The following is a 57,450-nucleotide window of genomic DNA, read 5'->3' as shown; positions in this document are numbered from 1 at the left end:
GACCGGCTGGGGCTCGACCGCGCGGAGTTCGAGGAGCTCACCGCTGCGGCCGCCCGGCAGGCCGAGACCCTGGGCACCATCCACGCCACCTGGGCCGCGAGTGCCTTCCCCGCCGAGGCCGCAGACCAGTCCGACTGAGCAGTCCGACCGCGCGGCCCGACTGAGCAGGCCGACGAGGCAGTACGGGCCCGCCCGGCCCGACCATGTGGGCCGGTGCCGCCGACTCAGGCGTCGGCCAGCGAGCGCACCACGCGCTGGAACAGCCCCGGCCAGGTGGTGCTCGCCCCCAACAGCGCCGACCGGGTGGGTCTCCGGGAGACCGCTCCCACCAAAGTTGCGGTCGCGATGCGGTGGGCCGCCGTCATCCGCGCCCACCGCCGCTCCCAGGCCGGGGCGTCCCCGGCCACGAGGCAGTCCACCAGCGCCGGGGCCTGCGCCAGCGCCAACGAGACGCCCTCCCCGGTGAGGGCGTCCACGTACCCCGCGGCGTCCCCCACCAGCAGCACGGGCCCGGCCACGCGCCGGGGGACGGCCTGCCACAGCGGCCCCGCACCGGCGACCGGGCCCCAGTCGGAGGCCGGGTGGGCGGCGAGGTGGCGTCCGAACTCCCCCAGCCGGGACAGGTGGTCGGCGAACGTGGCCCGCCGCGCGGAGAGCAGCGCCACCCCCAGTAGGTCGTCGGCCACCGGGGTCAGGTAGGCCTCGACGCCGTCCCCGAAGCGCACCTGCACCTGGCTGGTCCACGGCGCCGTGCGCAGGTGGGCCCGCAGCCCGTACCGGCGCGGCAGCACACGGGCGGGCACCGCCCCCGCCGGCCGTCGCGCCGGTGCGGCCACGAGCTCCCGGACCCCGGAGTGCAGGCCGTCGGCCCCCACCACCCACCGGTACCGCGCGCCGTCGAGGAGCACGTGGTCGGCCCGGACGTCGAGCTCGCGGGTGACGTCCAGGCGCCGGTGGGCGATGGTGAGCCCCGCGTCCTGGGCCGCTGCCCGCATCGCGGCGTGCAGGACGGTGCGCCGCACCCCGCGGCCGGGGCTCGCGAACGAGGCCTGCGCCCGCCGGCCCGCGGGGGTGACGTAGTCGATGCCGGTGAGCACGTGACCGGGCGGGTCCACCCCGAGCGCCTGCAACCGCTCCAGCCCGCCGGGCATGAGTCCCTCCCCGCACGCCTTGTCGACCACCCCCGGCCGCCGGTCGAGCACGTGCACCGACATCCCCACCCGGTGGGCGACCAGCGCCGTCGCGAGCCCGGCCGGACCGCCGCCGACCACGAGCAGGTCGGCCCCCGCGGCCCCCGCGGCGCCGGCGGGGCTCACGGGGTCACGCTCGCCAGCGCCGCCTCCTCCACCGCGATGCGGTGCCGCAGCAGGACGGCGTTGGCGAGGGTGAACACCCCCGCGGTCCACCGCGCCCCGCCGGCCAGCGGCAGGGCCGCCCCCTCGGCGACGACGGCCAGGTAGTTGGGGTGTGGGAGCCACCGGTACGGCCCGGAGGCCACCAGCTCGTGCCCGGGCACCACCACCACGCGCGTGTTCCAGTACGGGCCCAGGCTGCGGATGCACCACCAGCGCAGCGCTTGGCTCGCACCGACGACGAGGGCCGGGCCCGGGTGGAAGCGCCCCGCCACCAGCCGGTGCTCGAGCAGCGCGCCGGCCAACAGGCCCGAGTGGAGCGCCACCATCACCGGGTAGTGCCCGGCGCCGTGCTCGACACCGCCCCGCTCGCGGGCCCACGCACCGTGTCGGCGCGCGACCACCAGCTCCACCACCCGCTCGACGGCCACCGCGCCCAGCACGGCGGCGAAGGCCGGGTGGACGCGGCGTCCGCGCAGCCGGCTCATGCCGCCTCCTCGCACCGCAGCAGCACCAGCTCGGCGCAGAACCCCGGCCCCATCGCCAGCAGCAGGCCGTACTGGCCGGGGTCCGGTGGGCGCTCCGCGAGGGTCTTGCCCAGCACGTGCAGCACCGAGACGCTGGAGAGGTTGCCCACCTCGGCCAACGAGTCCCAGGTCAGGCCCAGCGCCTCGCGCGGCACCCCCAGGGCCCCCTGCATCGCCTCCAGCACCTTGGGGCCGCCCGGGTGGGCCACGTGGAAGGCGATGTCCTGCGGGGCCAGGCCGTGGTCGGCGAGGAAGGCCCGGACGTCGGCCCCGACGTTCTGCGTCACCAGGTCGGGCACCTCGGCGCCCAGCACGATGCCCAGGCCACCGTCGCCGACGTCCCACCCCATCGCGCGGTGGGTGTCCGGGTAGAGCCGGCTACGCGAGGCGACCACGGTGAGGTGGGGGGCGCGGGACGACAGGGCCGGGGACGACGGCGCAGGCACCGGCGCCGCCGCACGCCGCTCGGGCCCGGCCAGCACCACGGCGGCCGCCCCGTCACCGAACAGCCCGGAGGCAACCATGTTCGCGCGCGAGGCGTCGCCCTGCTGCACCGTGAGCGAGCACAGTTCCACGGCCAGCAGCACCGCCACCCCGTCGGGGCGCCCGGCCAGCAGGTCGTGCACGCGGGCGATACCGGCCGCGCCGGCCACGCACCCGAGGCCGAAGAGCGGCACCCGCACGACGTCCTCGCGGAAACCCACCTCGACGGCGATCCGCGCCTCCAGCGAGGGCACCGCGATGCCGGTGACGGTCGTGGAGACCACCACGTCCACCTCCGCGGCGTCGACCCCCGCCTGCGCCAGGGCACCGTTGACGGCCTCGACCGCCAGCCGGGGCGCGTGCTCCAGCCAGGCGTCGTTCGCGGTCCCGAACCCGTCCAACGCGCCATAGGCCTCGAGCGGCAGCACCAGCGAGCGCGTGTCCACCCCGGCGTTGGCGTGGATGCGGCGCAGGACCCGCTCCTCGCCGGCACTACCGCCCAGGAGCCCCGCGACGGCATCCGTCACCTCGGACTGGGGAGCGCTGTGGCCCCCCGGGACGACGTGGACAGCGAGGAGTCGCGAGGGGGCCGGCATGCAGCGAGCCTATGCCGCGCCTACGCTGCCGGCATGTCGACCTCCCCCCGCCCGTCCCTGCGCGTGGCCCGGGCGCTCGCGGCCTCCTGCCACCCCCTGCCGACGGTGATGGTGACGGGGCTGGGGACCGCGCTGGCCGTGGCCGCGGCACGGGAGGTCCGGCGCGGCGCCGGGGCGACGCTGCCCGCATCGGGCCCGGCGGTGGGTGTGGCGCGCGGCGCCCGTCTGACGGCGTGGTCGGTGGCCGTGGGGTCGGGGCAGCTCGTGATCGGCTGGGTCAACGACGCCCTCGATGCGGAGCGCGACGCCCGGGTGGGGCGCACCGACAAGCCCGTGGCGGCCGGCGCGGTCTCGGTGCCCACGGTGTGGGGGGCGGCCGGGTGCGCGGCGCTGATGAGCGCCCTGGCCGGGCGGTGGACGGGGTGGGGGCTGGCCGCATCACAGCTGGGCCTGGTGGTCGTGCCGGGGGTGGCGCACAGCCTGGGGGTCAAGCGGACGGTGCTGTCCCCGGTGCCGTGGGCGGTGGCCTTCGGGGCGCTGCCGGTGCTCGCCCACCGGGCGGGTGGGGGCGGGGGATTGCCGGCGCGGCCCGCCGTCGCGGGAGCGGCGCTGGGGGCGGCAGCGCACCTGGTGAACGCTGCGCGCGACGTGGAGGACGACGCCCTGACCGGCCAGGAGGGACTGCCGGCCCGGCTGGGAGTGGCCGCGAGCCACGGGGTGGCCGCCGGCCTGGTGGGCGTGGCGGCGGCGAGCGTGCGGGGGCCGATGCGGTGGTTCGTCGGCGCCGCGGCGGGGGCGGTCGCGCTGGTCGGCGTGCGCGCGGGCTGAGGGGCCGTGAGCCGCACCGGTTGTGAGGTGGATGGACAGGCCCCAGACTCGGGGGCATGGAGACCAACCGAGGGCAGTTCCAGTCCGGCGAGCACCTCACGAACGACCACGGTGCGCGCATCCCCGACACCGACCACACGCTGAAGGCGGGACGGCGCGGCCCGGCCCTGATCCAGGACCAGCACTTCCGGGAGAAGATCACCCACTTCGACCACGAGCGCATCCCGGAGCGCGCGGTCCACGCCCGCGGCGTGGGTGCACACGGCACCTTCCGTAGCAACGGCGCGGCCGCGGGGATCACCAGCGCAGGCTTCCTGCAGGCCGGCGCCGAGACCCCGGTGTTCACCCGCTTCTCCACGGTGCTCGGCTCGCGCGGCAGCGCGGACACCCCGCGCGACACCCGCGGCTTCGCGGTGAAGTTCTACACCGAGCAGGGCAACTACGACCTCGTGGGCAACAACATCCCGGTGTTCTTCATCCAGGACGCGATCAAGTTCCCCGACGTGGTGCACGCGGCCAAGCCGGAGCCCGACACCGAGATACCGCAGGCGCAGTCCGCCCACGACACCTTCTGGGACTTCGTCTCCACCCACACCGAGGCGCAGCACCACACCATCTGGAACATGTCCGACCGCGGCATCCCGCAGTCGCTGCGCACCATGGAGGGCTTCGGTGTGCACACCTTCCGCCTCATCAACGCCGAGGGTGAGACCACGCTCGTCAAGTTCCACTGGAAGCCCCGGGCCGGCGTGCACTCCACCCTGTGGCCCGAGGCCCAGAAGATCATGGGCGCCGACCCCGACTACCAGCGCAAGGACCTCTACACGGCGATCGATTCCGGCACCCCACCCGAGTGGGACCTCGGCGTGCAGGTGTTCCCGGACACCGACAGCGAGATGTTCGAGGGCATCGACCTGCTCGACCCCACGAAGCTCGTCCCCGAGGAGCTCGCTCCGGTGCAGGTCATCGGCACGATGACGCTGGACCGCAACGTGGACAACTTCTTCGCCGAGACCGAGCAGGTGGCCTTCTGCCCCAGCCACCTGGTGCCCGGCATCGACCACACCAACGACCCGCTGCTGCAGGGGCGTCTGTTCAGCTACCTGGACACCCAGATCTCCCGGCTGGGCGGGCCGAACTTCACCCAGCTGCCCATCAACCGGGCCCAGCAGTCCGAGGTGAACACCCACCACCGTGACGGCATGCACCAGATGACCGTCCACGAGGGCAAGGTGGCCTACGCGCCGCAGGGCCTGGTGGATCCCGCCGAGGTGCCGTGGCACCCCGGGCAGAAAAACTCCCCCGGCGCGGACAAGAGCGTCGACGACGTCCCCGGCGTGCTCATCGAGGTGCCCGTGGCCGTCGACGGCGGCAAGGAGCGCGAGAACCCGGGCACGAGCTTCGACGACCACTTCACCCAGACGCGCATGTTCTACCGCTCCCTGACGGCGGTCGAGCAGGCGCACGTCGCGGATGCCTACTCCTTCGAGCTGGGCATGTGCACCAAGCCCCACGTGGTGGACCGGCAGCTGGGCCACCTGGCCACCATCGACAGCGGGTTGGCCGCCACGGTCGCGGGCAACCTCGGTCGTCCGGTGCCCGAGGCGGACTCCTCGGTGACGGTCGAGGAGATGGACCCGAGCCCGGCGCTCGCCCAGGTGGGCGGCACCTGGCCGGTGGACAACCGCGTGGTGGGCCTGTTCGTCTGCGGCGAGTGCGACCTCGACGCGGTGACGGCGGCCAAGAAGGCCGTCGAGGACGCCGGCATGGTGCCGCAGCTGGTGGCCCCCGCCGGGGGTCCGCTCGGTGGGCGTGAGGACCTGATGGTGGACGTCACCGCCATCAACGCGGCCAGCATCATGTTCGACGCGATCCTGGTCGCCGACCACCCCGAGGACCTGCCGCGCAACCTGGCCGCGGTGGTGGGCGAGGCTTGGCACCACGGCAAGGCCGTCGGTGGATGGGGCGACGGCGCGGGCTTCGTCGCGCACGCCGTCCCCTCGGTCGATGCGGGTGTGGTGCAGGCCGACGCGCCGGACCAGGCCGTCTCGACCGTGGTGGAGCTGCTGAGCAAGCACCGCGTGTGGGACCGCCTGCTCCAGGCCCCGGAGAAGGACCTGCCCTGAGCGAGCCGAACGGGTCGTCGGGCGCACCGGACCTGACGCCCGACGAGCGGGCCCTGTTGGAGGAGACCTTCGACAGGGCCCGCTCGGGCGACGTCACACGGCTGGGTGAGCTGTTGGCGATGGGGGTGCCGGTGAACCTCACGAACGGTCGCGGCGACACCCTGCTGATGCTGGCGACCTACCACGGGCACACCGCGGCGGTGGAGTTGCTGCTGGGCCTGCGAGCGGACACGGCACGGGTCAACGATGCGGGGCAGACGCCGGTGGCCGCCGCGGTGTTCCGGCAGCGGGGGGACCTGGTGCGGGCGCTGGTGGGCGCCGGGGCGGACCCGGGGCACGGGCCGAAGAACGCGTGGGTGATCGCGGAGTACTTCGGGCTGGAGGAGATGACGGCGTTGCTGCGGGAGCTGTCCGAGGGCACCTGAGGGCGGGGAGCGGGGGTGCATGGGGACGGGGGTGCGATGGGCCCGGTCGGGCGCTTGTCCACAGGGTCGTGACGGTGGGGGGAGGTTGTCGGTAGGGTGTTCTATGGTGGGTACATCAGTTCGACGAGGTGTCGGACGCGTAGTGGTACATCGGACAGCCAGCAGGACCAGCGTGACCATCGAGGGGGTGGGGACATGCGGCGGGAGTCGTTCGGGACGGGGCAGGTGTCCCCGTCGGGTGGCCGGGGCGCCGCGGGGCGTTCCGCGGACGCGCTGGAGCGGGCGGAGCGGGACCTCGGCCACGCCGTCACGGCGGTGGAGGCGGTCCGCGCCGCGGAGGTGGCCCTGCTCGATGCGGTGGCCGGGGTCTACGAGCACACGGCGGCCCACCTGGAGCAGCGTCGCGAGGAGGGCGAGCCGGGTGTGTGGGAGGTGGCCGATGCCCCGGCGATCGTGGCCGACGAGGTCACGGCCGCCACGGGGGAGCTCCCGACGCAGGTGCGTTCCGTGGTGGACCTGGCGGCCAGCGACCCGCAGCGGATGGCCTGCGGCCGCGCAGCACTGGTCGAGGGGCGCGCGTCCTTGTCGCGGGTGCTGTCCTGGCACACCGGGACCCGTCACCTGCAGGTGGCGGACGCGGTGGCCATCGGCGAGGTGGTGCTCACCCGGGCGGCGGATGGTTCGCCCCGGTCGGCCGCCTCGTTCCGCGAGCTCCTGCGCCGGCGGGTGCGGAAGGTCGAGGCCGCCGACCGACAGGCCGCTCGGGCGAGGATGGCCGAGGCCCTGGCGGGGCGTGGTTCGTGGACCCGGCCCGGTGAGGAAGGGACCGGGGCGCTGACGGTGGTCGGTGAGGCCACCCGGGTGGCAGCCGCCTGGGGCCGGTTGGACGCGGCGGCCCGGCGAGCCAAGGCGGCCGGCGACCAGCGGACCCTCGCCCAGCTGCGCTCGGACCTGCACCTGGACCTGTTGCTTGTGGGCCACCTGCCCGGCACCTGTCCCGGCACTGCGAGCACCTCTGCGAGTGCCGGGTCGGATCACGCGACGCCGGGCAGCCGCACCGATGCCGGCCCCGCGGGGAGCGGGTTCTGCACCCAGCCGATCTTGCCGACGCAGACCACCCAGAACCCCACGGGTGCCGAGGCGCCTGCACCTCCGGTGTGCACGGCCTGCGGGACGGTCTCGAGCGACTGGTGGCCCCTTCCGCAGATCGGCGACCCGGTTCTTCCCCCGGCTCGGTGCACGGTGGTCGTGGGCCTGGACGTCCTGCTCGAGAACGCGACCGACGCCGACCGTGACCCGCCGGACAGCGGTTCGGGCACGAGCGATCCCCCGCCGGATGGCTCAGCGGGTACCGGACCGCCGGCCCACACACCGAGCGACACACCGAGTGACGCACTGGCCGAGCAAGCGCCCGCCCGTGGCGGCGGTGACGACCTGCGTGGCGGTGGCGGCGGCCTGCGCGGCGCAGCGCTGGGGTGGATGCCCGGGTTCGGGTACCTCGGCCCCGAGCACGTCCGTGCCGTAGCGACCCGCGAGGGCTCGGTGTGGCAGCGCCTGGTCGCCGACCCGGTCACCGGTCACGCCGTGGCGGTCTCGCCGCACACCTACCGACCGACGGCGTCGGTGGCCCGGTTCGTGAGGGCCCGTGACGGCGTCGCCCGTGACCCCGGCTCAGGCACCCCGGCCGACCAGTGCGAGCTCGACCACGTGGTGCCGTTCGAGGCCGGTGGCGCCACCACCCCGGACAACCTGCAGTGCCTCTCGCGCCGGGGTCACGCGCGCAAGACCCGCCGTCACTGGGAGGCGGTCATGGCCCCCGACGGCTCCGTCGAGTGGACCAGCCTCCTGGGCCAGCGGCAGACCACCCACCCCCACGACTACACCGACCAGTAGGCGCCACCCACGGCGGCGCCGGCCAGTCGTCGCCACCACCCACGACGGCGCCCACCAGTAGCCGGGCCCCGGGGGGCTCAACACCCGGCAGCGCCCCGTGCACCGGTGGTCTGCAGCACCCGGCATGTCGGTGCTCTGCGGCACCATCGCCTCCATGAGCAGCACCACCGTCAGGACGCACCCCAGAGCCCGCTTCGTCGCGCTGGGGGACTCGTTCTCCTCCGGCGCCGGCCTCGCCACCGCCGACGACCTGGGGCGTGCCCCCACGGCGTTCCCCGAGCTGGTGGCCCGCACCCTGGAGGGACTGCACCGCGACCACCTGGCCGCCCGTGGCGGGTGTCGGGTACAGCCCGTGCGTCCATGACGAGCGCCCGGCCCACCGAGTGCCAGTGGGCCGGGCGCGGTCACAGGTATCTCAGGAGTGCTTGGGCTTGCCCTGCGACGCCTTCACCTGGAAGGTCCCGGGCGCCTTGGCGTCCCACTTCTCGGTGTAGGCGCGCTCCCAGGTCGCCAGGAAGGGCGAGACCGCGCCGTGGGTCGGCTCGTCCCAACGCGTGTTCTGCAGCTCGAGCGTCAGCTCGGCGTCGCTCACCTCGACGGTGTCCATGCTCGGCTCGTGCGACCAGTACTCGTCGGCACCGATGGTGCCGATCCGCACCGCCAGCTGGTGACCGGCCTCGAGCGTCCACTCGGTGTCCTTCAACGCGATCTCGTGCTGCCCGCCGTCGACGGCCACCACCTGCTCGTCGAAGCGCACCGCCGTACCGTCGGGCGCCACGTCGAACAGCTGCACCGCCACACCGCCCTGGCCCTCGGCCTCGAAGGCCACCCGCGGCGTGCCGGTCACGCGCACGTCGCGCTTCACCGGCTTGGACCAGGTCACGTACCCGTACGCGTCCTCGGTGGTGCCGGGCCCACCCTTGCCCTTGCGCTGCCGAACCTCCGGGGCCACCGGGCCCTTCTGCGGCTGCAGCGACGCACCTCGCTCCATGTCGCCGACGGGACCCCGGCCCTTCGCGGCACCGTCCGCCGCCTCGATGCGGGGCGCCGCGCCCGCGGCCAGCGTCACCCCATCGGCGCCGTCGGCCACAGCGCCCCGTGCGGCGCCCGGCTCGCCCGCGCGGTCGTCGACGAACGACCCGTCCTCCAGGTCGACCGTGCGCGTGCTGTTCACCAGCGGCCACGCGTCCTGCGCGCGCCACGCACCGTTGCTGTCCTCGATGACGTAGGCCGGAAAGTCCTGCACCGGCTCGGTGTCCTTGAGGTGCTCGTCGTAGAAGCTGATCACCTCGGTGAACCAGCCCTCGCGGCCCATCTCCAACCGGCCGTCCTCGGTGCGGTCGTTGCCCCGCACGTGGTTCCACTGCCCCAGCCAGCCGCGCTGCTCACCACTGTGGTTGTCCAGGTACTTCCGCATGTCCTCGGGCTTGGTGTTCGTCTCGATGAAACCCTGCGTCACGAACAGCGGCACGTCCGAGCCCTCGGCCTGCGTGGCCAGGTCACGGGCCTTCCAGTACTCCGACTCCGGGTCCGCGATCAGCCCGTCCGCCGAGTTCTGCGCCGTGCACTCGGGGTGCGCCTTCTCGTAGTCAGCGTTGGCGCGGTAGCGCTCGTCGTCCCCCGCGTGGGCCGGCAGCGTCGCGATGCTGTTGTAGGCCCGCGGGGTGAACACGTTGTTCGGCCGCGGCACCCCGTTGCTGTAGAGGTAGTTGTGCATGTCCCACACCGGCTCCTGGGCCACCACGGCCTCCAGGCCCTCGGGCTCCAGGTTGTTGCCGACCAGGCCGGTGGAGGCGTCGTAGGACTTGCCGTACATCCCCACCTTCCCGGTGGACCACGGCTGGCCCGCCGCCCACTCGACCGCGGAGGCCACGTCGGCCTGCTCACCGGGACCCACCCAGTCCAGGCAGCCGGTGGACCCCCCGAAGCCGCGCAGGTCCACCATCACCACGGTGTACCCCTGGGCCATCAGGTCCGCCCCCTCGATGAGGTCCGTGAACCGCTGCGAGGGGCCCGCCACCGGGTGCCCGTCGTCCCCCGTCTGCCCGATGTGGCTGAAGTACGGCCCCACCGACAGGATCACCGGCGTCCGCGCGTCGGCCGGCAGGTGCGCCGGACGCAACACGTCGGCGTGCAGCTCCACCTCGTCACCGTTGTTCGACGGCAGCGAGGAGGGGAAGTACTCCTGCGTCCACACAGCACCCTCGGGCACCTGCGGGTTCTGCTCGTGGGTGATGCCCTCCTTCTCGGCGGCGGTAGCCGTGGCGGCGCGGCTCGCGGTGGTGGGTGCGTCGGAAGGCGCGGCGGTGGCGGTCGGGACCACCAGCATCAGGCTTCCGGCGAGGGCAATGGACAGGGAACGGCGGGTCGCTGCGCTCATGGTCGGACCCTAGGGAGGCGGGGGCCGGATGGACAGGGTCGCGGGCACTTCTTGACCAAGTCTTGGGACGCGCCCGGCCGACTCACCGCATCGCGTCGACGACCAGGCCCTCCGCGCGGTGCAGATACCCCTCCAGCAGGTCCGCGGCCGCGCCGAACTCCCCCGCTGCCACGTGCCCCACCACGCGCGCGTTCTCCTCCACGAAGGCCGAGTGCAGCCCGCCGGGGTCGGCCAAGGTGCGGAAGGCCAGCCGGGCGTGCGCCAGCAGGCCCTTCGCCGCCGCGGACAGCCACCGGCTCCCGGCGAGGTCCACCCACTGCTGGTGGACGGCCATGTTCAGGTCGCCCACCTCGCTCCAGCGCCCATCCGCCGCGGCCTCCCGGGCGCGGCCGACGAGCTGCTCCAAGACCACCACAGCCGGGTCGCCGCCGGCCGCCGGGCCGCCCCCCACCGCCAGGCCGGCGCCGGCCCGCTCGCGCAGCGCCCCGCACTCCACCACGCGGCGGGCGGTGTAGACGTCACGCACCTCGGCCACCCCGGGCGAGGAGACGAACACCCCGCGATGAGGGACGTGCACCACCAGCCCCTCGTCGGCCAGGATCCGGTACCCCTCCCGCAGCGTGTTGCGGGAGACGCCGCACACCTCCACCAGGGACTGCTCCACCAGCTGCTCGCCCGGCCCCAGGCGCCCGGCCGTGATCAGCCCACGCACCGTCCGCGCGCAGCGCTGCCCACCGAGTTCCGTTGTCACCGTGACATTGTGCACACCGGAACGGTGAAACCCCTGAATTCGGCTCACGGGCGTCCACGGCGGGCCTACGCTCGCGGGTCGTCCCCACCGCCGCACCGAAGAGGCCCCGTGTCCACAGCACCATCCACCCCCGCCGCCGACGCGAGCGCCGCCGAGTCCCCGGACTCCCCGCTGGCCCGCGGGCTGAGCACCCGGCACATCCGCTTCATCGCCCTGGGCACGGCGATCGGCACCGGCCTGTTCCTCGGCTCCGCGAGCGCCATCCAGCTCGCCGGGCCGGCCGTCCTGCTGGCCTACCTGGCCGCGGGGGCCGCCATCTACGTGGTGATGCGCGCGATGGCCGAGATGGTGCTGCGCACCCCGGACGCCTCCTCGTTCGTGGACTTCACCCAGCGCTACCTCGGCCGCACCTGGGGGTTCGTGATCGGCTGGATCTTCACCGCCGAGATGCTGCTGGTCGGCATCGCCGACGTCACCGCGCTGCGCATCTACCTGGGCTCGTGGTGGCCCGCGGTGCCGGGGTGGGCGTGGATGGTGGGCACCATCGCCCTGGTGCTGGGGCTCAACCTCGTGGCCGTCCGGCTGTTCGGGGAGACCGAGTTCTGGCTCACCCTGCTGAAGGTCGGCGCCATCGTCGCGATGGTGGTGCTCGGGGTGGGCCTGCTGGTCACCGGCGCGGGCCTGCCCACCGGCCAGCCGAGCGTCGCCCACCTGTGGGAGCACGGCGGGTTCGCCCCGCACGGCGCCTGGGGCATCCTGCTGTCGCTGACGGTCGTGGTCTTCGCCTTCGGCGGCATCGAGACCGTCGGCCTCACGGCGGCCGAGTCGCAGAACCCCCACCGCAGCATCCCCGACGCCATCAACACCGTCCCGTGGCGGATCCTGCTGTTCTACGTGGGCTCGGTGGGCGTCATGCTCACCCTCGCCCCGTGGACGGGCATCACCGGGGAGCAGTCGCCCTTCGTCCAGATCATCGATGCGGTGGGCCTCCCCGCCGCCGCCCACGTCCTGAACGCCGTAGTCATCATCGCGGCCTTCTCGGCGCTGAACGCCATCACCTTCGCCATCGGGCGCACGCTGTTCGGCCTGGCCGCGGCCGGGCACGCCCCGGCGGTCTTCGGGCGGGTCTCGGGGCGCGGAATCCCGGGGGCGGCGATCGTCACCGTGGGCGTGGCCCTGGTGATCGGGCTGGTCCTCAACCTGGTGGTGCCGGACCGGGTGTTCACCTTCGTGGCCTCCCTCGCGAGCTTCGCGACCGTGTTCGTGTGGCTGCTGATCCTCGCAGCCCACCACGGGCTGCGGCGGCGCATCGCCCGCGGCGCCCTGCGGCCCGGGGCGTTCGCCACGCCCGGCTGGCCCTGGGTGACCGCGCTCGCGGCCGCCTTCCTGGTGCTCGTGCTGGTGATGATGGCCTTCCTCCCCGAGGGCCGTGCCGCCCTGGCGGTGGGCGTGGTCACGACGGCGCTCCTGGCGGGGCTGGGGCACCTCTCGGCACACCGCCCGGACGGCTCGTCGGAGGGCCCGCCGGAGGGCGGCAGGTCAAGAAAGGGTCACGATCACCCCGAGCCCGTGTCGTGATTGTTGAACAATCACTAGCGTGAGAGGAGGCGCCGGACGCTCCCGGCCCGCGCCAGCCCCCTCCCGAGGAGAACCATGAGCACCTCCGCCCAGACCGACGCCCTGCCGCCGGGTGAGCCCGGCCCCCGCGACGGCGGCCCCACCGGCACCGGAGCCTCCCCCGGCCACCGCGCCTCCCGCGCCGCGCTGCTGGGCGCCATGTTCCTCATGGCCACCTCCTCGATCGGCCCGGGGTTCATCACCCAGACCACCCAGTTCACGGTGCAGCTCGGCGCGGCCTTCGCGTTCGCCATCCTGGTGTCGATCGTCCTCGACATCGCCCTGCAGCTGAACGTCTGGCGCGTCATCGGCGTCAGCGGTCGCCGCGCGCAGGAGCTCGCCAACGACGTCGCCCCCGGCCTCGGCTGGGTGCTCGCCGGGCTGCTGCTGGTCGGCGGCGTGGTCTTCAACATCGGCAACGTGGCCGGCGCCGGCATCGGCACCGAGGCCCTGGCCGGCATCGACCCGCGCTGGGGCGCGGCCCTGTCCGCCGTGCTGGCGATCGGCATCTTCCTCAGCCGCTGGGCCGGGTGGGCCATGGACCGCGTCGTGGTGGTCCTCGGCGCCCTGATGCTGGCGCTCACCCTGTACGTCGCGATCGTCTCCGACCCGCCGCTGGCCTCCGCTGCGCGCAACACCATCGCCCCGGAGATCATCGAGCCGCTCGCCATCACCACCCTGGTCGGCGGCACCATCGGCGGCTACATCATCTACGCCGGCGCCCACCGCCTCATCGATGCGGGACACACCGGCCCCGACCAGGTGGCCGCCATCTCCCGCACCTCGGTGCTGGCCATCATCGTCACCGGCGTCATGCGCACCCTGCTCTTCCTCGCCATCCTCGGCGTGGTCGTCTCCGGGGCGGACCTAACCGGTACCTCGCAGGCGGCCTCCGCCTTCCAGGCCGCGGCCGGCGACGTGGGCCTGCGGCTCTTCGGTGCCGTCTTCTGGGCGGCCGCGATCAGCTCGGTGGTGGGTTGCTCGTACACCACCGTGTCCTTCCTGACCTCCTCCACCCGCACCCCGGCACGCACCCGCAACCTGCTCACCGGCGGGTTCATCGGCCTGAGCCTCGTGCTCTTCCTGGTGCTCGGCAAGGCCCCCACCACGCTGCTGGTCTTCGCCGGCGCGTTCAACGGCATCCTGCTGCCCGTCGGCATCGGCGTGATGCTGTACGTCGGGTGGTTCCGCCGCGACCTGCTGCACGGCTACGACTACCCGAAGTGGCTGCTGGTGATCGGCAGCATCGCCTGGCTGCTGACGCTGTACCTGGCCGTCACCTCGGTGCGGCCGCTGATCGACCTGATGACCAGCTGAGAGGAGCACCATGAGCACCATCGACCTGAACGCCGACCTGGGCGAGGGCCTGGGCATGTGGCGGATGGGGGACGACGACGCCCTGCTGGGCGTGGTCACCAGCGCCAACGTGGCCACGGGGTTCCACGCCGGCGACCCCCTGATCATGCGCACCACCTGCGAGAAGGCCGCCTCCGAGGGCGTCACCGTCGGCGCCCACGTGGCCTACCGCGACCTGCACGGCTTCGGCCGCCGCGCCATGGACATCGCGCCCGACGAGCTGACCGCGGACGTGCTCTACCAGGTCTCCGCCCTGGAGGGCATCGCCCGGGCCGCCGGCACCGAGGTGGGCTACTGCAAGCCGCACGGCGGGCTGTACAACACCATCGCGAAGGACCCGGCGCAGGCCCGGGCGACCGCCGAGGCGCTGGCCGCGTTCCGGCCCGGCCTGGCCGTGCTCGGCCTGCCCGGCACCCCCTGGCAGGAGGCCGCCGAGGCCGCGGGGCTGCGCTTCGTGGCCGAGGCCTTCGCCGACCGTGCCTACACGCCCGAGGGCCAGCTGGTCTCCCGCCGCGAGCCGGGAGCGGTGCTGCACGACCCGGTGGCGATCACCGAGCGGTGCGTGGCGATGGCGACCGGTCACCCCATCGAGGACGTCGAGGGCAACCCGCTGCGCCTGACGCCGAGCTCGATCTGCGTGCACGGCGACACCCCCGGTGCGGTGGAGATCGCCCGCGCGGTGCGCCAAGGGCTCGAGGACGCCGGCGCCACCCTTCGGTCCTTCGCCTGATGCGCCTGCTGCCCAGCGGGACCCGCGCGGTGCTCGTGGAGCTCGACGACCTCACCGAGGCCCGGGCCTGGCACGCCGCGCTGGAGGCCGACCCACCGGCCGGCACGCTCGACCTCGTGCCCGCGGCTCGGACGGTGATGGTGGTCAGCGAGCCCGGGACGGACCTCGCCGCGGTGCGCTCCCACCTCGAGCGCGTGCAGGTCACCGGCGCCCCACCCGCCTCGGACGAGGTGGTCCGCATCCCGGTGGTCTACGACGGCGAGGACCTCGCCGACGTGGCCGAGCTGCTGGGGGTGGACACCGAGGAGGTGATGCGCCGCCACGGCGCCGAGGAGTGGGCCGTGGCCTTCGCCGGCTACGCCCCGGGGTTCGGGTACTGCGCCGGCACCCGCTTCGACTGGGACGTCCCGCGCCGCAGCGAGCCGCGCACGGCCGTCCCGGCGGGCTCGGTGGCACTGGCCGGGGAGTTCACCGGCGTCTACCCGCGGAAGGGTCCCGGGGGCTGGCAGCTCATCGGGCACACCGCCGAGCAGATGTTCGACCCGCACCGTGAGCCGGCGGCGCTGCTGCGCCCCGGGGTCCGCATCGTCTTCGAGGCGGTGGACGCATGAGCGCCCCCAACCGCCCGGGCCTGCTGGTCCACCGCGCCGGGCCCCTGACGACCGTGCAGGACCTGGGACGCCCCGGCATGGGCGGCACCGGCGTCAGCACCTCCGGCGCGGCCGACCGAGCCGCCCACACGCTGGCCAACCGCCTGGTCGGGAACGGCCCGGGTGCCGCAACGCTCGAGGTCACCCTCGGCGGCCTGGAGGTCGAGGCCGAGCGCGACCTCGTCGTGGCGCTGACCGGCGCGGTCCTGCCGGGCGCCCCCATGCACGGCACCGTGCGGCTGCGGGCCGGCGAGCGGATCGCGTGTGGTTCCCCCGCCACCGGGCTGCGCACCTACCTGGCCGTGCGTGGCGGCATCGCCACCGAGCCGGTGGTCGGCTCGCGCAGCACCGACCTGCTGTCGGGGCTGGGACCGCCCGTGGTGCAGGACGGCGACCGCCTCCCCATCGGGGACGACCACGCCCCCCGGGTGGACTACGGCGTCGACACCGCACCCAGCCCGGCACCGCCGTCGGGACCGGCGCACCTGCCCGTGGTGCCCGGCCCCCGTGCCGACTGGTTCGCGGCGAACGAGTGGGACCGCCTGACCTCCACCGACTGGACGGCCTCCAGCCGGTCCAACCGCATCGGGCTGCGCCTGGAGGGCCCGGGCATCGAACGCCTCGATGCGGGGGAGCTCGCCAGCGAGGGCATGGTCCGCGGCGCCGTGCAGGTGCCGCCCAGCGGGGAGCCGATCGTGTTCCTGGCCGACCACCCCGTCACCGGCGGGTACCCCGTCATCGCCTACGTCACCGACGAGGCGGTGGACCTCGCCGCGCAGGTGCAGCCCGGACAGGTGGTGCGCTTCCGCGGGTGAACCTACGGTGGTGCCACACCACCCACGCACCCGGAGGACCCATGGACATCTGCGCGATCATCCAGCGCCAGCACGACGAGCAGCGCACCCAGTTCGCCCAGCTCGAGGAGTGGGACCGCTCCGACACCGAGGGCCTGGGCGCCCTGTGGAAGCGCTTGGCGATCCTGCTGGAGACCCACGCCGAGGCCGAGGAGAAGTACTTCTACCCCCACCTGCTGACCCTCGGGACCGGCGGGGCCGATGCCGAGGACGCCGCGGAGGAGGTCGACGACGCCATCGACGACCACAACTCCATCCGCGAGGGCATCCGCCGGGCCGAGGCCGCCGAGGTGGGCTCGGACGAGTGGTGGACCGCCGTGGTGGACACCAACGTCGCCAACTCCACCCACATGGGTGAGGAGGAGCGCCAGGACCTCGCGGACTTCCGCCAGCAGGCCAGCATGCAGCTGCGCCACGACATCGCGGTGGAGTTCCTGCGCTACGGGGCGCTCAAGGCCGCCGAGGGCATCACCCCGCGTGACAAGGACCCCCAGGAGTACGTCGAGGAGAACTCCGGCGGCACCCCGAAGGACTCCGACCGTGCCGGGGACGCCCCGGAGCAGAGCCTGCAGGCCAGCGAGACGGAGGGCTGAGCGCCTCGGCCCTCGCGGTCGACCAGCCCGTTCAGACCGCGCGCTCCCAGGCAGCCACCGGCCCCGGCTCCACCACGAACAGCGGATGGGGCCGGGGCTTCTGGTCGCCAACCTGCGCCCACCACTCGGGGTTGCGCACGCGCACCTTGGTCGCGAGGTGCTCCCACTCCAGGTGCAGCTGGCCGTCGGTGAGCGGCATCCGCAGCGCAGGGTCAGGGCCCACGACGACGCGGGTCCGGTCGAAGGAGTACCCCCGCTCGTCGGCCTCGTCGGCCAGCCCGTGCAGCCAGGTGACCACCGCCTGCACCGGGTCGTCCATCGCACGGAAGCGCTCCAGCTGGGGGTGCTGGGTGTAGCCCTTCGTGAGGCCGCGCAACACCTTCTGGGCGAGCAGCCCCTCCCGCCATCCGGCCACCAAGGCGGCACGGTCCAGCTGGGCGGGGTGCACACTCCACAGACGCATGGGGTGAGGGTGTCACGGGGCACTAGGCTCGGCGCATGCAGCAGACCACCGAGTACCAGCCCGGCCTGACCATCCGCACCCTGCGTCTCGAGGCGCCCGTCGACCACGGCCTGGCCCGGCCTCCGGCGATCGGCCCGGACGCCCCGGCGGACGTGGCCCTGCCCGCAGACACGCTCGAGCTCTTCGCCCGCGTGGTCACCGGCACCGACGGGGCGGACAAGCCGTACCTGGTCTTCCTCCAGGGCGGCCCGGGCGGCGAGGCCCCGCGTCCCTCGCTCACCACCTCGAGCCCGTCGTGGCTGCGGCGGGCCCTGCAGGACTACCAGGTGGTGATGCTGGACCAGCGGGGAACGGGCCTGTCCACCCCCGTGGGCAGCACCCTGGGGCCGCGCCGCACCGCGCCCGGGCTGACCGGCGTCCTGGCCGGCACCACCCCCGCCCAGCAGGCCGCCTACCTGCAGCACTTCCGGGCGGACTCCATCGTCGCCGACTGCGAGCTGGTGCGGCAGGCCCTGGGCGCCGAGCAGTGGACCGTGCTGGGGCAGTCCTTCGGCGGGTTCACCTCCCTGCACTACCTGGCCACGCACCCGGAGTCCCTGGCCGGTGCGCTCATCACGGGGGGTCTGCCGCCGGTGGACCACACCATCGAGGAGGTCTACGGCACCACCTGGGAGCTGATGATCGGGAAGTCCGAGGAGCACCACCGCCGCTTCCCCGGCGACCGGGCCCGCCTCGCCGAGCTCACCGAGCGTGCCGCCGACGGCGAGATCGTCCTGCCGAACGGCGACGTCGTCTCCCCCGAGCGCTTCCGGACCGTCGGCCACGGGCTGGGCATGTCCTGGGGCTCCGAGCGGCTGCACCACCTGCTGGAGCGCGACCACACGTCATCGGCCTTCGCGGCCGACCTCGAGGGGATGCTGCCGTTCGGCGGTCGCAACCCCTTGTACTCGGTCCTGCACGAGTCCTCGATGGCGGACGGCGTCGCCACCCGCTGGGCGGCCGACCGCACGATCCCCGGTGCGGTCGCGGCGGACCCGGCCCTGCTGGGCGGGGAGCACCTGCACCGGTCGCTGTTCACCGAGGACAGCCTGTTGGCACCGTTCGCGGAGGCGGCCGACCTGCTGGCCGAGGTCGAGTGGGCGGAGCTCTACCCGGCCGAGGCGCTGCGCCGGGCTGACGTCCCGGTGGCCGCGGCGGTCTACAGCAACGACGCCTACGTCCCGCGCGACTTCTCGCTGGAGGCCGCCTCCCTCCTGCCGGACGCCCGCCTCTACGAGACGAGCGCCCACGAGCACAACGGCCTGGGGGCCGGCGACGACGTGCTGGATCACCTCATCGGGCTGCTGCAGGGCACCCGCTGGCGCTGACTCAGGGCTTCAGCACCACCTTGAGGCAGTTGTCCTGCTTCTTCTGGAAGACCTCGTACATCGCCGGTGCCTCCTCCAGGGAGACCCGGTGGGTGGCGAGCTGCTCCAGACCCAGCAGGTCCTCGCTGCGGTTCGCCACGTCGAACAGCTCCTGGGTCCACTGCTTCACGTGGCACTGACCCATGCGCATGGCGATGCCCTTGTCGAACATCGTCATCATCGGCATCGGGTCCACCATGCCGCCGTACACGCCAGAAACCGAGACGGTGCCGCCACGGCGGACGGCCTCGATGGAGGAGTGCAGGGCCGCGAGGCGGTCGATGCCGGCCTTCTCGATGGCGGGCCGACCGAGCGGGCCCGGGAGGTGGGCGACGGCCGAGATCGCCTTGTGGGCCACCGGGTTCCCGTGCGCCTCCATGCCCACGGCCTCGAGGACGGAGTCGGCGCCACGGCCACCGGTCATCTCCCGGATCGCCTCGCCCACCTTCTGCGGGTCGCGCCCGCCGCCGTCCACGTCGCGCAGGTCCAGCACCTCGGCGCCCCAGGCCTTCGCGGTCTCCAGGCGCTCGGGCACCAGGTCCACCCCGATCACGCGGGAGGCCTCCCCGAGCTTCAGCGCGGAGCGAACCGCGAGCTGACCCACCGGTCCCAAGCCCATCACGGCCAGCGTCCCACCATCGGGGACGTTCGCGTACTTCACGCCCTGCCAGGCGGTGGGCAGGATGTCCGAGAGGTAGAGGTAGCGCTCGTCAGCGCCCTCGTGGGGCACCTTGACGGGGCCGAACTGGGCCTGCGGCACACGGACGTACTCGGCCTGCCCGCCGGGCACGGCGCCGTAGAGGTCGGTGTACCCGAACAGCGAGGCACCCTTGCCCTGCTTCGTGTTCTGCGTGGTCTCGCACTGGGCGAACAGACCGCGGGAGCACATCCAGCAGTGGCCGCAGGAGATGTTGAAGGGCACCACGACGCGGTCGCCGACGGAGAGGTGGCCGGCGGCCTCGGGCCCGACCTCCTCCACGATGCCCATGAACTCGTGGCCCAGGACGTCGCCAGGGTGGAGGAACGCCCCCAGGACGGAGTAGAGGTGCAGGTCAGAGCCGCAGATCGCGGTCGAGGTAACGCGGACGATCGCGTCGGTGGGCTGCTGGATGGTGGGGTCCGGGACGTCCTCGACGCGGACGTCGGAGTTGCCCTGCCAGGTGAGTGCGCGCATGGTGCTGCTCCTGCCTCGGCCCGCCACGGGGCCGTCGGGTGGCGTGGTGACTGACCTCCACGCTAGGCCCGATGTGGGGTGCGGCGCGCGGTGAAAGCGTTTCGCTCTAGCGTGGGGGAATGGACATCACCCCGGCCGCTCCCCCCCGTCAACCGCTCGCCCTGGTCATGGGCGCCTCCCGCGGACTCGGCCTGCTCTGCGCCGCCGAGCTGCTGCAACACGGCCACCGCGTAGTCCTCAGCTCCCGCGACGAGGCCTCCTTGGCTGCCGCGCGCACCCAGTTGCTGGCCGAATACCCGGGCGCGCGGGTGGACGTCGCCCCCTGTGACATCTCCGACCGCCGGGCCGTGCAGGCGCTGGTGCAGCGCGTGGAGACCGAGCTCGCCCCCATCGAGGTCCTGCTGACCGTCGCCGGCATCATCCAGGTGGGCCCCGTGCAGGCGATGACCCTGGAGCACTTCGACCAGGCCGTCTCCACCATGCTGATGGGCCCGGTGAACCTGACCCTGCAGGTACTGCCCCACATGCGCGAGCGCGGCCGCGGCCGCATCGGCACCGTGACCAGCGTCGGCGGCAAGGTGGCCCCGCCGCACCTGCTGCCCTACTCCACGGCCAAGTTCGGTGCGGTCGGCTTCAGCGAGGGGCTCACCGCCGAGCTGGCCGGCACCGGCATCACGGCCACCACCATCGTCCCGGGCCTGATGCGCACCGGTTCGCACGACGCCGCGCAGTTCACCGGCGACGTGGCCCGCGAGTTCGCGTGGTTCGGCCCCTCGGCCTCCCTGCCCCTGCTGGCCATGGATGCCGAGCGTGCCGCCGAGCGGATGGTCCACGGCGTGCTCGAGGGGCACACCCACGTGATGCTGTCCCCGGTGACCCAGGTCGGCTCCCGGGTGCACGGCCTGGCGCCCTCGTTCACCACGCGGCTGATGGGGCTGGCCAACCGGGTGCTCCCAACCGCCCCGGCCGTGGACCCGCTGGGCCCCGGCACCACCGTGGAGGGCCGGGTGGCCCGCCAGGGCCTGACGGGTCGCGCCCGCCGGGTGGTGGACGCGCTCTCCACCCTCGGCGACCGCGCCGGGGAGCAGATAAACGAACGCGGCGCCTGAGCCTCAGGCCGGACCAGCACCGCGCGCGGCCCGGTCTGCAGCGGCTCCGGCTCGCGCGGCGGGCGCCCCGGCCTGCACGTGCGCCACCACCCACAGTTCGGTGACGGCGGCCAGGAAGTCCTCGTCCTGTCCGGCCGCGGCGGTCCCACCGTCTGCCTCCAGGCGCTCCCCGAGCTCCCGCAGCACCGCGTCCCAGCGCAGACCCACCCCGGCGGGGCCGAGCTCCTGCCAGGCCTCGTCGTCCGGCACCGCGTGCTGCACGGTCAGGACCGTCTGCCCCCCATCGAGACCGAGGTCGATCGCCACCCACCCGGTGCGACGGCCCTCCTCCCAGCGCCCCCGCCAGCTCGCGGGTTCCTCCACCTGCTCGGCCACCAGCTGGCGGACGCGCTCGGTCAGGACCTCGGTCAGGACGGGCCACACCGTCCGCGGGCGTCCCGGGAGCACCCGGGAGAGGGCCACCACGTGCCCGGCGGCGAGCGACTCCACCCGGCGGGTCACGGCATCGGCGTGCTGCACGGCATCCATGCGCACCATGGTGACGCACGCCTGCCTGACACACTCACCCCATGCCCCCGGTGAACCATGCGAACCCCGCGAACCCACTGTCCGACCTGCTCGCGCGGGTACACGACCGATTCCGCACCCACGACGAGGGCGAGGTGGCCGGGTACGTCGAGTCCACCGGCGGGGTCGACACCCGGGACTTCGGCCTGGCCATCACCACCGTCGACGGCCACACCTACTCCCACGGCGAGGCCGACCGCCTCTTCGCCATCCAGTCCATCTCCAAGGCGTTCACCTACGCCGTGGCCCTGACCGATGCGGGGTTCGATGCCGTGGACGCCGTGATCGACGTGGAGCCCTCCGGGGAGGCGTTCAACGAGATCTCGCTGCAGGAGGACACCGGCCGGCCCTCGAACGCGCTGATCAACGCTGGCGCCATCGCGTCGACCTCGCTGGTGTCCGGCAGCTCGAGCAACCCCTACGCCGGCACCCGGGGCACCCAACCCGATGACGGGGCGCACCAGAGCCCCGAGGGGTCGCGCCGCGAGCGGCTGGTGCGGGCCTTCTCCGCGATGGCGGGGCGTGACCTCACCGTCAACGAGCGGGTGCTGGACTTCGAGCGGGAGGACGGCGACCGCAACCTGGCCCTGGCCCACCTGATGCGGAGCTTCGACCTCATCAGCGAGGGGCCCGAGGAGATCGCCGACGACTACTTCGCCACCTGCGCCATCGAGGTGACCACCGAGGACCTGTCGATGATGGCGGCGCTCCTGGCCACCGGCGGCATCCACCCGGTCAGCGGCGAGCGCCTGCTCAGCGAGGACGTCGTCGAGCGCGTGCTGGGGGTCATGAGCACCTGCGGCATGTACGACGACGCCGGGGAGTGGATGGTGCGCGTGGGCCTGCCGGCCAAGTCCGGCGTCGGCGGCGGGATCGTGGCGGTGGTGCCCGGGCAGGCCGGGGTGGCCGTCTACTCGCCGCCGCTGGACCGCCACGGCAACTCCGAGCGGGGCGTGCTGGCGTGCGAGGCCCTCTCGCAGGAGTTGGACCTGCACCTCATGCACGGTGCACGCGTCACCCACTCCGCGGTCCGCGTGACCTACCCGGTGACCGCCGCCCCCAGCGGGGTGCGTCGCCGGCCGGCCGCCGAGGCCGTGTTGGCCGACCACGGTCACCGCGGGCGCGTCATCGAGGTGCAGGGGGACCTGACCTTCGGCGCCGCGGAGTCCGTGATGCGGGAGCTCGTCGGGCTGGACGAGGTGGACGGGGTGGTGGTGGACGTCCGGCGCGTCACGGAGGTGACCGACTTCGCCCGGGCCGGCCTCACCGAGCTCGCGACGGGATTCGACCACCAGGGCACGGTGATGGTGCTGGTGGACGACTCCGGCCGGGTGGCCGACGCCGACCGGGTGCGCGTCGTCTCCCGCCGCAAGGACGCCATCGAGCTGGTCGAGGAGCTGCTGCTGGAGCGCCACGGCGGGGACGAGCTCGACCGCTCCGAGGTGGAGGTGCAGGACGCCGGGGTGATGGCCACGCTGGACGACGCCGACACCGAGGCCCTCTTGGCGCGGATGGAGGCCCGGCAGTACGCCGCCGGGGAGGTCGTGATCACCGAGGGTGCGCGCTTCGCGGGGATCCACCTCATCACCAGCGGCACGGTGGAGACGACGGCCCGCGAGCCCGGGGCCGAGTCGCGCGACGAGGAGGACCCCACCGACCCGCGGGCCGACGACGACGTGGAGTTCCGGCGCCTGTCGGTGCTCGGACCGGGGCACAGCTTCGGCGAGTTCGGGCTGCTGGCGGACGGGCGCCACGCCACGACGGTGACGGCCCGGGAGGAGCTGCACACCTGGGTGCTGACCCCCCAGGTGCTCACCCGGCTGGAGACCGAGGATCCGTCCCTGGCACTGCGACTGTGGCAGGCCATCAGCCGCGATGCGTACACCCGCATCCGCTCGCAGATGGACGAGATCGCCGCCAGGGGGGCCGACAGACGGTAGATTCGTTGCCCGAGAGCCACGCACGCTGACCACGAGGCCGCGGCCCACCGGACCCGCCGGTGACCGACCGCGACCGACTGAGGAGATGTCATGACCCGCCGTCCTGCCGCCCGTACCCTGCTCGCCGTCGCCGCCGCCGCGACCTTGGGCCTCACCGCCTGTGGCGGTGACGACTCCGAGGGTGAGGAGAGCACCTCCCAGTCCTCGAGCGAGTCCTCCGAGGAGTCCGAGTCCAGCGAGGACGAGGAGTCCAGCGAGGAGACCGAGTCCAGCGAGGGCGAGGAGAGCCCGTCCGAGGAGCCCACCTCGGAGGAGCCCAGCGAGTCCGCGCCCGTGGAGAGCCCCTCCACTGACGCCAGCGCCCCGGCCCTCGACCCGTCGGCCCCGCCCGCCGACCCGAGCGCCCCCGTCGTCGACCCGTCGGCCCCCTCCACACCGGCCACCGACCCCAGCGAGGGCACCGGCCTCGACCAGGCCCTCGCGGCCGAGCTCGAGCCGATGGTGCTGACCGCCGCCGCCGTGCCCGGTGGCACCGGCCAGGGCCAGACCCAGTTCATCCCCGAGGCCCAGGGCCAGCCGCTGCACATGACGCTCACGGGCCTGGAGGCCACCGGCGCGTGCAAGACGGCCGTGGACACCCTCAACAGCGGTGAGCGTCTGCCCTCCGGCAGCCAGTTCACCATCACCCAGCTCGCCTCCGGCGCCCAGGTGCAGGTCGGTGTCGTGAAGATCGACGGCGCCGAGCAGGTCGCCAAGGACGTCGCCGCCATCTCCTCCGCCTGCAACACCATCGAGGGCCCCGGCGGATCGGCCTCCGTCACCTCGCTGCCGAGCAACAACGGCTACGTCATGGGCCTGCAGAACGACGGCCAGACCGCTGGTGGCTTCTCGATGGGCGTGGACGCCGTGGGTCCGGAGCACGCCGCCGTGGTCCTGGCCGTCTCGCAGCAGGGCGAGCTGAACGCCTCCGAGGTCGGCGCCGTCATGGACGCCCAGGTGCAGAAGGCCACCTCGGCCGCCCCGCAGGGCTGAGCACCCCTCCCGCCGGCCCGGCCGGCAGCCGTCAGGCCCGTTCCCTCGCGGAGCGGGCCTGTTCGGTCATGAGCGGGCCGGCTTGCGGCGCACGTAGACCTGCTTGCGCACCCGCGCGACCACGGTCCCGTCGTCCTGCACCAGGTCCACCTCGAACCAGCGCAGGTGCTTGGCGTTCCCCGCGGTGGCGGCGCGCACCTCATTGAGGGTGGCCTCGTCCAGGTGGAAGCGGGCGGTCACGTCCTCGCGGCCGGGGCGCAGGTGGTCGATCTCCCCGCGGGTGTCCCACACGGCGAACTCGGGCCCCAGGGTGCGCTGCAGCATCATCATCCAGAAGGGGTCGGTCATGGAGTACATGGACGCCCCGTAGAGGGTGCCCACGTAGTTCGTCGACCACGGGCGCCGCCTGAGGCGCACCCGGACGTCGCGGAAGTCGGGCGAGACCTCCTCGATGCGGATCGACGCCGCCAGGAAGGGGGGCCACAGGTTCATCACGTGGCGCACCACCTGGGCATTGCCCATGAGCTGGTCCAGGTCGTGCCAGGTGGGCAGGGCGGGGCGGCGCGGGCTCCTGCGGGCAGGGGTGGTACGAGGCATGCCGGGATCCTAACGACGACGCTCGTGCCTCTCATCCTGCAGTTCCCTCCCCCCACGACGGGCTCTGTCCACAGGCCGTCTTTTCCTCCGCCGGTTGGCCTCCCGTCCTCCACAGATCGGCCCGGGGGATGACGCCGCCGACGGTGACCGGGGGCAATACTCATCTGCAGATGCACGGACGTCCCCTCGGGGCACAGCCTGCTCGTGGGCCTCGCGCCCACCGGGACGCGTCGGTGTCGCCCCGGGGTCTTGGAGGGGGATCCCGCGACGGCACCGACCGCCCGGACCACCTCCTCACCCCATCGGTCCCTGCGGACGGGCACCTGGAGCCAGTTCCCCGACACCACTGCCCCGAACCCACCACCTGCGCTACAATTGGTGACACATCATATACTGGAGGAGGTCGGCATGCCCGCCGTGACCGCTGAGAACATCCTGGAGCTGGCCCGGGTGCAGCCGCACCCCGAGAGCCGGCCCCGCGCCGTGAAGTCCGTGAGCACCGCCCCCCAAGGCCACGAGGGCGAGGGCTTCCCCGTCCGTCGCGCCTTCGCCGGGGTGGACCTGCGCGACCTCGACCCCTTCATCCACATGGACCAGATGGGTGAGGTGGAGTACGCACCGCTGGAGCCCCGCGGCACCGACTGGCACCCGCACCGTGGCTTCGAGACCGTCACCTACATCATCGATGGCTCCTTCCTGCACGAGGACACCCACGGCGGCGGTGGCGCCATCACCGACGGCGACACCCAGTGGATGACCGCCGGCTCGGGGCTGCTCCACATCGAGGCCCCGCCGGAGAAGCTCGTGATGGACGGCGGGCTCTTCCACGGCCTGCAGCTCTGGGTGAACTTGCCGGGGCACCTAAAGATGACCGACCCGCGCTACCAGGACATCCAGTCCGGCGACGTCCAGCTGCTCTCCAGCGAGGACGGCGGCGCACTGGTCCGCGTCATCGCCGGTGAGGTGGACGGGCACCAGGGCCCAGGCATCACCCACACGCCCATCAGCATCGTCCACGCCACCGTGTCCCCGGGTGCGCAGCTGCGCCTGCCCTGGAACCCGGGGTACAACGCCCTGGTCTACGTGCTCTCCGGCGAGGGGACGATCGGCGCCGAGGGCCGTCCGCTGCGCACCGGGCAGCTCGCCGTGCTGCGCGACGGGGACCACATCGAGGTCCGCGCCGACCAGCAGCAGGACGCCCGCCACGCCCAGGGGATAGACCTCTACATCCTCGGCGGGCAGGCGATCAACGAGCCGGTGATGGCCTACGGGCCGTTCGTGATGAACACCCGCGCCCAGCTGGTCACCGCCTTCGAGGACTTCCAGGCCGGGCGCCTGGGAATCATCCCCAACAGCCCCCGGGTGAAGGCCGCCTCGCAGATCGTCAAGGACGCGATCGACCGCGGCGAGGCCGCCCCGGGTCACCACCTGCTGTGAGGTTCCCGCTCACCGCATCGGCACCGAGGCGGTGAGCCCACGACGGCGACGAGCACGCCCCCTACGCTGGGGGCGGGCACGATGCGGTCACCCCCCTGGCGGTGGGCCTGACGGTGATGCCGGTCATCCGCCGCCCCGCCGACGACCTGCGCGCCCGGGAGGCCGCTCGCGCCGACTGAGCCGAGGGAGTCGAGGGGAGCCGCCGTTCACGCGCTCTTCACCCCCGCTCCACAGGACGGACCGGTCCCGGCCACCGGGAGGTCGAGCGGGGGCGGCACGCTGGCCGCGTCATCCGCAGTCCACCCCCATGGCCCGCGCCCCGGAACCGACCCAGGAGTGCCCCGTGAGCGACACCACCCCCGCACCGTCCGGATCCACCGCCGAGCAGCCGACCACCGCCACCGGGTCCGACCGCTGGTGGCACCTGGCCTTCGGCCTCCTGCTGGCCGCCACCGCCGTCACCTTCACCCTGTGGGCGATGGGCCAGATCGAGAGCACCACCCATCACGTGGTGCTCGTGGTCACCATCGTGTTCGGCCTGTTCATGGCCTTCAACATCGGCGGCAACGACGTCGCGAACTCGTTCGGCACCTCGGTCGGCGCCGGCACGCTGAGCATGAAGCAGGCCCTCATGGTGGCCGCCGTGTTCGAGGTCGGCGGGGCGGTCCTCGCCGGAGGTGAGGTCACCGACACGGTGCGCAGCGGCATCGTGGACCTCGACGGGCTGACGCTGGCGCCGATGGACTTCGCGTTCATCATGATGTCGGCCCTGCTCGGTGCGGCCCTGTGGCTGCTCATCGCCACCCAGATGGGGTGGCCGGTGTCCACCACGCACTCGATCATCGGCGGCATCGTCGGGGCGGCGGTCACCCTAGGTCTGGTCACCGGCACCGGCGGGTGGGAGATGGTCCAGTGGGGTGAGATCGGGCAGATCGCGATCTCCTGGGTGCTCTCGCCGGTCCTCGGTGGCCTGGTGGCCTTCCTCCTGTTCGGCTGGATCAAGCACGGCATCCTGGTCTACAACGAGGAGGCCGACGCCCGCCTGCGCCAGATCAAGCGGGAGCGCATCGACCTGCGGACCCGTCACAAGGCGGCCTTCGAGCGCCTCGACGAGCTGCAGCAGCTCTCGTACACCAACGCCATGGCGCGCGATGCCGTGGTGATCGCCGACGAGGACTTCGACCGTGACGAGCTGGAGTCCGACTACTACCGCGAGCTGTACGCCATCCAGGACCAGACCGACGACGTCGCCGCCCACAAGGCGCTGGAGACCTGGGTGCCGCTCCTGGCCGCCTTCGGCTCGGTGGTCATCACCGCGATGCTGCTGTTCAAGGGGCTCAAGAACCTGCACCTGAACATCGACGGGGTGGGCAACTTCCTCATCATGGGCATGGTCGGCGCCGCGGTGTGGGTGGCCGTGTTCATCTTCGCCAAGAGCCTCAAGCGCCAGACCCTGAGCCGCTCGACCTTCGTGCTGTTCAGCTGGATGCAGGTGTTCACCGCGTGCGCGTTCGCCTTCAGCCACGGCTCCAACGACATCGCCAACGCGGTCGGCCCGTTCGCCGCGGTGTTCGACGTGCTGAGGACCGAGGAGATCGGTGACGAGGCGGCGGTGCCCGGCCCGCTGATGCTGGCCGCGGGCGTGGCGCTGGTGGCGGGCCTGTGGTTCATCGGCCGGCGCGTCATCACCACCGTCGGCAGCGGCCTGACGGCCATGCACCCGGCCAACGGGTTCGCCGCCGAGCTGTCCGCGGCCGGGGTGGTCATGATCGCGACGCTCCTGGGGCTGCCGGTGTCCTCCACGCACATCCTCATCGGCGCGGTGCTGGGCGTGGGCCTGGTGAACAAGGCCGCCAACTGGAAGCTGATGCGGCCGATCGCCCTGGCGTGGGTGATCACCCTGCCGGCGGCCGCCGGCATCGGTGCCCTCACCCTGGTGGTGCTGCGGGCGATCTTCGGCTGACGGCCCGCCCGCGGTGGGTGGATCATGGGTCGCATGACCCCGACGGCACCCACCGACCTGCAACGGCGCTGCTGGGCGGTGCTCGCCGGGGTGGCCCTGACCGGGGCACTGGCCTCGATGGGGCTCGCCACCCTCGGGCTGTACCCCGAGACCCGGGACCAGCCCTCGGCGCTCGGTGGGCACCCTGCCGGGTGGGCCGGGGTCCTGCCCCGGGCGGTCGACGCCCTGGCGTACTTCACCCACTGGTCCAACCTCGTCGTGGCGGTGACTGCCTGGCGGGTGGCCCGGGGTGGTCGGCCCGCGGCGTGGGAGCGGGTGCTGGTGCTGGACGCGCTGTTGATGATCAGCATCACCGCGCTGGTGTACGCCGTCGTGCTGGCCCCCACCGCGCAGGTGACCGGGTGGGAGCACGTCACCAACCCGTGGGTGCACGTGGTGACGCCGGTGGCGACCGTGCTGCTGTGGCTGGCCCTGGGGCCCCGCGGGTGGCTCACCTGGTGGGCGGTGCCGGCGGCGCTGCTGCTGCCCCTGACCTGGGTGGTCCTCACCCTGGCGCGGGGGGCCGTGGTCGACCAGTACCCCTACGGGTTCGTCGACGTGGTGCAGCTGGGGCTGGGTCGGGTGTTGGTCAACGTCGCCGCGATCGTTGGCCTGGGGGTGGTGGTGGCCGCGCTCTACCGGCTGGTGGACGGCCTGCTGGAGCCCGGCCGCTCACACGACAGAGCCCCCGACCCGGGAGACCCGGATCGGGGGTTCTGGTGACACCGTGGACGTCTGACGTCCTGCGGTGCGCGAGGGGGGAGTTGAACCCCCACGCCCTCTCGGGCACACGGACCTGAACCGTGCGCGTCTGCCTATTCCGCCACTCGCGCGCAGTGCCCGGTCAACTGGTCGAGCCCCTCGAGGAGGTGCTGCGATCAACCGATCGAACGACGGCAAACAGTACCAGAGGTTCGGCCGGTGTGCGAACCACCCGCTCACGGCACCGGCCTGCACCGCCGGGAGGACCTCCGATGCCGCGTGTCCGCCCTCGGTCCCCGGCAACGATGGCGCCCGGACAGTACGATCGCCTCAGGATCGGCCTGCCCGCCGATCCGCCGTGGAACCACCGCGTGGCGCGCACGCCGCAGCAGATCTGCCGCAGGGAGGCACACATGGGCTTGCTGGATCGCTTCGAGTCAGGGACGGAGCGCGTCTTCACGGCGCCCTTCGCCCGGCTGTTCAAGCGCGAACAACTGCAGCCCGTCGAGATCGGTGCGGCCATCCGCAAGGCCATGGACTCGCGGGCCGCGGTGGTGAACCGCCACCGCACCATCGTGCCGAACGTGTTCACCATCGAGCTGTCCGACGACGACTTCGACCGCCTCATCGCGTTCGACGAGGCCATCACCGACGAGCTCATCGCGGACGCCCAGGAGTACGTCACCCAGCAGCGGTACACCCCCGGTGGCCCCCTGCAGATCGAGCTCGTGGCCGACCCGGACCTGCAGCCGGGCATCTACAAGCTCCATCACGCCACCGTGCGCAACCCCGCCACCCTGGACGAGCGCGGCGACATCGACGCCTGGGGCGCCACGCACGAGCGCTTCGACGACGCGATCGACCGCCACACCAGCGGCCACCGCATCCCGTCCGACGCCCAGTACCTCGGGGAGGTCGACGAGGAGGCCATCGCCGCCGCCGACGCGTCGCGTTCCGCCGGTGCGCAGGACCACGACGCCGCGGAGCCCCAGCAGGACGAGCTCAGCCCCCGCGAGGAGCGCCGTCGGGCCAAGGAGGAGCGCCGCGCGGCCGAGGAGGCCGAGCGCGAGCGTCGCGCTGTCGAGGAGGCCGAGCGCGAGCGCCGCGCTGTCGAGGCCGCCGAGCAGGCAGACCGGGCACGCCGCGAGCAGGCCGAGGAGCAGGCCCTGGCCCACCAGGCCGGCACCCAGGAGTACAACCGCGAGGCCGCGATCGAGCAGCAGCGCGAGGGGATCCGCCAGGCCGAGCGCGCCCAGCGGGAGCGTGCCGCCACCGAGCAGGCCACCGCCGCCGAGGCCGCCCCGGCCCGGTCCACCCGGTCCGTGGAGCGCCCGTGGGTGGAGGTGGACGGCACCCGCCACCCGCTGACGGCCGAGACCACCCTCGTGGGCCGCGACGTCAGCTGCGACATCACCGTCAGCGACCCCGGCATCTCCCGTCGTCACGTGGAGCTGCGCACCGAGACCGCCGGCGGCCGCACCCAGGTCTCCATCCGCGACCTGGGGTCCACCAACGGCACGTTCGTGGGCGGTGAGCAGATCCGCAACGCCCGCCTCGCCGACGGTGAGTCCTTCACCATGGGCCGCACCACCCTGACGGTGCGGCTCGGAAGCGCCCCGTGAGTGAGCTGACGGTCGCCGTACTGCGCCTGGCCCTGCTGGCCCTGCTGTGGCTGTTCATCCTGGCCGTGGTGAAGGTGCTCCACAGTGACCTCTACGGCGCCCGCGTCGTCACCCGTCGCAGCCACCGCGCCACCCACCGCACGCCCATGCCCGACGAGTCGAGCCCGTCCCGCCCCGGGCGGCAGAACGCACCCGCCGAGCCCCGGCGCCTCGTCGTCGTCCACGGGCCGATGCGGGGTGCCTCCCTGTCCCTGACCACCTCGCCGGTCGTGATCGGCCGGAACCCGGAGGCCAGCCTGTCCGTCGACGACGACAGCATGTCCGGAGCGCACGCCCGCGTGAGCCCCGACGCCCACGGGTGGGTGATCGAGGACCTCGGGTCCACCAACGGCACCTGGGTGGACGACGAACGCCTGCGGGGGGTCGTCCCGCTCGTCGCGGGCACCCGCATCCGCGTGGGCCAGACCCTGATCGAAGCGAGGCGATGAGTATGTTCGACCTGCACTTCGCAGCCCGCTCCGACGTGGGCCTGGGCTCCAAGACCCGCAACGAGGACTCGGCCTACGCGGGCCCCAACCTGCTGCTGCTCTGCGACGGGATGGGGGGACACGCGGGGGGCGACACCGCATCGGCCATCGCGGTGCACCACCTGTCGGACCTGGACCACGACGTCCACCGCGCCGACGAGGCCGGGGAGCGCCTGCTGCACGAGGTCGCGGCCGCGAACGCCAAGCTGCGCGCCTTCCAGGCCGAGCACCCCGAGACCGAGGGGATGGGCACCACCTGCATCGCGATGGTGCGCTGCGCGAGCTCGCTGGCGATCGCCCACATCGGGGACTCCCGTGCCTACCGCATGCAGGGCGGCGTGCTCTCGCAGATCACGCACGACCACTCGTTCCTGCAACTGCTCATCGACGAGGGGCACCTCACCGAGGAGGAGGCCTGGGGGCACCCGCAGCGCTCCCTCATCACGCGCGTGCTGTCCGGACGCCCCGAGGACGAGCCCGACCACGGGGTCATGCCGTTGGTGCAGGGCGACCGCTACCTGCTGTGCTCCGACGGCCTGAGCGACTACGTCCGCGACGAGACGATCGCGCAGATCCTGCGCGAGACCCCCACCCCGGACGAGACGGCCCAGGCCCTCATCGACGTCGCCCGACGGGCCGGCACCCGCGACAACGTCACTGTCGTGGTGGCCGATGTGGTGAAGCCCGGCGTGGCGCCGCAGAGGGCGCCGCAGACGGTGGGTGCCGCCGCCGACCTGCGCTCCGGCCACGAGGGCGACCACGGGGACGGGCACGCGACCGAGCGCCCCGCCTTCCAGGAGCCGCAGACCCAGGACGCGCCGACCCAGACCGTCCCCGTGGCCGCCGACGGCTCAGTGACCTTGAACGGCCAGCACCTCATGATCGGCCAGCGGGCCTTCGAGCCGCGGCACATCAGCCGGGAGAACCTCGCGGGCAGCACCCGTTTCCACCTCGGGGGCGATGGTGAGCAGGCCACTGAGGGTGAGGTCATCGAGATCCGGGGCTACGGTCACGGCGACCGTCCGGAGCGCCCTGCCCGGCCGGAGAAGGGTTCCCACCCGGTGGGTCGCGTCATCGCCTGGGTGGTGGGTGTCCTGGCGACCCTCGCGCTGCTCGTGGGCGGTCTGTGGTGGTGGGGCGACAGCAACTACTTCGTGGGCGAGCGCGACGGCCAGGTGCAGATCCGCCGTGGCTTCGACGTGAACCTGCTGGGCCAGGAGCTCTCCGCCCTGGAGGAGCAGACCGACCTCGCGGTCGACGACCTGCCCGGCTTCTACGCCGACAGCGTGCGCGACGCGATCCCCGCCGACGACATGGACGACGCCCGGCAGACCGTCACCGACCTGCGGGAGCGGGCGGAGCGGCGCCGCCAGGAGGATTCCGGCCCCGAGCCCAGCGGGTCGAGCGGGTCGAGCGGGTCGAGCGGCACCAGTAGCTCGTCGAGCCCGAGCAGCTCGTCGACCTCCGGGAGCGCCAGCCCGTCCCCGTCGCCCTCGCCCACCTCGGGAGGGTCGTCCTCGTGACCCCCAGGCGTGACCGGTCAGCCGCGAGCACCGTGCCCGTGCCGGCGCAGGAGAGCTGGTTGGCCCCCCGCAACGGGCGGTGGATGGAGCTGTTGCTGCTGGCCTTCGCCATCGGCATCACCGCGCTGGCCTACCTGCTCGTCGGCCTGGGGACCTCCCGGACCGTCCCAGCGAACGTGCTCACCCTCGCGGGCGGCATGGCCGTCATCGCCCTGGTCTTCCACGTCGTGCTGTGGTGGCGCGCCCGCTACGCCGACCCGGTGATCCTGCCGGTGGTCACGCTGCTCAACGGCCTGGGACTGGTGATGCTGCACCGGCTGGACATCGCCGAGGACCGCGGCCTGGCCAGCGGCGTCGCCAGCCGCCAGCTCATGTGGACCGCGCTGGCCGTCGTCGTGGCCATGGGCGTGCTGGTGCTGCTCACGGACCACCGCTGGCTGCGCCGCGTCACCTGGACCTGCGCCGCGCTGGGCTTCCTGCTCCTGCTGAGCCCGCTGGTGCCCGGCCTGGGGGTCTCGAACTACGGGTCGCGCATCTGGATCCGCGTGGGCCCCATGAGCTTCCAGCCGGGCGAGGTCGCCAAGATCCTGCTGACCATCTTCTTCGCCGGGTACCTCGTGGGTGCCCGGGACGCCCTGTCGCTCACCGGCCCCCGCTTCTTGGGCCTGCAGTTCCCCCGCTTCCGCGACCTCGGGCCGATCATGCTGGTGTGGGTCCTGAGCATCCTGATCCTCGTCTTCGAGAAGGACCTGGGCTCCTCCCTGCTGTTCTTCGGCCTGTTCGTCGCGATGTTGTACGTCGCCACCGAGCGCCTCTCGTGGATCGTGCTGGGCCTGGGCATGTTCGCCGGAGGGGCGTTCGTCGCCTGGCGCCTGTTCGCCCACGTGCAACAGCGCGTGACGATGTGGCTCGACCCCTTCAGCCGTGAGGCCCTGGCCGTCAGCGACCAGGTGCCGCTGGGGCTGATGGGCATGGCCAACGGCGGCATCCTCGGCACCGGGCTGGGCCAGGGCCGCCCGGACCTCACCTACTTCGCCGAGAGCGACTTCATCGTGCCGGCCTTCGCCGAGGAGCTCGGCCTGGTGGGCTTCATGGCCATGCTCGTGCTCTACGGGATCCTCGTGCAGCGGGGGCTGCGCATCGCGCTCGGCGCCCGCGACGGGTTCGGCACCCTGCTGGCTGCCGGCCTCGCCTTCGCCATCGCGCTCCAGGTGTTCGTGGTGGTCGGCGGCGTGACCCGGGTGATCCCGCTGACCGGCCTGACCACCCCCTTCCTCTCCGCCGGCGGGTCCTCGCTGCTGGCCAACTGGACGATCGTGGCCCTTCTGCTGCGCCTGTCCCACGACGCGCGCTCCCCCATCCCGCTGGGCGACCCCACCCCCGAGCCCGCCGACGGACCGGCGGCCCGCGCAGCGGCCCTCGAGCGCAGCACCCAGGGGGTGCCGGCATGAACCCCCCGATCCGACGCCTGGCCTGGCTGATCGCCCTGCTGTTCGCTGCCCTACTGGTGGCCGGCAGCTGGATCCAGGTGGTCGACGCCCAGGACCTGCGGGAGCGGCCCGGCAACCGGCGCACGCTGCTGAACGAGTTCGGTCGCGAGCGCGGCCAGATCCTGGTGGACGGCGAGGCCGTGGCCACCAGCGTCCCCTCGGAGGGTCGGGTCCCGTGGCGTCGCACCTACCCGCAGGGCGAGGACTACGCCCACGTCACGGGCTGGTTCTCCCTGATCTACGGCAGCGGCGGCGGCCTGGAGGGCGCGCAGAGTTCGCTGCTCTCGGGCACCGACGACTCCCTGTTCTACCGCCGCCTGCCCGACCTGCTCACCGGGCAGGACCCGGCCGGGGCCACCATCGAGACCACGATCGACCCGAGCGCCCAGCGCGCCGCGTCCGAGGCCCTCGGTGACCGCAGGGGCGCCGCCATCGCCATCGACCCGCGGTCGGGCGCCATCCTGGCGATGGTCTCCCACCCCACCTTCGACCCGTCTGCCCTGTCGCAGGAGGACGTCTCCCGTGTGGAGGCGGCGTGGACGGAGCTCAACGCCGACCCGGAGCGCCCGCTGGTGAACCGCACCATCGGCGGCAACACCTACCCGCCGGGATCGGTGTTCAAGCTGATCACCGCGGCCGCGGCCCTGGAGGACGACCTGCTCGAGCCGGACAGCACGGTGCCCGCGCCGCGCACCTACACCCTCCCGGGCACCAACACCACCCTGCGGAACTTCGGTGGCAAGGCGTGCACGCAGGACGAGTCCGACGAGCAGAGCCTGTCCGACGCCCTGCGCGTCTCCTGCAACACGGCCTTCGCCGACCTCGGCGCCGAGCTGGGCGACGAACGCCTCCGCACCGCCGCCGAGGACTTCGGGTTCGGCGAGCAGATCCGGGTGCCCATGCGCGTGACCACCAGCACCTTCCCGGACGACCCCACCGAGGCCCAGACCGCCCTGGCGGCGCTCGGCCAGCACGACGTACGCGTCACCCCCCTCCAGGTGGCCCTCATCAGCGCCGCCATCGCCAACGGTGGCCAAGCCAAGGAGCCTCATCTCGTGGAACAGGTCCTCGACCAGGAACTCGACGTCATCTCCCGCGCGGAGGCCGGGGACATGGGGCGGGCCGTGTCGCCCGAGACGGCAGAGCAGTTGAGGGAGATGATGGTGTCCGTGGTCGAGTCCGGCACCGGTCGCGCCGCAGCCATCCCGGGGGTCCGCGTCGCCGGCAAGACCGGGACCGCGGAGTTCGACGACCCCGACGGTCGCGTGCACGCCTGGTTCACCGGCTTCGCCCCCGCGGACGACCCCCAGGTGGCCGTCGCCGTGGTGGTCGAGGACGTGGGACGCTCGGCCAGTGGTGAGACCGGCACCGGAGGCTCGGTGGCCGCGCCCATTGCCCGCTCGATGATGGAAGAGGTGATCACCCGATGAGGGGACGGCACACCGCCGGCGACGTGATCGCTGGGCGCTACCGCCTCACCGAGCACATCGCCACCGGTGGCATGGGCGAGGTCTGGCAGGCCGATGACGAGGTGCTGCAGCGTCCGGTCGCGGTGAAGCTGCTGACCAAGGGGCTCAAGGACACCGAGGGCTTCGACGAGCGGTTCCGCTCCGAGGCCCGCCACTCCGCCCAGCTGCACCACCACAACATCGCGGCGGTCCACGACTTCGGAGAGAACGACGACGGCGCCTGGCTGGTGATGGAGTACGTGCCCGGTCTCACGGTCGCGCAGATGATCCGCGACCGCGGGGCGCTGCCCCCGGACGAGGTGGCGGACCTGATGACGCAGGCGGCCCGGGCCCTGGGCGCCGCCCACTCCGCCGGAGTGGTGCACCGCGACGTCAAGCCCGCCAACATCATCGTGACCCCTGCCGGGGTGGCGAAGCTGACGGACTTCGGCATCGCGCGCGCCGTGGACTCCGCGGGCCTCACCCGCACCGGTGAGGTGATGGGCACCGCCCAGTACCTCGCCCCCGAGCAGCTGATGGGGCGGGGAGCCACCCCGGCCTCGGACCTGTACAGCCTCGGCGTGGTCGCGCACGAGATGCTCACCGGCGAGCGCCCCTACGAGCGGGAGTCGGTCGTGGCCACGGCCATGGCCCACGTGAACGAGGCCGTGCCGCCCCTCCCGAGCAGCACCCCTGCCTCGCTCTCGGCCGTCGTGATGCGCCTGATGGCCAAGGACCCCGCCGACCGTCCGCAGACGGCGCGCGAGGTCGTCGCCATGCTCACCAACCCCGATGCGGTGGCCGCGGCGCCGCCGCACGTGGTCGGCCCGGACCCCGCCGACCAGGCCACCCGTGCCATGACCACCCCGGTCCGTCGCCGCAGCGTGGCCACCACCCAGGGTCACCCGGTGATGACCAACCTGGACCGTCCCACCGCCAGCGGTGCCCGCCGGGTCCCGGCCCGTCGGCGCGGCTTCCCGTGGGCCTGGTTCCTGGCTGCCGCCGTGATCGTAGGACTGCTGACGGCCGTGGTGATGATGCTGCTGAACAGCCGGGAGGACGAGCCGGAGGGCCCCGTCCAGACGGTCACCACCACGACCGACGGGGGGACGTCCGAGGAGTCCCAGAGCGACTCGGACGCCTCGGGGTCGGCCTCCGAGTCCGAGAGCGACTCGGAGAACTCGGAGACCGCGACGGACCCGGAGAGCTCGGACGACGCCACGACGGACCCGGTCGTCCCGCCGCCGACGACCTCGCAGGACGACCCCAGCACCTCTGAGGCGGACCCGACGACCACGGACCCGGAACCCACCACCTCCGACCCGGACCCGGACCCCAGCACCTCCGACCCGGAGCCGGACCCCAGCACGTCCGAGCCCGACCCGACGACCTCGGACCCCGCTCCGACGACCACGGACCCGGAACCCACCACCTCCGACCCGGAGCCGGACCCCAGCACGTCCGAGCCCGACCCGACGACCTCGGACCCCGCTCCCACCACCTCGGACCCGGAGGAGCCCACCACGGAGCCGGGGCCCGATCCGAGCAACAGCGACCCGGAGCCCGAACCCACCACCTCCGAGCCGGACCCCACACCCACCATCGTCGACCCGCCGGACCCCACCGATCCGCCGGACCCGACCGGCCCCACCATCACCTGGCCCTCGAGCACCGCCACCCCCGACCCGGGTGACACCACCCCGGTGACGGACCCCACCACCACGGCATCCTCGGGCCCCAACCCGCTGCCGGCACAGGACCTGGTCTAGGAGAGAAGGCATGGACGCGCGGAATCTGTCGGACCGGTACGAGGTCGAGGAGCCCCTGGGCCACGGGGGCATGGCCGACGTCGTGGCTGCCACCGACACGCGGCTGGGACGGCGCGTGGCCATCAAGGTGCTGCGGGAGGACCTGGCCCGTGACCCTGCCTTCGTGCGCCGCTTCGAGTCCGAGGCCCTGGCCGCCGCCCGGCTGAACCACCCCGGCATCGTGTCGGTCTTCGATGTCGGGGAGGAGCAGCCCGACGCCCGCGGCGGCCTGCCGCGCCCCTTCATCGTGATGGAGAAGGTCACCGGCAGCACCCTGCGCACCGTCCTGGACACCGAGGGGAAGCTGCCCCCCACGCGGGCGGTGACGATCGCTGCCGACGTCCTGAACGCCCTGGCGTACAGCCACGAGCAGGGCGTCGTGCACAACGACATCAAGCCGGGCAACATCATGATCTCCGCCGACGGCTCGGTGCGGATCATGGACTTCGGCATCGCCCAGGCCCTGAACGACATCAGCATCACGGTCAGCCAGCCGGACCACGTGCTGGGGACGGCCAAGTACATGGCCCCCGAGCTGGCCACCGGCGAGCGCGCCGAGCCGCCCTCGGACGTCTACGCCTTGGGGTGCGTGCTGTTCGAGATGCTCGCCGGACGCCCGCCGTTCCAGGGGGACAGCGCCGCCCTGGTCAACCAGCACCTGCACGTGGCCCCGCCCCGGGTCTCGGCCTCGGCGCCGTCGGTGCCGCCCGCCCTGGAGGAGCTGATCGACCGGGCGCTGGCCAAGCACCCTGCTGACCGCCCCGGGTCCGCCCGGGAGCTGGAGATCTCGCTGCGCGGTCTGCTGAACGACCTGAAGGGGCCGCGTCCCACGACCACGGTCACCGGGTCCACCGCCCCCGCGGGGGCCTCCGCGGCCTGGGGCGCCGGCGCTGCGGCCCCTGCTGCGGAGGAGAAGGCCTTCGGCGGCTTCCGTCCGCTGGAGGTGGACGATGCGGATTCGGCGCCGCGCGAGGAGCAGGCCCCGGCCTTCCGCCCCCTGGAGGACCCCCCGGGCCACCCATACCGTGGGTCCGAACAGCAGTCGCAGGCCCCTGCCGTCCCCGACGCGGCGCCGGACGGTCAGGCACCCGGTGCTGACGCACCGGACGGCGACGCGGGGCAGGTCCGACGGATCGACCACCGGCAGGACACCCCGGCCGATGCGGCCGAGACCACCCGGGCGCACGAAGCCCCCTCCGCGTCACGCAGCGAGGGTGCCGCAGCGCCCGACGACGACCCCTACGCACCGTGGCAGCCCGGCAACGACATCCCGGGTTTCGCCGGCGACGAACCCGCCCCGACGGCTCCCCCCATCGGGTCCACGACGGACGTCTCGGGATCCACCACCGGGTCGCAGCCGGCCGACAGCGACGCGATCCGCATGGCCGACACGTCACGGATGCACGAGGGCGGCCGGGGCGCCGGCGACGACCGCGACGCCACCGGGCCGCAGCCCCTCGCGTCCGACGACGCCCAGGACCCCCATGATGCGAGGACCTCCCGGGTGGCCGCGGCCGGCGCCGGGGCGACGGCGGCTGCCGGGGCGGCCGCCACCGGGGCCTCGGAGGGACCGGATGGGCCGGAGGGCGACGACCCCGACTCCCCGCCGACCCGTGCGGTGAACACCGGCTCGGGCACGACCGTCTCCGGCACCACCCGGCTGGGTGAGACCGGGGGCAACCCCACGACCAGCGACGCCACGGGGCCGGTCACCGGACGGTTCAGCCGCCGGGCCCGTCGGGAGGGTGTGCCGTGGTGGGCGTGGCCCGTCGCGGGCCTGGCCCTCGTCGGCGTCGCCGCGGGGGTGGCCGCCGGCATCGACAACTGGAGCAACGAGCGCGGGTCGGTCTCCGTCCCGGACGTCCGCGGCAAGAGCCAGCAGGAGGCCGAGGAGATCCTGAAGGATGCCGATCTGGAGGTCCGCATCGAGGGACGGGTGGACGAGGCCCCGCTGGGCACCGTCCTGGAGCAGACCCCCGGCCCGGACACCGCCGTGGAGCGCGGATCGGCCGTGACGCTGGTGGTCGCCTCGACCGAGAACAGCCCTGCCCCCTCGGGCTCGTCGGGCGACCCCTCCTCCAGTGAGTCCTCGAGCAGCGACCAGAGCCCCAGCGACTCCTCCGGTGGGGAGTCCTCCCGCGAGGAGTCCTCCGGCGGGAACGAGTCGTCGGACGCCGGACCCTCCACCTCCCAGACGCCGGACCCGACGACCAGCGGCCCGGGCGGCGTCCCCGTGCCCCCGCCGAGCACGCCGGAGCTCCCCCCGACCGATGGGGGGCAGCCCACCACCGAGCCGGGCCCGGACCCCACGACCACGACCGAGCCCGACCCGACCACGACCGAGCCCGACCCCACCACGACCGAGCCCGACCCCACCACCTCCGAACCCGACCCCACCACCTCCGAGCCGGACCCGACCACGTCGGAACCCGACCCCACGACCACGGAGCCCGACCCGACCACCTCGGAGCCCGACCCGACCACGTCGGAACCGGACCCGACGACCTCCGAGCCGGACCCCACCACGTCGGAACCCGACCCCACGACCTCCGAGCCGGACCCGACCACGTCGGAACCCGACCCCACCACCACGGAGCCCGACCCCACCACCTCCGAACCCGACCCCACCACCACGGAGCCCGACCCCACCACCTCCGAACCGGACCCCAGCACCTCGGAACCGACCACGTCCGAACCGGACCCGACGGAGCGGTCGGCCGACCCCAGCCCGTCCACCGAACCCACCCCCACGGGCGACCCCAGCTCGCCGGGCCCCACCTCCCCGGAGCCCACCTCGCCCGAGCCGACCTCACCCTCGCGGTCCTGAGTCCGCCCCCCGTGAGCCCGGTGGGCTCCGGCACGCTCCCTCAGGCGTCGGTGGCAGCCGGCGTGGCAGCCAGCTGGAGCTCCCCGCGGAAGGCCGGGACCGTCATCGAGTCCACCGGGTCCTCCGTGTAGCCGAGCTGCAGCAGGGAGGTGTACTCCCGCATCAGCTGCACCTCCAGGGAGGCGTCCAGCTGCGCGCGCATGTCGTCTGCGGGTCCGATGGCCCGCACGACGAAGGGCGGCGAGTACACCCGCCCCTGGAGGATCAGCGTGTTGCCCACGCAGCGCACGGCCGAGGTGGAGACCAGGCGCTGGTCCATGAGCTGCACGGCCTCCGCACCCCCGGCCCACATCGCGTTGACCACCGCCTGCAGCTGCTCCTGGTGGATCACCAGGTCGTTGGCCCCGAATCCCTCGGGCACCTCGTCGCCTCGCAGCGGGGAGTCGTCCAGGACCACCTCCAGACCCGGGCCGGAGACCTCCGAGAGGCCGGCCGCGCGCACCAGCGGGTCGTCGGATCCCGGCGATCCCACCTCCTGCTCCACGGCGGAGTCCACCTCGGCCCGCAGCGCGAGGACCTCCTCCTCCTTGCCCGCCACCGCCTGTTCGAGGTCCCGCAGCGCCTCGGCGCGCCCCCGGTTCTCGGGACGGATGTCGTCCCCGTCCGCCACCGATGCCGAGATGCCGAACAGCAGGCCCGCGGCCACCGTGACCACCGGCACGGCGGTCCTCCACAGCGGTCTCATCGGTTCCTCCTGGGCCCGTGGGCGAGTCCGAACCAGTCTCCCACGCACGGTGCGACAAGATGGCGGCCACCGACGTCCGATCCCGACCTGATCCCCAGGAGAGACCATGAGCACCCTTCCCCCCGAGCTGCGCGACGCCGAGGAGCCCACCGACCCCCGCCGCGAGGAGATCCAAGGCAGCCCGTCGGGCATGAACCCCCGGTGGCTGGTCCCCACGATGGTGGGCCTCATGGTGCTGGGTGTGCTGTGGGTGGTCGTCTACTACGTGACCCAGGGTGAGTACCCGGTGGGCGCGTGGGGCTACTACAACGTGGCCGCCGGCATGGGTTTCCTGCTCGCAGGCTTCCTCGTCGCGACGCGCTGGCAGTGACCCTGCTAGGTCTGTCCACACGTCGTCCACAGGCTGGGGACAGAACTACACGGGTGTGATTCGGCAGGTCAGAGGCTGACCAGCAGGTCCGGCACCGTGAGGTACCGCACCACCGTCGCCACCAGCAGGAGCGCGGTGACGCCGGCGATCACACCCCACACCAAGGCCGGGCTGCGGGTGCGCGAGCCGCGGGTCATCCCCCAGGCGATCACCGCGCCGGTCACCGCGCCGCCGAGGTGCGCCTGCCACTCGATGTTCGGGTAGACGAAGCCGATCACCAGATTGACCGCGATGAGGGCCAGCATCGGGGTGATCGTCCGTCCCCGGGCGTGGTCGACCACCAGGAGCGCCAGGAACAGGCCGAACACGGCCCCCGAGGCACCCACGCTGGGCGAGAACCAGTCCCCCACCGAGCGGGCCTCCAGGTCCGGGGGCGCCGAGAGCAGCAGCGATCCCACGCCGCCCCCGAAGCCGCTCACCAGGTAGAGGGCGGCGAAGCGCAGCTGCCCCAGCAGCTTCTCCAGGTAGCCACCCACCGTCCACAGGGCGAACATGTTGAACATGAGGTGCATGGGGCCGGAGGGATCGTGCAGGAAGGCCGAGGTCAGGAAGCGCCACGGCTCGGAGTCGGCCAGCCCGGGGACGAAGGCCCCCTCGAGGGTGAGTCGGGGGAAGAGCAGCTGCAGCACCCACACCCCGACGCAGATGCCGATGAGGCCGTAGGTGACGGGCATGTCGCCGAGGTTCCCGAAGCGGCGTCCCCCCAGCGTGGAGCGCTGGGCCGGCATCGCGCGCGAGGCCGACCGGACGCAGTCGACGCACTGGATGCCGACCGGCGCGTCCCGCTGGCACTCCCCGCACGCGGGGCGACCGCACCGCTGGCAGGAGAGGTAGCTGGTGCGGTCGGGGTGCCGCGGGCAGACGGGCGCACCGCCCCCCCTCGAGGAGGGGTGGTGCGCGTCGGACTCACCGAACGCAGGTGTGCTCATCTCGGTGGTCCAGCCGGGTCGTCAGTCGTTGACGGTGACGCTGGTGATCTCGACCTTCTCGACCGGGGCGTCCATGCGGCCGGTCGGGACGGCGGCGATCTTGTCGACGACGGCCTGGCCGGCGGCGTCCTTCACCTCACCGAAGATGGTGTGCTTTCCCTGCAGGTGCGGGGTGGGGGTCACGGTGATGAAGAACTGCGAGCCGTTGGTGCCCTTGCCCATGCGGGTGCCGGCGTTGGCCATCGCGAGCAGGTAGGGGCGGTCGTAGGCGAGATCGGGGGAGATCTCGTCGTCGAAGGTGTAGCCCGGGCCGCCGGTGCCGGTGCCCAGCGGGCAGCCGCCCTGGATCATGAAGCCCTCGATGATGCGGTGGAAGCCCAGCCCGTCGTAGAAGGGCGTCGGGTTGGTGCGGCCCGCGTCGTCCTTGTACTCCTTGGTGCCCTGGGCGAGGCCGACGAAGTTCTCGACGGTCTTGGGGGCGTGGTTCTCGAAGAGCTCGACGGGGATGTCCCCGAGGTTCGTGTGCAGCGTGATGTTCATGTCCCCATTGTCACAGACGGAGCCTCGGCGCGGACCGGGTGGAGAAGGCGCGGGGGTTCAGGGCAGGATGGGGGGCAGAGCCCACGACCGAGGAGGATTCGTGATCGACAACCCGTTCCGCAAGAAGACCGCGAGCGAGCGCTGGGCCGAGAGCGCCCGCACGCGCTTCCACGCCGCCGCCGACGCATCGCACGACGCAGGGGAGCGTGCCAAGAAGCTCGGTGAGCACACCGCGGAGGGTGTGTCCGCCTCGGCGAAGAGCGCCGGTTCCGCGCTCGGTGCCCTCATCCCGACCGTTGCCGCTGCGTTCGCCAGCGGCCGCTCCAAGGCCGCCCACGGCCTCGACGAGGGTGTGGACCACGGCGCCGAGTCCGTGACCCACGGCCTGGACGCGGCCCCGGAGAAGGTGGACCAGGCCCGCGACTGGATCGTCGAGGAGCTCCTGCCCAAGCTGCAGGGCATGGTGGACGACACCGTGGACGCCAAGAACAACGCCGCTGCCCAGGGTGGCGCGCTCTCGGTGGTGGCCGGTGAGACCGTCCGCACGCCGAAGCGCAAGGGCGGCGTCCTGATGGTGCTCGGCCTGGCCATGCTGGGCGGTGCCGCGTACTTCTGGTACACCGACCAGAAGCGCCGCCAGGGTGACCCGTGGCAGCGGGTGTCGTCCTCGGACGACCCGTGGGCGGCCACCAGTGGCCGTCGTGCGGTCTCGGCCGCCGCCAACCCGGGCGCCGGCATGCGGTCCACTGCGGCCACCGAGCCCGCGCCGACCGCCGGCGAGAAGGTGCACCTGACCCCGTCCGAGGCCGCCGCGGCCCGCGAGGAGAACGTGGACCGCCCCGTGTCCGCCCTGGCCTCCGGGACCACGGCCGGCGCAGCCACCACCCCCGCTGCGGGTGCGGCGACGCCGGACACGGCCGAGACGACCGTCCAGCGCACCACCGAGAAGACCGTGGTGGAGAGCCGTCCGCTGCACGAGAAGGTGGACGAGAACCCGGCCACGGACGCCACGGTGACCCGCACCGAGCGTCGCTTCGAGGACCCGGCCAACACCGGCCCCATCGCGACCGGGTACGCCGACCGGGCCGATGACATCGCCGGCGACAACGCCCCGACGCAGTCGATCCCGACCGTGGGTGAGCGCCTGAACCCGCGCGATGCCCGCCCGGCCGACACCACCGGTGACCCCTACACGGGCCCGAACCCCACGATCGAGGACCCGGCGCGGGACTCGGTCAAGGAGGCCAGCGAGCAGACCGACGCCAAGTGGCTGCGCAACTGACGCACTCCTGAGCCGGGTACACCCCGGTACACCGAAGGGCCGGCCCCCACGCGGGGAGCCGGCCCTTCGGCGTACCGGACGGGTCAGACCTGACCGGGCAGGTCTGCCGTGGCGGCGGACCACAGTTCGGAGGTCTTCGCGCTCTGGTCGAGCGTGCGGGCAATCATCAGGGCGGCACCGGCGACCGCTCCGGCCAACAGGATCTTCTTCATGACCGCAGCCTACGCGGTGAGGAAACCCTCGGCGAGCAGCAGATCGATCGCCTCGGAGAGCTGTGCCGGCGCCTCGGGCGGGTACTCGCCGTAGGAGGCCAGCACCTGCGCGATCAGCTCGTCGCGCTCCAGGGCACCCTCACCCACCAGGTCCCAGACGACCACCGCCGGTCCTTGCAGGATCCGCAGCGGCCCGGACGGCAGCAGCGCGACGACCACCTCGTCCTCGCGATCGACGTACGCAACGTTCTCGGCACGGGCGATAGTCGGCATGTCTGGAGGTTAGCCGGTCACTCCCAGCGCAGCCCGATGGCCCCGGACATGCGAGGAGCCCGTCCGACGCTGCTGCGTCGAACGGGCTCTTCGTCAACCTGTGGAGCCTAGGGGACTCGAACCCCTAACCCTCTGCTTGCAAAGCAGATGCGCTACCAATTGCGCCAAGGCCCCCTGGGGAGGTGGTGGGTGGGCCTAACTGGACTTGAACCAGTGACCTCTGTCTTATCAGGACAGCGCTCTAACCGACTGAGCTATAGGCCCGTGCGCTCCACGAGAAGATCGTGACGCGAGGGGCTACGGTACAGCACACATCCCGCATCGCGCCAATCGACCGCGCCCCCCGGTGGAGGGTCCGGGGGGCGCGGTCGGAGTGTGGCGCTCAGTCCTCGATGAGGTCCACGCGCAGGCCGCCCACCAGGGCCGCCATGAGGTTGTAGACCAGCGCCAGCAGCGTGCCCAGCAGCGTCATCACCAAGGTGTTGATCACGGCGAACACCGTGGTGAACGTGAGCACCGTGCCCAGACCCAGCAGGTCGGTCAGGGTGGACCCGCCACCCTGCTCGGCGTCGGTGCCCGCCAACTCGCCGACGAGCTTGTTCACGTCGTCGAAGACACCCACAGTGGACAGCGCGAACCACAGCAGGGTCACACCCGCCACGATCGCCAGGCCCAGACCGACGCCGGTGAGGAAGGACAGCTTGAAGGCAGACCACAGGTCCACCGAACCCACCGTGGACCGGTTCAGGGTGCGGCGCTCACCGGACCCGCCCCCGTAGAGGGACCGCAGGTCCAACCGCGCCGCGCCACCGGAGCCGGAACCTGAGCGGCTGCGGCGGGTCGCCGGGGCCCGGCGGTCGCCGCTGCTCACTGCTCGTCCTCTCCGGTGGCCGCCGTGGCCTGCGCCTCGGCAGCCTGCTCGGCCTCGGCGTCAGCCACCTGCTCGGCGGCCTCCTCCTCCTCGGCGTGGGTGCGTGCAACCGCCACGATGTGCTCCTTCTTGCCCGGGTCGGCGAAGCGTACGCCGGAGGTGTCGCGCCCGGTCATGCGCACCTCGTCGACGCGGCTGCGGACCACCTTGCCCGAGCTCATGACCACCATGACCTCGTCCTGCTGCCCGACCACGAGGGCGCCCACCAGGTCGCCGCCCTTGTCGGAGGCCTTGGCCACCTTCACGCCGAGTCCACCACGGCCCTGGACGCGGTACTGGTCCACCGCCGTGCGCTTGGCCATGCCGGACTGGAAGACCACGAAGACCTCGGCGTCCTCGGCGTCGGAGGGGACCACCCGCATCGCGAGCAGCTCGTCGTCACCTCGGAAGCGCATGCCGGTCACACCGGAGGTGGCGCGCCCCATCGGGCGGATCTGGTCGTCCGATGCGGTGAAGCGCAGGCTCTGCCCCTTGCGGCTGACCATGAGGATGTCGTCGGCGTCCGAGACCAGTTCTGCACCCACCAGCTCGTCACCCTCCCGCAGGTTCACGGCGATCAGGCCACCGGAACGGGGGGAGTCGTACTCGGTGAGGCGGGTCTTCTTGACCAGGCCGTTCTTCGTGGCGAGCACCAGGTAGGGGGCCGCCTGGTAGTCCTTGATGGTCAGCACCTGGGCGATCTTCTCGTCCGGGCCGAAGGCCATGATGTTGGCGACGTGCTGGCCCTTGGAGTCGCGCGAGCCCTCCGGCAGCTCCCAGGCCCGCGCCCGGTAGACGCGCCCCGCATCGGTGAAGAACAACAGCCAGCCGTGCGTCTGGGTGGTGAAGAAGTGGTCGACCACGTCGTCGGCGCGCAGCGTGGTGCCGCGCACGCCCTTGCCGCCGCGGCGCTGCGAGCGGTAGGCGTCCACGCGGATGCGCTTGGCGTACCCGCCGCGGGTGATGGTGACCACCACGTTCTCGTCGGGGATGAGGTCCTCCATGTTGACCTCGGCGTCGCTCGGCACGATCTCCGTGCGTCGCTCGTCGCCGTACTGCTCCACGATCGCGGCGAGCTCCTCACTGATAATCGTGCGCTGGCGGGCCGGGGTGGCCAGGATGTCCTCGAGGTCCTCGATGAGGGCCTGCAGCCGGTCGTGCTCGTCGATGATCTTCTGGCGCTCCAGCGCGGCCAGGCGGCGCAGCTGCATGTCGAGGATGGCGCGTGCCTGCACCTCGTCGATGTCCAGCAGATCCATCAGGCCGTCGCGCGCCTGCTCCACGGTGGGCGAGCGGCGGATGAGGGCGATCACCTCATCGAGGGCGTCCAGGGCCTTGAGCAGACCGCGCAGGATGTGGATCTGCTCCTCTGCCCGCTTCAGGCGGTAGCGCGTGCGACGGACGATGACCTCGACCTGGTGGTCCACCCAGTGGCGGACGAAGGCGTTGATCGGCAGCGTGCGCGGCACCCCGTCCACCAGGGCAAGCATGTTCGCGCCGAAGTTCTGCTGCAGCTGGGTGTGCTTGTAAAGGTTGTTCAGCACGACCTTGGCCACCGCGTCGCGCTTGAGCACGATCACGAGGCGCTGGCCGGTGCGGCCGGAGGTCTCGTCGCGCAGGTCGGCGATGCCCTGCAGCTTGCCGGTCTTGACCAGCTCGGCGATCTTGCGGGCCAGGGCGTCGGGGTTCACCTGGTAGGGCAGCTCGGTGACCACCAGGCAGGTGCGGCCCTGGATCTCCTCCACCTCGACGACGGCGCGCATGGTGATGGAGCCGCGGCCGGTGCGGTAGGCGTCCTCGATGCCGGAGCGGCCCATGATGAGCGCGCCGGTGGGGAAGTCCGGACCCTTGATGACCTGGAGCAGCTTCTCCTGCAGCTCCTCCTTGGTGGCCTCGGGGTTGTCCAGCAGCCACTGGCACCCCTCGGCGACCTCGCGGAGGTTGTGCGGCGGGATCTGCGTGGCCATGCCGACCGCGATGCCGGCCGAGCCGTTGACCAGCAGGTTGGGGAAGCGCGCCGGCAGCACGGTCGGCTGCATGGTGCGGCCGTCGTAGTTGGGCTCGAAGTCGACCGTGTCCTCGGTGATGTCGCGCACCAGCTCCATGGCCAGCGGCTGCATGCGGCACTCTGTGTACCGGGGGGCAGCGGGGCCGTCGTCGCCGGCGGAGCCGAAGTTGCCCTGGCCGTCGATCAGCGGGTAGCGCATGGACCACGGCTGGGAGAGGCGCACCATCGCGTCGTAGATGGCGCTGTCACCGTGCGGGTGGTAGTTCGCCATCACGTCGCCGACCACGCGGGCGCACTTGTTGTACGAGCGGTCGGGGCGGTAGCCGCCGTCGTACATGGCGTAGACGATGCGGCGGTGCACCGGCTTGAGGCCGTCGCGGACGTCCGGCAGCGCGCGGGAGACGATCACGCTCATGGCGTACTCGATGTAGCTGCGCTGCATCTCGGACGACAGGTCCACCGGCTCGATGCGGCCGTGCTGGGGGATCTCCGGGCCGTTGTTCACCACCGGGGGCAGGACGACGTCGTCCTGCGGGAGGTCCTGCTCGTTCGGGTCCTGCGGGGGCTGTTCACTCACGGTGTATCCCTCAGTATCTGTTAATCGCTAGAAAGTCTCAGAGAACGGGATCGACAGGCGTCCACGGCGCCCGCTGCCCCGCATCGGATCAGATGTCCAGGAAGCGCACGTCGTGGGCGTTGCGCTGGATGAAGGACCGGCGCGACTCCACGTCCTCGCCCATCAGCACCGAGAAGACCTGGTCGGCCGCGGCGGCGTCGTCCATGGTCACCTGGCGCAGCACCCGGTTGTCGGGGTCCATCGTGGTCTCCCACAGCTCCTGATAATTCATCTCGCCCAGACCCTTGTAGCGCTGCACGCCGTTCTCCTTCGGCAGGCGGCGGCCCTTGGCCACTCCGGCCTCGGTCAGGGCGTCGCGCTCGCGGTCGGTGAACGCGAAGTCGTGCTCGGCGTTCGTCCACTTCAGGCGGTACAGCGGCGGCTGCGCGAGGTACACGTAGCCGTGCTCGATCAGCGGCTTCATGAAGCGGAAGAGCAAGGTCAGCAGCAGCGTGCGAATGTGCATGCCGTCGACGTCGGCGTCGGCCATGAGGACGATCTTGTGGTACCGGGCGCGGGTGATGTCGAACTCCTCGCCGATGCCGGTGCCGAAGCTGGAGATGAGCGCCTGCACCTCCGTGTTCGACAGGATGCGGTCGAGCCGCGCCTTCTCGACGTTCAGGATCTTCCCGCGCAGCGGCAGGATGGCCTGGTTGAAGGGGTTCCGCCCGGCGATGGCTGACCCGCCGGCGGAGTCACCCTCGACGATGAAGATCTCCGAGACCGTGGGGTCGTTGCTCTGGCAGTCCTTCAGCTTGGCGGCCAGGCCGCCGGACTCCAGCAGGCCCTTGCGACGGGTGGCCTCACGGGCCTTGCGGGCCGCCAGGCGCGCCTGGGCGGCCTGGACGGCCTTGCCGACGATGGCCTTGCCCTCGCCCGGGTGGGCCTCCAGCCAGTGGCCGAGCTGGTCGGCCATCGCGCGCTGCACGAAGCCCTTGACCTCGGAGTTGCCCAGCTTGGTCTTGGTCTGCCCCTCGAACTGCGGCTCGCCCAGCTTCACCGAGATGACGGCGGTCAGGCCCTCGCGGACGTCCTCGCCGGTGAGGGCCGGGTCCTTCTCCTTGAGCAGCTTGTTGGCGCGGGCGAACTCGTTCACCAGGCGTGTGAGGGCCGCGCGGAAGCCCTCCTCGTGGGTGCCGCCCTCGTGGGTGTTCACCGAGTTCGCGTAGGTGTGGACCGACTCCGAGTAGGACGAGGTCCACTGCATCGCGACCTCGCACTGGAGCATCCGCTCGGAGTCCTCGGTCTCGAAGGCGATGATCTCGTCGTTGACCGGCTGGGTCTTCTTCGAGTTGTTGAGGTGGCGCACGTAGTCCAACAGGCCGTCGTCGTAGCGGTAGGTGACCGTGCGCGGCTTGGTGGCGGCCGCGGTGGCCGGCTGGTCCGCATCGGGTTGCCCGTCCTCGATGGGGGTGCCGTCCTCGTGCTCCTCGAGGCCCTCGGCGATGTCGGTGTCCACGTCGTCCAGGCCCTCGTCGTCGGCGTCCGTCACGCGGGGGCGCTCGTCGGTGAGCTGGATGGTCAGGCCCTTGTTGAGGAAGCAGGTCTGCTGGAACCGGGCCCGCAGGGTCTCGAAGTCGATCACCGTGGTGTCGAAGATCTCGGCGCTGGGCCAGTAGGTGATCGTGGTGCCGGTGACGTCCTCGGCGATCTCCTCGTCCTTCGACAGCGGGGCGTCCGGGACGCCGACGGTGAAGGACTGGCGGAAGACGTGGCCCTTCTGGCGCACCTCCACCTCGAAGCGGCTGGACAGGGCGTTCACCACCGAGGAGCCCACGCCGTGCAGACCACCGGAGACCGCATAGCTGTCGCCACCGAACTTTCCACCGGCGTGCAGCTGGGTGAGCACGAGCTCCACGCCGGAGATGCCCTCCTTGGCGTGGACGTCGGTGGGGATGCCTCGTCCGTTGTCCACCACGCGGATCGCGTTGTCCGGCAGGATCGTGACCTCGATGCGGTCGGCGTGCCCCGCGAGGTGCTCGTCCACCGCGTTGTCGACGATCTCCCACACCAGGTGGTGCAGGCCCCGCTCACCGGTGGAGCCGATGTACATGCCGGGGCGCTTGCGGACCGCCTCCAGCCCCTCGAGGACCTGGAGGGAGCTCGCATCGTAGGACGGTGCCTGCTGGTCAGTCTGAATCGGCTGGTCGGCCACGGGACTCCCTGGATGGGTGGTTGCTGGCGGGCGCCACCGTTCCTCACGCGCGCGTGCGCGCGGAAGAACGGTGAACAGTGCATTCTACCAAGTTCAGCCCCGATCTCCGCCTCGCATCCTCAACGTCAGCACCCCGATAGCGGTGCGCGGCGCCACCCCCGGCGCCTGAACGAGCCCCCTACCGTCTCCCGGTACGTCTCCGACCCCCTTCGTCGATCACAGGGGCCCCTGGCCGATCACCCGTAGGTGTCGCGCGGACCCTGCCCCTGGACCCGCCGGCGGCCGTGCTTCCAGCTCGGCGCCGCCGGCCCCACGACCCGCACCGAGGTCACCACCCCGAAGCCCAGCTCGTCATCCAGGCGCTTCTGCAGGGTGGCGGTCAACATCGTCAGCTGCGTGGCCCAGGTGGAGGACTCCGCGCGCACCAGCAACACGCCCTCCTCGAAGGACTCCGGCAGGCTGTGCGCCGCGACGTCTGGGCCCACGATCCCGACCCAGTCACCCATCACACGCCCGACCTTCAGCTCGTCCCCCCAGCCACGGTCGTCGATCATCCGCGAGAACTCCGCCCCCAGGGTCTGCGGATCGCGTCGTCCCTTGCCGGAGGTGCCGGCCGGGCCGCCCGGTCGCTTCCGCGAACGCCGCCCCGGCGCGCCGGGGCGCAGCCCTCGCGAGCGAGCCATGTCCCGCATCCGGGCGAGGCTCAGGTCCGCGGCATCCAGTTCCTCCTCGGATGAGGCCCCGCCAACCGGCTGCTGGTGCGCGTCGCCCTGATGGGGGTTGCCAGCGCCCGGCCGATCCCCCGGACCCGGGGCGGCGGCGCTCACGATCGGGCCTCCGCACTCCCGAGCACGACATCCACGTGGTGGGCCCGCTCCCGCAGGGTCTGCGGCACGTCGGTCTCCACGGCCGCGGTCACCAACACCTGCTCCGCATCGGCCACCAGCTCGGCGAGGCGCTCGCGGCGCCCCGTGTCGAGCTCGGCGAACACGTCGTCCAGCACCAGCACCGGGTCGGTCCCCAGGTCCGTGCGCAGCAGCTCGAAGGCGGCCAGACGCAGGGAGAGCGCCAGCGACCACGACTCCCCGTGGCTCGCATACCCCTTCGCCGGCACCGGTCCGAGAGTGAGGTCGAGGTCGTCACGATGCGGGCCCACCAGGGTGATTCCGCGCTCGAGCTCGCGCTGCCGCATCGCGCCCAGGGAGGCGGAGAACAGGCGCGCGAGGTCGTCACGTTCCGGCACTGGTCCGCCCCCGGTCAACCCGGAGAGCGCGGCGTCGGCCTCGTCCCCCACGAGCGACCAGCGGTAGGTCAGACCTGCCTCCGAGGCGGCTTCGCTGACCTGTCGATAGGCCTTCTCCACGAATCTCCGTAAGTCTTGAACAAGTCGTAGACGTGCGTAGAGGAGGGAAGCGCCCCCCACCGCGAGATGCTCGTCCCAGGCCTCCAGCATCGCCACGGTGGAGGAGGACGGCGCCGAGCGCGACGCCCGGACGTCCCGCAGCAGGGCATTGCGCTGCTTGAGCGCCTGGGCATAGTCCGCCTGCACCCCGGCCCACCGCGGCTGCCGGGCCACCAGCAGGGCGTCCAGGAAGGCCCGGCGCCCCGCAGGATCACCCTTCACCAGGGCCAGGTCCTCCGGGGCGAAGAGCACCGTCCGCAGGGTGCCCAGGACGTCCCTGGCCCGCGGCACCGGGGAGCGCCCCAGCTGCGCCCGGTTGGCGCGGCCGGGGTTGATCTGCAGCTCCAGCACCGTCTCGCGGCCGTCGTGGTCCACCGCGCCGCGGATGATGGCGTGCTCCGCCCCCACCCGCACCAGGGGCTGGTCGGAGCTCACCCGGTGCGAGCCCAGGGTCGCGAGATAGCCCGCGGCCTCCACCAGGTTGGTCTTGCCCTGACCATTGCGCCCCACGAACACGGTCACCCCGGCAGGCAGGTCCAGGTCCGCCTGCTCGTAGGAGCGGAAGTCACGGACCGCCAGGTGGCGCAGTCTCATGCGTCAGCGGCCGACACGCAGGCGCTCACGCCTCGTCGTCGACGGCTCCCGGGGTGGCCTCGCCCTGGGTGTCCGCGGGCTCCGCCGCCTGGTGGACCTGCTTGGGACGGTCCCAGGGCTCGTCGCCGAAGGTCATGACCTCGTGCCCGCCGAAACCACCGCGCAGGGCGGCGACGGCCTGCATCGCCGGAGAGTTCTCCTGGCGCGAGGTGAAGCGGGAGAACAGCGCTGCAGAGATCACCGGCATCGGCACCGCGTTCTCGACCCCCTCGATGACCGTCCAGCGGCCCTCCCCGGAGTCGGTGGTGTAGCCGGAGACGTCCTTCAGGCCCGGGTTCTGCTCCAGGGCGTCCACCAGCAGGTCCAGCAGCCAGGAGCGCACGACCGTGCCGCGGCTCCAGGCCTTGAAGGCCCCCGGGACGTCCTTGACGATCTCCTTGGCCATGAGCAGCTCGTACCCCTCGGCGTAGGCCGCCATGAGGCCGTACTCGATGCCGTTGTGCACCATCTTCGAGTAGTGGCCCGCACCCACCTCACCGGCGTGGACGAAGCCCTCCTCCCGCGGCCCCTCGGGGCGCAGGGCGTCGAAGATCGGCATGGCTTTCTCGACGTGCTCCGGACGCCCACCGCACATCAGGCCGTAGCCGTTGTCCAGGCCCCAGATGCCACCGGAGACACCGCAGTCGACGTACCCGATGCCCTTGGCGGACAGCAGCTCGTCGTGGACAAAGTCGTCCTGGTAGGGCGAGTTGCCGCCCTCGATCACGAGGTCACCGGGCTGGAGGTGCTTGGCCAGCTCCTCGATGGTGTTCCGGGTGGGCTTGCCGTGCGGCACCATCACCCAGACCACGCGCGGGCCCTCCAGGGCCTCCACCAAGGCCTGCAGGCTGTCGACGTCCCGCAGCTGCGGGTCCAGGTCGAAGCCGACCACCTCGTGACCGGCCCGCTCGAGCCGGGTCTTCATGTTGCCGCCCATCTTGCCGAGGCCGACGAGTCCGAGTTGCATGACCACTCCTGGGTGTCGAGGGGGTGTGTGGTGCGTGGTGGAGTCTACGAGCGCCGCAGCTCAGGCGCCGGGAAAGCGCACCGGCATGATCACGTAGCTGAAGGCGTCGTCCGCCTCGCCGTCGGCCTCGGCCTGCCCGGTCAGCAGCGCGGGCTTGCCCGGCTGGGTGAAGGACATGCGGGCGAAGGGGGTGCCCAGCGCACCCAGGCCGTCCAGCAGGAAGCCGGGGTTGAAGGCCACGTCGATCTCGTCGCCGTCCAGGGTGCACTCGACGGCCTCGGAGGCCTGGGCGTCGTCACCGGTGCCCGCCTCGATGGCGACCGACCCGGGCGTGAAACGCAGGCGAACCGGGGTGGTGCGCTCGGCCACCAGCGACACGCGCTTGATGGCCTCCACCAGGGCACTGGTCTCCATGACCGCGTCCACGTCGCTCGTGGTGGGGAAGATGCTCGAGACCTTCGGGTACTCGCCATCGAGAAGGCGCGTCGTGCTGTGGCGCTGTCCGGCAGCGAAGCCGATGAGGCCCTTCCCGCCTGCCTCGTCCCCCAGGGCAATGTCCACCGACCCGACGGCGCCCAGGCTCTTGGCGGTGTCCGACAGGGTGCGGGAGGGCACCAGTGCCACGTGGTGGGCGGAGGGGTCGCGGGGCGTCCAGGTCAGCTCCCGACGGGCCATGCGGTACCGGTCGGTCGCCAGCATCGTGATGCGCTCGCCATCGAACTCCACGTGCACCCCGGTGAGGATGGGGAGTGCATCGCTGCGGTCGGCCGCGACGGAGACCTGCGCGACGGCCTTGGTGAACAGAGCGCCGTCGACGGTGCCGCTGGCCTCGGGCGAGGTGGGCAGGGAGGGGTAGTCCGCCAGCGGCATCTCCAGCAGGGCGAAGCGGCTGGAGCCACAGGTCACCTGCAGCTTGCCCCCGTCCTGCTGGATGCGGACCGGCTTGTCCGGCAGGGACCGGGAGATCTCCGACAACAGGCGACCCAGGACCAGGGCCTCGCCACCGGTCACGACGTCGGCCTCCACGGTGACCTCGCCGGAGACCTCGTAGTCGAAGGCGGAGAGGGTCAGCGTGCCGGCCGGGTCCGCGACGAGCCGCACACCGGCGAGCACCGGGACGGGCGGACGGTTGGTCAGGCCGCGCACGACCCATGCGACCGCCTCGGACAACACATCTCGCTGAACCTGGAACTCCATGGCTTCCTCACTGCTCTGGTGTGGATCGGCACGCCGACCCCCGCGGGCCCTTCACGTCCGGGCGAAGCGTAGCGCGCCACCGCTGATCTGCTGCCCTCCCCGGACCATCAGGTCCTCGCCTCGGGGTCGACACCGCCACCCCTCACGTACGCGGTGCACACACCCATCATGGAGAAGAGGAGTCGTCATCGTCATCGGTCCTGTGGATCCTGTGGATGAGCCCCCGTCCGTGGCCTGCTGCCACCGATCCCGCCTGTTGACGACCCGTGCACGCAGGATGTGGACCGCGGCGGGGTGATGGGGACGGCGCCGCGGCTTCCCCAACCGTCCCCACAGCCAGGCGGCTCGGCGTCCACTGCGCAGGGCCGGTCGTGCACACCAGCCCACAGGTCCGTTCACAGGGGTGCCGCAGACAGGCGGTCGTGAGCGGGTCGAACGGCCGTTCTCCACATCCACATGGTTGTCCACACGCTGTGGACAACCGGGGGAAGGCTGTCAAGCGTCCCGCCGTTCCGGGCCGCCGGGGTCCACCCGGCCTGTCGACGAGCTTGTGGAGGACCGGTCGGATGCGGGGGTGGCCCGGGCGGTCAGCGGCCGCGCGCCGCCTTCTTGCGGATGATGCTGGTGAGCTCGCTCACCTCGTCGTAGACCCGGCGGTCCTCCCCGAGCAGCTGCTTGATCTTGCGCTCGGCGTGCATGACGGTCGTGTGGTCGCGGCCGCCGAACTCCTTGCCGATCTTCGGCAGCGAGAGGTCCGTGAGCTCGCGGCACAGGTACATGGCGATCTGCCGGGCCCGGGTCAGGTTGCGCGAGCGGGAGGCGCCCTGGATCTCCTCGACGGAGATGACGAAGTACCCCGCGGTCTCCTCCAGGATCATCGTGGGCGTGATCTGGCCGCTGTCACCGCCGGGCATCACGTCCTTGAGCACCGTGCGGGCCAGGTACTCGTCCAGGGGCGACCCGGACAGGCTCGCGAAGGCCGTCACCCGGGTCAGGGCCCCCTCGAGCTCGCGGATGTTCGAGGAGATCTTCGACGCGATGAGGTGGAGCACGTCATCGGGGATGTCCAGCTTGTCGGCCGCTGCCTTGCGCCGGAGGATCGCGATGCGGGTCTCCAGGTCCGGCGGCTGCACGTCGGTGAGCAGACCCCACTCGAAACGCGAGCGCATGCGCTCGGCGAAGCCACTGAGCTTCTTCGGGGGCTGGTCGGAGGTGATGACGATCTGCTTCTCGCTGTTGTGCAGGGTGTTGAAGGTGTGGAAGAACTCCTCCATCGTCTGCTCCTTGCCCTGCAGGAACTGGATGTCGTCGATGAGCAGGACGTCCACATCGCGGTACTGGCGCTGGAAGGCATTCGCCTGGCCGGCCGAGACCGCGTTGATGAACTGGTTGGTGAACTCCTCCGAGTTCACGTACTTCACGCGCACCGAGGAATCCAGGGTGCGGGCGTAGTGGCCGATGGCGTGCAACAGGTGGGTCTTGCCCAGACCTGATCCGCCGTAGATGAACAGCGGGTTGTAGGCGCGGGCGGGGGCTTCGGCCACGGCGGTCGCTGCGGCGTGGGCGAAACGGTTCGACGACCCCAGCACGAAGGTGTCGAAAGTGTACTTGTGGTTCAGCGCGGAGTAATCGCGCTCCACACCGGGTGAGGAGTTTGTCGCCGTCAGGCTGGCCGTCGTGGCCGGCGCCACCGATTCCCCGGCACGTGCCGGACTGCTTCCCTCGTGCTTTTCCACGGCTCCGTCCACAGCTGTGGACAACGGTCCCTCACCTGTGGCCGGGTCGTCCTCATCGGCCGGGGACGGGGCCGGGGGTGCGGCCTCCTCCTGGGCGGCGCTCACCGCATCGGGGTCCACCGAGACGGCCAGCCGGATGTCACGGTCCAGGACCTCCGCCAGGGCGGTGGACACGTCCTCGCGCAGGTGCCCCTCGACGGCGTCCTTGACGTGGTCGTACTTCACCGCGAGCAGGGCAGTGCCCTCCAGCAGACCCACGAGCGTGGCCAGCCGGAGCACCCCGATGTCGCGCGGGGCCAGGCCTGCTCCCTGGAGGTGGACCATGGCCTCCTGCCAGATGGCGGTGGCGTGGTCGTCGGGGGTCTGGCTCACAGGGGTCCTCACAGCGGTCCGGGCGGAGTGCACAAGCGTGTCCCCAGAGCCGTGGTCCGGTGCGTGGCGCCACGGGCGTCGTCAACACCGACGTCCACAGCCTGTGGACGAACCCATCCTCAAGGGTCGGGTCGGCACACGATAGCCGTTGTCCACAGGGTGGGGGTAGCGCACGAGCAGCTGGAATTGACCGCGTGAGGCGGGAAAA

At 72.4% G+C, this 57,450-nt stretch carries 50 protein-coding genes and 3 tRNA genes (1 of these 53 only partly in view); 28 read left to right on the top strand and 25 right to left on the bottom strand.

The features are described 5' to 3' along the window. Positions 1–138, top strand: the final stretch of a protein-coding gene (locus KSED_RS00270) for a hypothetical protein (RefSeq protein WP_012801569.1). The gene continues 387 nt to the left of window position 1, outside the view; the window shows 138 of its 525 coding nt (coding positions 388–525); its start codon lies off the left edge, out of view; its stop codon occupies positions 136–138. Positions 139–224: 86 nt separating this feature from the next. On the opposite strand, the gene KSED_RS00265 is transcribed toward KSED_RS00270, so the two are convergent. From KSED_RS00265 to KSED_RS00255, 3 genes are read right to left on the bottom strand one after another with little or no spacing between them, the layout of a single operon-like run. Continuing rightward, positions 225–1,316: an NAD(P)/FAD-dependent oxidoreductase gene (locus KSED_RS00265; protein ID WP_012801568.1), complete on the bottom strand. Its 1,092-nt coding sequence runs from the start codon at positions 1,314–1,316 to the stop codon at positions 225–227. Continuing rightward, positions 1,313–1,840: an isoprenylcysteine carboxyl methyltransferase family protein gene (locus KSED_RS00260; RefSeq protein WP_012801567.1), complete on the bottom strand. Its 528-nt coding sequence runs from the start codon at positions 1,838–1,840 to the stop codon at positions 1,313–1,315. Before KSED_RS00260 ends, KSED_RS00265 begins: the two co-directional genes overlap by 4 nt. Then, positions 1,837–2,958 (bottom strand): type III polyketide synthase, encoded by a 1,122-nt coding sequence (locus KSED_RS00255; RefSeq protein ID WP_012801566.1) that lies wholly within the window; start codon positions 2,956–2,958, stop codon positions 1,837–1,839. The genes KSED_RS00260 and KSED_RS00255 overlap by 4 nt, the downstream gene beginning before the upstream one ends. Positions 2,959–2,991: 33 nt before the next feature. On the opposite strand from KSED_RS00255, the gene KSED_RS00250 reads away from it, so the two are divergent. The 5 genes from KSED_RS00250 (at position 2,992) to KSED_RS00230 (ending at position 8,594) form a co-directional block, all read left to right on the top strand. Continuing rightward, positions 2,992–3,786: a UbiA family prenyltransferase gene (locus tag KSED_RS00250; protein WP_012801565.1), complete on the top strand. Its 795-nt coding sequence runs from the start codon at positions 2,992–2,994 to the stop codon at positions 3,784–3,786. A 56-nt stretch (positions 3,787–3,842) separates the two neighbouring features. After that, a complete protein-coding gene (locus KSED_RS00245) occupies positions 3,843–5,912 on the top strand; it encodes a catalase (RefSeq protein WP_012801564.1) in 2,070 nt (689 codons plus the stop codon). A 56-nt stretch (positions 5,913–5,968) separates the two neighbouring features. Next, on the top strand, positions 5,969–6,337 hold the full coding sequence (locus KSED_RS00240) for an ankyrin repeat domain-containing protein (RefSeq protein ID WP_012801563.1): 369 nt from the start codon (positions 5,969–5,971) through the stop codon (positions 6,335–6,337). A gap of 195 nt (positions 6,338–6,532) precedes the next feature. Further along, complete coding sequence (locus KSED_RS15170; RefSeq protein ID WP_012801562.1) at positions 6,533–8,230, top strand: HNH endonuclease signature motif containing protein; 1,698 nt, start codon at positions 6,533–6,535, stop codon at positions 8,228–8,230. A 154-nt stretch (positions 8,231–8,384) separates the two neighbouring features. Further along, a complete protein-coding gene (locus KSED_RS00230; protein WP_143827310.1) occupies positions 8,385–8,594 on the top strand; it encodes a hypothetical protein in 210 nt (69 codons plus the stop codon). A gap of 51 nt (positions 8,595–8,645) precedes the next feature. Here KSED_RS00230 and KSED_RS00225 read toward each other — a convergent pair whose 3' ends face one another. Both KSED_RS00225 and KSED_RS00220 read right to left on the bottom strand, forming a co-directional pair. Next, on the bottom strand, positions 8,646–10,610 hold the full coding sequence (locus KSED_RS00225) for a CocE/NonD family hydrolase (RefSeq protein WP_041290806.1): 1,965 nt from the start codon (positions 10,608–10,610) through the stop codon (positions 8,646–8,648). 82 nt (positions 10,611–10,692) lie between these two features. Continuing rightward, positions 10,693–11,361, bottom strand: a complete 669-nt coding sequence (locus tag KSED_RS00220) for a GntR family transcriptional regulator (RefSeq protein ID WP_041290805.1) — start codon at positions 11,359–11,361, stop codon at positions 10,693–10,695. A gap of 108 nt (positions 11,362–11,469) precedes the next feature. Between KSED_RS00220 and KSED_RS00215 the strand changes: the two genes are divergently transcribed. From KSED_RS00215 to KSED_RS00190, 6 genes are all read left to right on the top strand, one after another. After that, on the top strand, positions 11,470–12,939 hold the full coding sequence (locus KSED_RS00215) for an amino acid permease (RefSeq protein ID WP_012801558.1): 1,470 nt from the start codon (positions 11,470–11,472) through the stop codon (positions 12,937–12,939). A 75-nt stretch (positions 12,940–13,014) separates the two neighbouring features. Then, a complete protein-coding gene (locus KSED_RS00210; protein WP_012801557.1) occupies positions 13,015–14,295 on the top strand; it encodes an NRAMP family divalent metal transporter in 1,281 nt (426 codons plus the stop codon). 10 nt (positions 14,296–14,305) lie between these two features. Then, entirely contained in the window at positions 14,306–15,064 is a 759-nt protein-coding gene (locus KSED_RS00205; RefSeq protein ID WP_012801556.1) for a LamB/YcsF family protein, read from the top strand. Further along, on the top strand, positions 15,064–15,675 hold the full coding sequence (locus KSED_RS15165; RefSeq protein WP_012801555.1) for a 5-oxoprolinase subunit B family protein: 612 nt from the start codon (positions 15,064–15,066) through the stop codon (positions 15,673–15,675). The genes KSED_RS00205 and KSED_RS15165 overlap by 1 nt, the downstream gene beginning before the upstream one ends. Further along, positions 15,672–16,529 (top strand): 5-oxoprolinase subunit C family protein, encoded by an 858-nt coding sequence (locus KSED_RS15160; RefSeq protein WP_012801554.1) that lies wholly within the window; start codon positions 15,672–15,674, stop codon positions 16,527–16,529. The genes KSED_RS15165 and KSED_RS15160 overlap by 4 nt, the downstream gene beginning before the upstream one ends. 41 nt (positions 16,530–16,570) lie before the next feature. After that, complete coding sequence (locus KSED_RS00190) at positions 16,571–17,161, top strand: hemerythrin domain-containing protein (RefSeq protein ID WP_012801553.1); 591 nt, start codon at positions 16,571–16,573, stop codon at positions 17,159–17,161. A 31-nt stretch (positions 17,162–17,192) separates the two neighbouring features. On the opposite strand, the gene KSED_RS00185 is transcribed toward KSED_RS00190, so the two are convergent. Then, positions 17,193–17,624 carry a pyrimidine dimer DNA glycosylase/endonuclease V gene (locus tag KSED_RS00185; protein ID WP_012801552.1) on the bottom strand — a complete coding sequence of 144 codons (432 nt, stop codon included), beginning with the start codon at positions 17,622–17,624 and terminating at the stop codon, positions 17,193–17,195. A gap of 35 nt (positions 17,625–17,659) precedes the next feature. Between KSED_RS00185 and KSED_RS00180 the strand changes: the two genes are divergently transcribed. After that, positions 17,660–18,991 (top strand): alpha/beta hydrolase, encoded by a 1,332-nt coding sequence (locus KSED_RS00180; RefSeq protein WP_012801551.1) that lies wholly within the window; start codon positions 17,660–17,662, stop codon positions 18,989–18,991. Position 18,992: 1 nt separating this feature from the next. Here KSED_RS00180 and KSED_RS00175 read toward each other — a convergent pair whose 3' ends face one another. Further along, on the bottom strand, positions 18,993–20,204 hold the full coding sequence (locus KSED_RS00175) for a zinc-dependent alcohol dehydrogenase (protein WP_012801550.1): 1,212 nt from the start codon (positions 20,202–20,204) through the stop codon (positions 18,993–18,995). Positions 20,205–20,323: 119 nt separating this feature from the next. Between KSED_RS00175 and KSED_RS00170 the strand changes: the two genes are divergently transcribed. Beyond that, positions 20,324–21,313 (top strand): SDR family NAD(P)-dependent oxidoreductase, encoded by a 990-nt coding sequence (locus KSED_RS00170; protein WP_012801549.1) that lies wholly within the window; start codon positions 20,324–20,326, stop codon positions 21,311–21,313. A 3-nt stretch (positions 21,314–21,316) separates the two neighbouring features. On the opposite strand, the gene KSED_RS13235 is transcribed toward KSED_RS00170, so the two are convergent. Further along, a complete protein-coding gene (locus tag KSED_RS13235; protein ID WP_143827308.1) occupies positions 21,317–21,841 on the bottom strand; it encodes an SRPBCC family protein in 525 nt (174 codons plus the stop codon). A gap of 41 nt (positions 21,842–21,882) precedes the next feature. Here KSED_RS13235 and KSED_RS00160 point away from each other — a divergent pair, with 41 nt between their 5' ends. Both KSED_RS00160 and KSED_RS00155 read left to right on the top strand, forming a co-directional pair. Next, positions 21,883–23,820, top strand: a complete 1,938-nt coding sequence (locus KSED_RS00160) for a glutaminase (RefSeq protein WP_012801547.1) — start codon at positions 21,883–21,885, stop codon at positions 23,818–23,820. 90 nt (positions 23,821–23,910) lie between these two features. Beyond that, positions 23,911–24,852, top strand: coding sequence for a hypothetical protein (locus KSED_RS00155; protein ID WP_012801546.1), 942 nt, complete (start codon positions 23,911–23,913; stop codon positions 24,850–24,852). A gap of 66 nt (positions 24,853–24,918) precedes the next feature. On the opposite strand, the gene KSED_RS00150 is transcribed toward KSED_RS00155, so the two are convergent. Continuing rightward, a complete protein-coding gene (locus tag KSED_RS00150) occupies positions 24,919–25,449 on the bottom strand; it encodes a DUF4442 domain-containing protein (RefSeq protein ID WP_012801545.1) in 531 nt (176 codons plus the stop codon). 408 nt (positions 25,450–25,857) lie between these two features. Between KSED_RS00150 and KSED_RS00145 the strand changes: the two genes are divergently transcribed. From KSED_RS00145 to KSED_RS00135, 3 genes are all read left to right on the top strand, one after another. Beyond that, positions 25,858–26,886, top strand: coding sequence for a pirin family protein (locus tag KSED_RS00145; protein WP_012801544.1), 1,029 nt, complete (start codon positions 25,858–25,860; stop codon positions 26,884–26,886). Positions 26,887–27,229: 343 nt separating this feature from the next. Continuing rightward, a complete protein-coding gene (locus KSED_RS00140; RefSeq protein ID WP_012801543.1) occupies positions 27,230–28,849 on the top strand; it encodes an inorganic phosphate transporter in 1,620 nt (539 codons plus the stop codon). A 33-nt stretch (positions 28,850–28,882) separates the two neighbouring features. Then, positions 28,883–29,611 carry a Pr6Pr family membrane protein gene (locus tag KSED_RS00135; RefSeq protein ID WP_012801542.1) on the top strand — a complete coding sequence of 243 codons (729 nt, stop codon included), beginning with the start codon at positions 28,883–28,885 and terminating at the stop codon, positions 29,609–29,611. Positions 29,612–29,637: 26 nt separating this feature from the next. Here KSED_RS00135 and KSED_RS00130 read toward each other — a convergent pair. Further along, positions 29,638–29,721 (bottom strand) — tRNA-Leu (locus KSED_RS00130). 282 nt (positions 29,722–30,003) lie between these two features. Between KSED_RS00130 and KSED_RS13230 the strand changes: the two genes are divergently transcribed. From KSED_RS13230 to KSED_RS13220, 7 genes are read left to right on the top strand one after another with little or no spacing between them, the layout of a single operon-like run. Then, a complete protein-coding gene (locus KSED_RS13230) occupies positions 30,004–31,212 on the top strand; it encodes an FHA domain-containing protein (protein ID WP_012801541.1) in 1,209 nt (402 codons plus the stop codon). After that, positions 31,209–31,700, top strand: a complete 492-nt coding sequence (locus KSED_RS00115) for an FHA domain-containing protein FhaB/FipA (protein ID WP_012801540.1) — start codon at positions 31,209–31,211, stop codon at positions 31,698–31,700. The genes KSED_RS13230 and KSED_RS00115 overlap by 4 nt, the downstream gene beginning before the upstream one ends. A 2-nt stretch (positions 31,701–31,702) precedes the next feature. Next, the gene (locus KSED_RS00110) at positions 31,703–33,262 is read left to right on the top strand and encodes a PP2C family protein-serine/threonine phosphatase (RefSeq protein ID WP_012801539.1); all 1,560 of its coding nucleotides are present in this window, start codon (positions 31,703–31,705) and stop codon (positions 33,260–33,262) included. A gap of 59 nt (positions 33,263–33,321) precedes the next feature. Further along, positions 33,322–34,713, top strand: a complete 1,392-nt coding sequence (locus KSED_RS00100) for an FtsW/RodA/SpoVE family cell cycle protein (protein ID WP_012801538.1) — start codon at positions 33,322–33,324, stop codon at positions 34,711–34,713. Then, entirely contained in the window at positions 34,710–36,182 is a 1,473-nt protein-coding gene (locus KSED_RS00095; protein ID WP_012801537.1) for a peptidoglycan D,D-transpeptidase FtsI family protein, read from the top strand. The genes KSED_RS00100 and KSED_RS00095 overlap by 4 nt, the downstream gene beginning before the upstream one ends. Next, a complete protein-coding gene (locus KSED_RS13225; protein ID WP_012801536.1) occupies positions 36,179–37,969 on the top strand; it encodes a serine/threonine-protein kinase in 1,791 nt (596 codons plus the stop codon). The genes KSED_RS00095 and KSED_RS13225 overlap by 4 nt, the downstream gene beginning before the upstream one ends. A gap of 10 nt (positions 37,970–37,979) precedes the next feature. Further along, positions 37,980–40,835: a Stk1 family PASTA domain-containing Ser/Thr kinase gene (locus KSED_RS13220; protein ID WP_012801535.1), complete on the top strand. Its 2,856-nt coding sequence runs from the start codon at positions 37,980–37,982 to the stop codon at positions 40,833–40,835. Positions 40,836–40,875: 40 nt separating this feature from the next. Here KSED_RS13220 and KSED_RS00080 read toward each other — a convergent pair whose 3' ends face one another. Continuing rightward, on the bottom strand, positions 40,876–41,580 hold the full coding sequence (locus KSED_RS00080) for a DUF881 domain-containing protein (protein WP_012801534.1): 705 nt from the start codon (positions 41,578–41,580) through the stop codon (positions 40,876–40,878). Positions 41,581–41,686: 106 nt separating this feature from the next. Between KSED_RS00080 and KSED_RS00075 the strand changes: the two genes are divergently transcribed. Further along, a complete protein-coding gene (locus KSED_RS00075; RefSeq protein WP_012801533.1) occupies positions 41,687–41,950 on the top strand; it encodes a cell division protein CrgA in 264 nt (87 codons plus the stop codon). 68 nt (positions 41,951–42,018) lie between these two features. Here KSED_RS00075 and KSED_RS00070 read toward each other — a convergent pair whose 3' ends face one another. Both KSED_RS00070 and KSED_RS00065 read right to left on the bottom strand, forming a co-directional pair. Then, positions 42,019–42,939, bottom strand: coding sequence for a rhomboid family intramembrane serine protease (locus tag KSED_RS00070; RefSeq protein ID WP_012801532.1), 921 nt, complete (start codon positions 42,937–42,939; stop codon positions 42,019–42,021). A gap of 21 nt (positions 42,940–42,960) precedes the next feature. Next, a complete protein-coding gene (locus KSED_RS00065; RefSeq protein WP_012801531.1) occupies positions 42,961–43,479 on the bottom strand; it encodes a peptidylprolyl isomerase in 519 nt (172 codons plus the stop codon). 100 nt (positions 43,480–43,579) lie between these two features. Between KSED_RS00065 and KSED_RS00060 the strand changes: the two genes are divergently transcribed. Beyond that, positions 43,580–44,761 (top strand): hypothetical protein, encoded by a 1,182-nt coding sequence (locus KSED_RS00060; RefSeq protein ID WP_012801530.1) that lies wholly within the window; start codon positions 43,580–43,582, stop codon positions 44,759–44,761. Positions 44,762–44,844: 83 nt separating this feature from the next. On the opposite strand, the gene KSED_RS15155 is transcribed toward KSED_RS00060, so the two are convergent. The 12 genes from KSED_RS15155 to dnaA form a co-directional block, all read right to left on the bottom strand. After that, on the bottom strand, positions 44,845–44,973 hold the full coding sequence (locus KSED_RS15155) for a DLW-39 family protein (RefSeq protein WP_012801529.1): 129 nt from the start codon (positions 44,971–44,973) through the stop codon (positions 44,845–44,847). Between the two features lie 9 nt (positions 44,974–44,982). Continuing rightward, complete coding sequence (locus KSED_RS00055; RefSeq protein WP_012801528.1) at positions 44,983–45,246, bottom strand: hypothetical protein; 264 nt, start codon at positions 45,244–45,246, stop codon at positions 44,983–44,985. 101 nt (positions 45,247–45,347) lie between these two features. Then, positions 45,348–45,420, bottom strand: a tRNA-Ala gene (locus KSED_RS00050). A 16-nt stretch (positions 45,421–45,436) separates the two neighbouring features. Next, positions 45,437–45,510, bottom strand: a tRNA-Ile gene (locus KSED_RS00045). Between the two features lie 118 nt (positions 45,511–45,628). After that, on the bottom strand, positions 45,629–46,117 hold the full coding sequence (locus KSED_RS00040; RefSeq protein WP_012801527.1) for a DUF3566 domain-containing protein: 489 nt from the start codon (positions 46,115–46,117) through the stop codon (positions 45,629–45,631). After that, a complete protein-coding gene (gene gyrA, locus KSED_RS00035; RefSeq protein ID WP_012801526.1) occupies positions 46,114–48,741 on the bottom strand; it encodes a DNA gyrase subunit A in 2,628 nt (875 codons plus the stop codon). Before gyrA ends, KSED_RS00040 begins: the two co-directional genes overlap by 4 nt. An 88-nt stretch (positions 48,742–48,829) precedes the next feature. After that, entirely contained in the window at positions 48,830–50,935 is a 2,106-nt protein-coding gene (gyrB, locus tag KSED_RS00030; protein WP_012801525.1) for a DNA topoisomerase (ATP-hydrolyzing) subunit B, read from the bottom strand. Positions 50,936–51,171: 236 nt separating this feature from the next. Beyond that, the gene (locus tag KSED_RS00025) at positions 51,172–51,618 is read right to left on the bottom strand and encodes a DciA family protein (RefSeq protein WP_237699544.1); all 447 of its coding nucleotides are present in this window, start codon (positions 51,616–51,618) and stop codon (positions 51,172–51,174) included. 140 nt (positions 51,619–51,758) lie between these two features. Further along, positions 51,759–52,931: a DNA replication/repair protein RecF gene (gene recF, locus KSED_RS00020; protein WP_012801523.1), complete on the bottom strand. Its 1,173-nt coding sequence runs from the start codon at positions 52,929–52,931 to the stop codon at positions 51,759–51,761. A 25-nt stretch (positions 52,932–52,956) separates the two neighbouring features. Continuing rightward, entirely contained in the window at positions 52,957–53,937 is a 981-nt protein-coding gene (gnd, locus tag KSED_RS00015) for a phosphogluconate dehydrogenase (NAD(+)-dependent, decarboxylating) (protein WP_012801522.1), read from the bottom strand. A gap of 60 nt (positions 53,938–53,997) precedes the next feature. After that, positions 53,998–55,134: a DNA polymerase III subunit beta gene (dnaN, locus tag KSED_RS00010; RefSeq protein WP_012801521.1), complete on the bottom strand. Its 1,137-nt coding sequence runs from the start codon at positions 55,132–55,134 to the stop codon at positions 53,998–54,000. Between the two features lie 587 nt (positions 55,135–55,721). After that, on the bottom strand, positions 55,722–57,194 hold the full coding sequence (dnaA, locus tag KSED_RS00005; RefSeq protein ID WP_049758582.1) for a chromosomal replication initiator protein DnaA: 1,473 nt from the start codon (positions 57,192–57,194) through the stop codon (positions 55,722–55,724). Between the last annotated feature and the right edge of the window lie 256 nt (positions 57,195–57,450).

Origin of the sequence: Kytococcus sedentarius DSM 20547 (genome assembly GCF_000023925.1) — a bacterium.
Taxonomy (GTDB): Bacteria; Actinomycetota; Actinomycetes; order Actinomycetales; family Dermatophilaceae; genus Kytococcus; species Kytococcus sedentarius.
The sequence above is the reverse complement of the archived record's forward strand: the minus strand, read 5'-3'. Positions and strand labels throughout refer to the sequence as shown.

Coding starts and splice junctions, on each gene's coding strand:
- KSED_RS00260 (WP_012801567.1), bottom strand. CDS start 1,840: ATGAGCCGGCTGCGCGGACGCCGCGTCCACCCGGCCTTCGCCGCCGTG.
- KSED_RS00255 (WP_012801566.1), bottom strand. CDS start 2,958: ATGCCGGCCCCCTCGCGACTCCTCGCTGTCCACGTCGTCCCGGGGGGC.
- KSED_RS00250 (WP_012801565.1), top strand. CDS start 2,992: ATGTCGACCTCCCCCCGCCCGTCCCTGCGCGTGGCCCGGGCGCTCGCG.
- KSED_RS00245 (WP_012801564.1), top strand. CDS start 3,843: ATGGAGACCAACCGAGGGCAGTTCCAGTCCGGCGAGCACCTCACGAAC.
- KSED_RS15170 (WP_012801562.1), top strand. CDS start 6,533: ATGCGGCGGGAGTCGTTCGGGACGGGGCAGGTGTCCCCGTCGGGTGGC.
- KSED_RS00230 (WP_143827310.1), top strand. CDS start 8,385: ATGAGCAGCACCACCGTCAGGACGCACCCCAGAGCCCGCTTCGTCGCG.
- KSED_RS00225 (WP_041290806.1), bottom strand. CDS start 10,610: ATGAGCGCAGCGACCCGCCGTTCCCTGTCCATTGCCCTCGCCGGAAGC.
- KSED_RS00210 (WP_012801557.1), top strand. CDS start 13,015: ATGAGCACCTCCGCCCAGACCGACGCCCTGCCGCCGGGTGAGCCCGGC.
- KSED_RS00205 (WP_012801556.1), top strand. CDS start 14,306: ATGAGCACCATCGACCTGAACGCCGACCTGGGCGAGGGCCTGGGCATG.
- KSED_RS15165 (WP_012801555.1), top strand. CDS start 15,064: ATGCGCCTGCTGCCCAGCGGGACCCGCGCGGTGCTCGTGGAGCTCGAC.
- KSED_RS15160 (WP_012801554.1), top strand. CDS start 15,672: ATGAGCGCCCCCAACCGCCCGGGCCTGCTGGTCCACCGCGCCGGGCCC.
- KSED_RS00190 (WP_012801553.1), top strand. CDS start 16,571: ATGGACATCTGCGCGATCATCCAGCGCCAGCACGACGAGCAGCGCACC.
- KSED_RS00185 (WP_012801552.1), bottom strand. CDS start 17,624: ATGCGTCTGTGGAGTGTGCACCCCGCCCAGCTGGACCGTGCCGCCTTG.
- KSED_RS00180 (WP_012801551.1), top strand. CDS start 17,660: ATGCAGCAGACCACCGAGTACCAGCCCGGCCTGACCATCCGCACCCTG.
- KSED_RS00175 (WP_012801550.1), bottom strand. CDS start 20,204: ATGCGCGCACTCACCTGGCAGGGCAACTCCGACGTCCGCGTCGAGGAC.
- KSED_RS00170 (WP_012801549.1), top strand. CDS start 20,324: ATGGACATCACCCCGGCCGCTCCCCCCCGTCAACCGCTCGCCCTGGTC.
- KSED_RS13235 (WP_143827308.1), bottom strand. CDS start 21,841: ATGGATGCCGTGCAGCACGCCGATGCCGTGACCCGCCGGGTGGAGTCG.
- KSED_RS00160 (WP_012801547.1), top strand. CDS start 21,883: ATGCCCCCGGTGAACCATGCGAACCCCGCGAACCCACTGTCCGACCTG.
- KSED_RS00155 (WP_012801546.1), top strand. CDS start 23,911: ATGACCCGCCGTCCTGCCGCCCGTACCCTGCTCGCCGTCGCCGCCGCC.
- KSED_RS00150 (WP_012801545.1), bottom strand. CDS start 25,449: ATGCCTCGTACCACCCCTGCCCGCAGGAGCCCGCGCCGCCCCGCCCTG.
- KSED_RS00145 (WP_012801544.1), top strand. CDS start 25,858: ATGCCCGCCGTGACCGCTGAGAACATCCTGGAGCTGGCCCGGGTGCAG.
- KSED_RS00135 (WP_012801542.1), top strand. CDS start 28,883: ATGACCCCGACGGCACCCACCGACCTGCAACGGCGCTGCTGGGCGGTG.
- KSED_RS13230 (WP_012801541.1), top strand. CDS start 30,004: ATGGGCTTGCTGGATCGCTTCGAGTCAGGGACGGAGCGCGTCTTCACG.
- KSED_RS00110 (WP_012801539.1), top strand. CDS start 31,703: ATGTTCGACCTGCACTTCGCAGCCCGCTCCGACGTGGGCCTGGGCTCC.
- KSED_RS00095 (WP_012801537.1), top strand. CDS start 34,710: ATGAACCCCCCGATCCGACGCCTGGCCTGGCTGATCGCCCTGCTGTTC.
- KSED_RS13225 (WP_012801536.1), top strand. CDS start 36,179: ATGAGGGGACGGCACACCGCCGGCGACGTGATCGCTGGGCGCTACCGC.
- KSED_RS13220 (WP_012801535.1), top strand. CDS start 37,980: ATGGACGCGCGGAATCTGTCGGACCGGTACGAGGTCGAGGAGCCCCTG.
- KSED_RS00080 (WP_012801534.1), bottom strand. CDS start 41,580: ATGAGACCGCTGTGGAGGACCGCCGTGCCGGTGGTCACGGTGGCCGCG.
- KSED_RS00075 (WP_012801533.1), top strand. CDS start 41,687: ATGAGCACCCTTCCCCCCGAGCTGCGCGACGCCGAGGAGCCCACCGAC.
- KSED_RS00070 (WP_012801532.1), bottom strand. CDS start 42,939: ATGAGCACACCTGCGTTCGGTGAGTCCGACGCGCACCACCCCTCCTCG.
- KSED_RS00065 (WP_012801531.1), bottom strand. CDS start 43,479: ATGAACATCACGCTGCACACGAACCTCGGGGACATCCCCGTCGAGCTC.
- KSED_RS15155 (WP_012801529.1), bottom strand. CDS start 44,973: ATGAAGAAGATCCTGTTGGCCGGAGCGGTCGCCGGTGCCGCCCTGATG.
- KSED_RS00055 (WP_012801528.1), bottom strand. CDS start 45,246: ATGCCGACTATCGCCCGTGCCGAGAACGTTGCGTACGTCGATCGCGAG.
- KSED_RS00025 (WP_237699544.1), bottom strand. CDS start 51,618: ATGGCTCGCTCGCGAGGGCTGCGCCCCGGCGCGCCGGGGCGGCGTTCG.
- recF (WP_012801523.1), bottom strand. CDS start 52,931: ATGAGACTGCGCCACCTGGCGGTCCGTGACTTCCGCTCCTACGAGCAG.
- gnd (WP_012801522.1), bottom strand. CDS start 53,937: ATGCAACTCGGACTCGTCGGCCTCGGCAAGATGGGCGGCAACATGAAG.
- dnaN (WP_012801521.1), bottom strand. CDS start 55,134: ATGGAGTTCCAGGTTCAGCGAGATGTGTTGTCCGAGGCGGTCGCATGG.
- dnaA (WP_049758582.1), bottom strand. CDS start 57,194: ATGGTCCACCTCCAGGGAGCAGGCCTGGCCCCGCGCGACATCGGGGTG.